The 57,671-nt window shown below is 59.6% G+C and carries 45 protein-coding genes and 1 pseudogene (2 of these 46 running past the window's edge); 27 read left to right on the forward strand and 19 right to left on the reverse strand.

Translation table 11 applies throughout. From position 1 onward, the window contains the following. From dusB to hflX, 7 genes are all read left to right on the forward strand, one after another. A protein-coding gene (gene dusB, locus AB4072_RS05545; protein ID WP_441966087.1) for a tRNA dihydrouridine synthase DusB crosses the window boundary here: on the forward strand, positions 1-959 show its 3' portion. It extends 58 nt beyond the left edge of the window; only the last 959 of its 1,017 coding nucleotides appear in the window; the start codon falls outside the window, past its left edge; the stop codon is at positions 957-959. Further along, the gene (locus tag AB4072_RS05550) at positions 959-2,056 is read left to right on the forward strand and encodes a two-component system sensor histidine kinase NtrB (protein ID WP_441966548.1); all 1,098 of its coding nucleotides are present in this window, start codon (positions 959-961) and stop codon (positions 2,054-2,056) included. Before dusB ends, AB4072_RS05550 begins: the two co-directional genes overlap by 1 nt. A gap of 9 nt (positions 2,057-2,065) precedes the next feature. After that, positions 2,066-3,523 carry a nitrogen regulation protein NR(I) gene (gene ntrC, locus AB4072_RS05555; RefSeq protein WP_441966088.1) on the forward strand — a complete coding sequence of 486 codons (1,458 nt, stop codon included), beginning with the start codon at positions 2,066-2,068 and terminating at the stop codon, positions 3,521-3,523. 93 nt (positions 3,524-3,616) lie between these two features. Next, positions 3,617-5,866 carry an ATP-binding protein gene (locus AB4072_RS05560; RefSeq protein WP_441966090.1) on the forward strand — a complete coding sequence of 750 codons (2,250 nt, stop codon included), beginning with the start codon at positions 3,617-3,619 and terminating at the stop codon, positions 5,864-5,866. Continuing rightward, positions 5,863-7,233, forward strand: coding sequence for a nitrogen assimilation response regulator NtrX (gene ntrX, locus AB4072_RS05565; RefSeq protein WP_441966092.1), 1,371 nt, complete (start codon positions 5,863-5,865; stop codon positions 7,231-7,233). The genes AB4072_RS05560 and ntrX overlap by 4 nt, the downstream gene beginning before the upstream one ends. A 172-nt stretch (positions 7,234-7,405) precedes the next feature. Beyond that, on the forward strand, positions 7,406-7,663 hold the full coding sequence (gene hfq, locus AB4072_RS05570) for an RNA chaperone Hfq (RefSeq protein WP_441966094.1): 258 nt from the start codon (positions 7,406-7,408) through the stop codon (positions 7,661-7,663). Between the two features lies 1 nt (position 7,664). Beyond that, positions 7,665-9,065, forward strand: a complete 1,401-nt coding sequence (gene hflX / locus AB4072_RS05575) for a GTPase HflX (RefSeq protein WP_441966096.1) — start codon at positions 7,665-7,667, stop codon at positions 9,063-9,065. Here hflX and mazG read toward each other — a convergent pair. The 6 genes and pseudogenes from mazG to AB4072_RS05605 form a co-directional block, all read right to left on the reverse strand. Beyond that, the gene (mazG, locus tag AB4072_RS05580) at positions 9,062-9,892 is read right to left on the reverse strand and encodes a nucleoside triphosphate pyrophosphohydrolase (protein WP_441966550.1); all 831 of its coding nucleotides are present in this window, start codon (positions 9,890-9,892) and stop codon (positions 9,062-9,064) included. The genes hflX and mazG overlap by 4 nt on opposite strands. Positions 9,893-10,056: 164 nt before the next feature. Next, the gene (locus AB4072_RS05585) at positions 10,057-11,907 is read right to left on the reverse strand and encodes a mechanosensitive ion channel family protein (protein WP_441966097.1); all 1,851 of its coding nucleotides are present in this window, start codon (positions 11,905-11,907) and stop codon (positions 10,057-10,059) included. A 140-nt stretch (positions 11,908-12,047) separates the two neighbouring features. After that, positions 12,048-12,980: a pseudouridine-5'-phosphate glycosidase gene (locus tag AB4072_RS05590; protein ID WP_441966098.1), complete on the reverse strand. Its 933-nt coding sequence runs from the start codon at positions 12,978-12,980 to the stop codon at positions 12,048-12,050. A gap of 8 nt (positions 12,981-12,988) precedes the next feature. Continuing rightward, a pseudogene (locus tag AB4072_RS05595) lies at positions 12,989-13,923 on the reverse strand (carbohydrate kinase family protein). 150 nt (positions 13,924-14,073) lie between these two features. Then, on the reverse strand, positions 14,074-16,488 hold the full coding sequence (locus AB4072_RS05600) for a putative bifunctional diguanylate cyclase/phosphodiesterase (protein ID WP_441966099.1): 2,415 nt from the start codon (positions 16,486-16,488) through the stop codon (positions 14,074-14,076). Between the two features lie 31 nt (positions 16,489-16,519). Then, positions 16,520-17,026, reverse strand: a complete 507-nt coding sequence (locus AB4072_RS05605; protein ID WP_441966552.1) for a molybdopterin-dependent oxidoreductase — start codon at positions 17,024-17,026, stop codon at positions 16,520-16,522. A 209-nt stretch (positions 17,027-17,235) separates the two neighbouring features. Here AB4072_RS05605 and folE point away from each other — a divergent pair, with 209 nt between their 5' ends. The 6 genes from folE (at position 17,236) to AB4072_RS05635 (ending at position 25,579) form a co-directional block, all read left to right on the forward strand. Further along, entirely contained in the window at positions 17,236-17,910 is a 675-nt protein-coding gene (gene folE / locus AB4072_RS05610) for a GTP cyclohydrolase I (RefSeq protein WP_441966101.1), read from the forward strand. A 46-nt stretch (positions 17,911-17,956) separates the two neighbouring features. Beyond that, positions 17,957-18,460 (forward strand): 6-pyruvoyl trahydropterin synthase family protein, encoded by a 504-nt coding sequence (locus AB4072_RS05615; protein ID WP_441966103.1) that lies wholly within the window; start codon positions 17,957-17,959, stop codon positions 18,458-18,460. A 124-nt stretch (positions 18,461-18,584) separates the two neighbouring features. Further along, the gene (locus tag AB4072_RS05620; protein WP_441966105.1) at positions 18,585-19,370 is read left to right on the forward strand and encodes a 4'-phosphopantetheinyl transferase family protein; all 786 of its coding nucleotides are present in this window, start codon (positions 18,585-18,587) and stop codon (positions 19,368-19,370) included. Then, positions 19,367-23,368, forward strand: a complete 4,002-nt coding sequence (locus AB4072_RS05625) for a Pls/PosA family non-ribosomal peptide synthetase (protein ID WP_441966106.1) — start codon at positions 19,367-19,369, stop codon at positions 23,366-23,368. The genes AB4072_RS05620 and AB4072_RS05625 overlap by 4 nt, the downstream gene beginning before the upstream one ends. Positions 23,369-23,681: 313 nt before the next feature. Then, positions 23,682-24,563 (forward strand): hopanoid biosynthesis-associated protein HpnK, encoded by an 882-nt coding sequence (gene hpnK, locus AB4072_RS05630; RefSeq protein WP_441966108.1) that lies wholly within the window; start codon positions 23,682-23,684, stop codon positions 24,561-24,563. An 11-nt stretch (positions 24,564-24,574) separates the two neighbouring features. Continuing rightward, a complete protein-coding gene (locus tag AB4072_RS05635; RefSeq protein ID WP_441966110.1) occupies positions 24,575-25,579 on the forward strand; it encodes a lysylphosphatidylglycerol synthase domain-containing protein in 1,005 nt (334 codons plus the stop codon). 18 nt (positions 25,580-25,597) lie between these two features. On the opposite strand, the gene AB4072_RS05640 is transcribed toward AB4072_RS05635, so the two are convergent. Further along, the gene (locus AB4072_RS05640; protein ID WP_441966112.1) at positions 25,598-26,413 is read right to left on the reverse strand and encodes a MipA/OmpV family protein; all 816 of its coding nucleotides are present in this window, start codon (positions 26,411-26,413) and stop codon (positions 25,598-25,600) included. Positions 26,414-26,891: 478 nt separating this feature from the next. Here AB4072_RS05640 and hpnA point away from each other — a divergent pair, with 478 nt between their 5' ends. From hpnA to AB4072_RS05675, 7 genes are read left to right on the forward strand one after another with little or no spacing between them, the layout of a single operon-like run. Further along, positions 26,892-27,890, forward strand: a complete 999-nt coding sequence (hpnA, locus tag AB4072_RS05645; RefSeq protein ID WP_441966113.1) for a hopanoid-associated sugar epimerase — start codon at positions 26,892-26,894, stop codon at positions 27,888-27,890. Then, positions 27,887-29,080 carry a glycosyltransferase gene (locus tag AB4072_RS05650; protein WP_441966115.1) on the forward strand — a complete coding sequence of 398 codons (1,194 nt, stop codon included), beginning with the start codon at positions 27,887-27,889 and terminating at the stop codon, positions 29,078-29,080. The genes hpnA and AB4072_RS05650 overlap by 4 nt, the downstream gene beginning before the upstream one ends. Then, positions 29,077-29,955, forward strand: a complete 879-nt coding sequence (hpnC, locus tag AB4072_RS05655; protein WP_441966117.1) for a squalene synthase HpnC — start codon at positions 29,077-29,079, stop codon at positions 29,953-29,955. The genes AB4072_RS05650 and hpnC overlap by 4 nt, the downstream gene beginning before the upstream one ends. Further along, entirely contained in the window at positions 29,952-30,785 is an 834-nt protein-coding gene (gene hpnD, locus AB4072_RS05660; RefSeq protein WP_441966119.1) for a presqualene diphosphate synthase HpnD, read from the forward strand. Before hpnC ends, hpnD begins: the two co-directional genes overlap by 4 nt. Beyond that, the gene (gene hpnE / locus AB4072_RS05665; protein ID WP_441966121.1) at positions 30,785-32,080 is read left to right on the forward strand and encodes a hydroxysqualene dehydroxylase HpnE; all 1,296 of its coding nucleotides are present in this window, start codon (positions 30,785-30,787) and stop codon (positions 32,078-32,080) included. Before hpnD ends, hpnE begins: the two co-directional genes overlap by 1 nt. Then, positions 32,077-34,029 (forward strand): squalene--hopene cyclase, encoded by a 1,953-nt coding sequence (gene shc, locus AB4072_RS05670; protein ID WP_441966123.1) that lies wholly within the window; start codon positions 32,077-32,079, stop codon positions 34,027-34,029. The genes hpnE and shc overlap by 4 nt, the downstream gene beginning before the upstream one ends. Beyond that, the gene (locus AB4072_RS05675; protein WP_441966124.1) at positions 34,026-34,742 is read left to right on the forward strand and encodes a phosphorylase; all 717 of its coding nucleotides are present in this window, start codon (positions 34,026-34,028) and stop codon (positions 34,740-34,742) included. The genes shc and AB4072_RS05675 overlap by 4 nt, the downstream gene beginning before the upstream one ends. On the opposite strand, the gene hpnH is transcribed toward AB4072_RS05675, so the two are convergent. Further along, positions 34,677-35,813 (reverse strand): adenosyl-hopene transferase HpnH, encoded by a 1,137-nt coding sequence (hpnH, locus tag AB4072_RS05680; RefSeq protein ID WP_441966125.1) that lies wholly within the window; start codon positions 35,811-35,813, stop codon positions 34,677-34,679. The genes AB4072_RS05675 and hpnH overlap by 66 nt on opposite strands. A gap of 42 nt (positions 35,814-35,855) precedes the next feature. Continuing rightward, entirely contained in the window at positions 35,856-36,785 is a 930-nt protein-coding gene (gene ispH / locus AB4072_RS05685) for a 4-hydroxy-3-methylbut-2-enyl diphosphate reductase (protein ID WP_441966127.1), read from the reverse strand. A 275-nt stretch (positions 36,786-37,060) separates the two neighbouring features. On the opposite strand from ispH, the gene AB4072_RS05690 reads away from it, so the two are divergent. Beyond that, entirely contained in the window at positions 37,061-39,661 is a 2,601-nt protein-coding gene (locus AB4072_RS05690) for an MMPL family transporter (protein WP_441966129.1), read from the forward strand. A 1-nt stretch (position 39,662) separates the two neighbouring features. Here the strand turns inward: AB4072_RS05690 and hpnJ are convergent, their stop codons facing one another. The 3 genes from hpnJ to AB4072_RS05705 all read right to left on the reverse strand — a co-directional run bounded on the left by hpnJ (position 39,663) and on the right by AB4072_RS05705 (position 44,581). Next, positions 39,663-41,090 (reverse strand): hopanoid biosynthesis associated radical SAM protein HpnJ, encoded by a 1,428-nt coding sequence (gene hpnJ / locus AB4072_RS05695; RefSeq protein WP_441966553.1) that lies wholly within the window; start codon positions 41,088-41,090, stop codon positions 39,663-39,665. Then, entirely contained in the window at positions 41,090-42,232 is a 1,143-nt protein-coding gene (gene hpnI / locus AB4072_RS05700) for a bacteriohopanetetrol glucosamine biosynthesis glycosyltransferase HpnI (RefSeq protein WP_441966131.1), read from the reverse strand. The genes hpnJ and hpnI overlap by 1 nt, the downstream gene beginning before the upstream one ends. A 195-nt stretch (positions 42,233-42,427) precedes the next feature. Continuing rightward, complete coding sequence (locus AB4072_RS05705; RefSeq protein WP_441966133.1) at positions 42,428-44,581, reverse strand: heavy metal translocating P-type ATPase; 2,154 nt, start codon at positions 44,579-44,581, stop codon at positions 42,428-42,430. A 45-nt stretch (positions 44,582-44,626) separates the two neighbouring features. Between AB4072_RS05705 and AB4072_RS05710 the strand changes: the two genes are divergently transcribed. Together AB4072_RS05710 and AB4072_RS05715 are read left to right on the forward strand one after the other, a co-directional pair. Continuing rightward, the gene (locus AB4072_RS05710) at positions 44,627-44,803 is read left to right on the forward strand and encodes a hypothetical protein (protein WP_441966135.1); all 177 of its coding nucleotides are present in this window, start codon (positions 44,627-44,629) and stop codon (positions 44,801-44,803) included. Positions 44,804-44,862: 59 nt separating this feature from the next. Beyond that, positions 44,863-45,309 (forward strand): MerR family transcriptional regulator, encoded by a 447-nt coding sequence (locus AB4072_RS05715; RefSeq protein ID WP_441966136.1) that lies wholly within the window; start codon positions 44,863-44,865, stop codon positions 45,307-45,309. A gap of 104 nt (positions 45,310-45,413) precedes the next feature. Here AB4072_RS05715 and AB4072_RS05720 read toward each other — a convergent pair whose 3' ends face one another. The 3 genes from AB4072_RS05720 to AB4072_RS05730 form a co-directional block, all read right to left on the reverse strand. Further along, a complete protein-coding gene (locus tag AB4072_RS05720; RefSeq protein ID WP_441966137.1) occupies positions 45,414-45,674 on the reverse strand; it encodes a heavy-metal-associated domain-containing protein in 261 nt (86 codons plus the stop codon). 138 nt (positions 45,675-45,812) lie between these two features. Further along, on the reverse strand, positions 45,813-46,112 hold the full coding sequence (locus AB4072_RS05725) for a copper-binding protein (RefSeq protein WP_441966138.1): 300 nt from the start codon (positions 46,110-46,112) through the stop codon (positions 45,813-45,815). 37 nt (positions 46,113-46,149) lie between these two features. Next, positions 46,150-46,638: a cupredoxin domain-containing protein gene (locus tag AB4072_RS05730; RefSeq protein WP_441966139.1), complete on the reverse strand. Its 489-nt coding sequence runs from the start codon at positions 46,636-46,638 to the stop codon at positions 46,150-46,152. A gap of 1,211 nt (positions 46,639-47,849) precedes the next feature. On the opposite strand from AB4072_RS05730, the gene AB4072_RS05735 reads away from it, so the two are divergent. The 4 genes from AB4072_RS05735 to AB4072_RS05750 all read left to right on the forward strand — a co-directional run bounded on the left by AB4072_RS05735 (position 47,850) and on the right by AB4072_RS05750 (position 53,241). After that, a complete protein-coding gene (locus AB4072_RS05735; protein ID WP_441966141.1) occupies positions 47,850-49,511 on the forward strand; it encodes a calcium-binding protein in 1,662 nt (553 codons plus the stop codon). A 608-nt stretch (positions 49,512-50,119) separates the two neighbouring features. Beyond that, positions 50,120-52,249, forward strand: a complete 2,130-nt coding sequence (locus AB4072_RS05740) for a M10 family metallopeptidase (RefSeq protein ID WP_441966143.1) — start codon at positions 50,120-50,122, stop codon at positions 52,247-52,249. 102 nt (positions 52,250-52,351) lie between these two features. Further along, on the forward strand, positions 52,352-52,747 hold the full coding sequence (locus tag AB4072_RS05745; RefSeq protein WP_441966145.1) for a hypothetical protein: 396 nt from the start codon (positions 52,352-52,354) through the stop codon (positions 52,745-52,747). 56 nt (positions 52,748-52,803) lie between these two features. Beyond that, positions 52,804-53,241: an NADH-ubiquinone oxidoreductase subunit NDUFA12 family protein gene (locus tag AB4072_RS05750; protein ID WP_441966147.1), complete on the forward strand. Its 438-nt coding sequence runs from the start codon at positions 52,804-52,806 to the stop codon at positions 53,239-53,241. A gap of 81 nt (positions 53,242-53,322) precedes the next feature. On the opposite strand, the gene AB4072_RS05755 is transcribed toward AB4072_RS05750, so the two are convergent. The 4 genes from AB4072_RS05755 to metG form a co-directional block, all read right to left on the reverse strand. Continuing rightward, positions 53,323-54,120 carry an MBL fold metallo-hydrolase gene (locus AB4072_RS05755; RefSeq protein WP_441966149.1) on the reverse strand — a complete coding sequence of 266 codons (798 nt, stop codon included), beginning with the start codon at positions 54,118-54,120 and terminating at the stop codon, positions 53,323-53,325. Next, on the reverse strand, positions 54,117-54,926 hold the full coding sequence (locus AB4072_RS05760) for a TatD family hydrolase (RefSeq protein ID WP_441966150.1): 810 nt from the start codon (positions 54,924-54,926) through the stop codon (positions 54,117-54,119). Before AB4072_RS05760 ends, AB4072_RS05755 begins: the two co-directional genes overlap by 4 nt. A 65-nt stretch (positions 54,927-54,991) precedes the next feature. After that, positions 54,992-56,311 (reverse strand): family 1 glycosylhydrolase, encoded by a 1,320-nt coding sequence (locus AB4072_RS05765; protein ID WP_441966152.1) that lies wholly within the window; start codon positions 56,309-56,311, stop codon positions 54,992-54,994. Positions 56,312-56,361: 50 nt separating this feature from the next. Then, positions 56,362-57,671 carry the 3' portion of a methionine--tRNA ligase gene (gene metG, locus AB4072_RS05770; protein ID WP_441966154.1) on the reverse strand. It continues 241 nt past the right edge of the window, so the window shows 1,310 of its 1,551 coding nt (coding positions 242-1,551); its start codon lies off the right edge, out of view; it ends in the stop codon at positions 56,362-56,364.

Raw genomic sequence — 57,671 nt, forward strand, 5'->3', positions numbered from 1 at the left:
TGAGCGCTGTTCTCGCACCGCTTTCCGGCGTGACAGATGTCGCGTTCAGACGGATTGCCAAGCGCCTTGGTGCCGGCCTGGTGATTTCCGAGATGGTCGCCTCAGACGAGTTGGTTCAGGGCTCCTCGGAGGCCGTTTTGCGCGCCGAGGGATCCGATATCGATCCTCATGTCGTCCAGCTTGCCGGATGCGACCCTCGCTGGATGGCGGAGGCCGTGCGCGTCGCCGAAGGGGCGGGAGCCCGTATCATCGACATCAACATGGGCTGCCCAGCCAAGCGCGTGATCGGCGGCTATGCCGGTTCGGCGCTCATGCGCGATCTCGATCACGCCTGCCGATTGATCGAGGCGAGCGTTCTTGCCGCGAATGTCCCGGTGACCGTCAAGATGCGCCTCGGATGGGATCATCAGACCCTAAACGCGCCTGAACTTGCGAAGCGCGCCGAAACTCTCGGCGTCAGCGCGGTGACAGTCCACGGGCGGACGCGGCAGCAATTCTACAAGGGTCAGGCGGATTGGCAGGCCATCGCTCGTGTGGTCGAGGCCGTCCGCATCCCGGTCATTGCCAATGGGGATATCGGGTCTCTCGACGATGCGCGCCACTGTCTTTCTGCCTCGCATGCGTCCGCGGTGATGATAGGGCGCTCGGCTGTCGGCCGCCCCTGGCTGGTCGGTCAAATCGGTGCCGCGCTGCAGGGGCGCTTTATTCCTGACCCTGAGCCCGAAATCATGGCCGATATCGCAATCGAGCATTACGAGGGCTTGCTGACGCTTTATGGACGCGATGTCGGCATCCGCCATGCGCGCAAGCATCTGGCCGGTTATGCGGAGGTCGCAGCCGATTCAGGATTCGATGTCGATCCGGCCTTGCGTCTTTCCCTCGTGACAAGTGAAACGCCTGAGACGGTCACGTCACTGTTGCGTCAGGTTTACGCTCGCCCGAACCGGAAGGCGGCGTGATGGGAAACGCCAACGACCTCATCATGAACGCGCTTCCGCTCCCGGTGTTGACCATCGGCAACGAGGGCACGGTTCTTCACGCCAATTCGGCGGCGGAGGTCTTCTTCGAGATGAGCCTGCGCGTGATGCAGCGACAACGGCTCAATGATTTCGTCCCTTACGGCTCGCCCATTCTCGCCTTGATAGAGGATGTGCGGAAGCGTGGGGCCGGCGTCAACGAACATCGGATCGACATAGGCTCTCCCCGTATCGGCACCGAGCGGATTGTCGATGTTTTCGCAACGCCGCTTGGCGATCAGAGCGATAGCGTCGTGATCATGCTGCAGGAGCGCACCATTGCCGAAAAAATGGACCGGCAATTGACCCATCGCGGAGCGGCCCGGTCGATCACGGCTCTCGGAGCCATGCTCGCTCACGAGATCAAAAATCCGCTCTCGGGCATTCGCGGCGCGGCGCAGTTGCTGGAACAATCGGCGGACGAGGATGACCGCCTCCTGACACGCCTGATCTGCGACGAAACCGATCGGATCGTAAAACTCGTGGAGCGCATGGAGCTTTTCGGGGAGGAGCGGCCTATCGAGCGCGGCCCCGTCAACGTTCACGGAGTACTCGACCATGTGAAGCGGCTCGCGCAGACGGGCTTTGCGCGCCACATCCGCTTCGCCGAGAGTTACGATCCGTCGTTACCGCCGGTGTTGGGTAATCGCGATCAGCTCGTTCAGGTGATTCTGAATCTCATCAAGAACGCGGCTGAAGCCATCGGCGTCGACAGCCCGGATGGTGAGATCATACTCGGCACCGCCTTTCGCACCGGCGTCCGGCTGCAAGTGCCCGGGTCGCGTGAACGCGTCAGCCTGCCCATCGAGGTGAGCATCCGTGACAATGGGCCGGGCATCCCATCGGATCTGGTGGCCGACCTCTTCGATCCGTTTGTGACCACGAAGGCGCAGGGGAGCGGACTTGGGCTTGCCCTTGCCGCCAAAATCGTCGGCGATCATGGCGGGATCATCGAGTGCGATCCTGCGCCCCGCCGCACTACTTTTCGAATTCTACTGCCGATGCACCGCGCCGACGATGGCCGTGGATCGGATCATTGAGGACCGAACATGCCAAGCGGACACATTCTTCTCGCTGACGACGACGCCGCCATCCGGACGGTCTTGAATCAAGCATTGTCGCGGGCCGGCTACGAGGTTCGCTCGACCAGCAACGCGGCAACGCTCTGGAGGTGGGTCACGCAAGGCGAGGGCGATCTCGTCATCACCGATGTGGTGATGCCCGACGAGAATGCTTTCGATCTGCTGCCTCGCATCAAGAAGTTGCGCCCGGACCTGCCGATCATCGTCATGAGCGCGCAGAATACCTTCATGACGGCGATCAAGGCTTCGGAGCGAGGCGCTTACGAGTATCTGCCGAAGCCCTTCGATCTGAAGGAGCTTGTCGCTGTCGTCGGGCGCGCGCTTTCGCGCCCGCGCGCGCTCTCCAGCGCAAAGCCAGCTGCCGACAACGAGGATATCCCGCTTGTCGGCCGCTCAGCCGCCATGCAGGAGATCTATCGCGCGCTCGCGCGCCTCATGCCGACGGATCTGACCGTGATGATCACGGGCGAATCCGGAACCGGCAAGGAACTTGTCGCTCGCGCCCTGCACGATTACGGCAAGCGTCGACAAGGCCCCTTCGTGGCCGTCAACATGGCCGCGATCCCGCGGGAACTGATCGAATCCGAACTCTTTGGGCATGAGAAGGGTGCATTCACTGGCGCGACCTCCCGCAATACGGGCCGCTTCGAACAGGCCGAGGGCGGGACGCTCTTTCTCGATGAGATCGGCGACATGCCGATGGAGGCGCAGACCCGGCTTTTGCGTGTCCTCCAACAGGGCGAGTACACGACAGTCGGTGGCCGCGTGCCGATCAAGACCAATGTCCGGATCGTCGCCGCGACCAACAAGGACCTGCGCGTTCTGATCCAGCAGGGGCTTTTCCGCGAAGATCTTTTCTTCCGCCTCAACGTCGTGCCGCTGCGGCTTCCGCCGTTACGGGAGCGCGTCGAGGATTTGCCGGACCTAGCCCGGCACTTTTTCGGTCTTGTTGAAAAGGAGGGCTTGTCTCGCAAGCAACTCGATGTCGAGGCCATGGATCGCCTGAAGCGATATCGTTGGCCCGGCAACGTGCGTGAACTTGAAAACCTGGTCCGTCGGTTGGCTGCGCTCTATCCGCAGGACACGATTACCGGGGCGATCATCGATGCCGAGCTTGATTCCAGGACACCTCTCCCGTCACAACCCAGTTCCGGCAAGGTAGCATCCAAAACCGACGCCGAGCCGCTTGCCGACGCCGTGGAGCGGCATCTCTCCGAGTATTTTTCCAACTTCAAGGATACACTTCCACCTCCCGGACTATACCACCGAATCTTGCGGGAGATCGAAGGTCCTTTGATCGGCGCGGCCCTGGCCGCGACCCGTGGAAACCAGATCCGGGCAGCCGAATTGTTGGGGGTCAACCGCAACACTTTGCGCAAAAAAGTCCGCGATCTTGAATTGCAGGTCATCAAGAGTGGTCGATAACGAGCTGTAATAATTTGACCACAGTGTTGTGTTGGTGCATCACCGCAGCAGTTGGGGGCGAGGATTGCACCTGACAACGTGGGATCGCCCGTTTTGACCAGCCTTGACACACAAGCGCAACGCCATATCGCCGAGATCGGCCATCAGGGACCCGGTTGGCTTGGACCGATTGCGGTTCTGGCGGCTCTGACCTCCGCACTGACGACATTTCTCGTTTTGGCAGGCCTTACGCCCATTCTTCCGACTCATGACGTCGTCATCTGGGTGTTCATCCTCAACGGCGCGCTGATTCTGGTCCTGCTCGGGGTCGTCGCATGGCAAGCCAAGAAGTTGATGCGGGAGCGCAGGGCGGGAACTGCTGCTGCCGGCCTTCACGTGCGCATCGTCGGCCTGTTCAGCCTTGTGGCGGTTCTCCCGGCGATCTTGGTTGCCGTGGTGGCGACGGTGACCCTGGAACGGGGCCTCGACCCTTGGTTCACAGGTTCGATCAAGGACTTGATGACCAACACAGTTGAAATTGCCCGGGCCTACCGGGAAAACCAGTGCCGATCCCTCGCGCGTGAGACGCAGTTGATGGCGGCGGATCTCAATCGTGCAAAGGTACTCTACGATGCCGACCGCAAGGTCTTTCACGACTTCTTGAATTCGCGCGCGCTCTTTCTCGGCTTCCCGCTAACGATGATTTTGGAGCCGGACGGGAAGGTCGTCGAGAAGATCGAACCGCGTCCCATTGAGGGCGGCGTGCCGCAGCCTGCTCCTGCCGATCTCGAAGATGCCAACGAGAACGAGGCGCTGTGCCTGTTCCCCAGAACAGGGAACGTGTTTCGCGCGCTGCTGAAGCTGCAGGCTCACGACGGCAAAATTCTCTATGTTGCCCGTGAGGTCGATCCCCGTGCGGTCGAGTTCCCTCAGGTCGCGGAGGCGGGTGTCGCGATTTATGAAGCGCTGGAACAGAAGAAGGTCGGCATTCAGGTTGCCTTCGCGTCGATGTTTACGCTCATTGCGCTGATCGTTCTCTTGTCGGCGATCTGGTTCGGCCTCAATTTCGCAAACAAGCTCGTGGCTCCGATCCGGCGCCTGATCTATGCGACCGATCAAGTTGCGACCGGCAATTTTTACGTTCAGGTTCCGGTCAGGAGCGGCGAGGGCGATCTCGCCCATCTCGGTGAAACCTTCAACAAGATGACATCGGAGCTTCGTCATCAGCATGACGGTCTTACCGCCGCCAGCGAGTTGATAGACCGCCGCCGCCTCTTCACAGAGGCCGTGCTGGCCGGGGTCTCCGCAGGCGTGATCGGCATCGATGCTCAGAACAATATCACCATTGTTAATCCATCGACCGAAGCGCTGCTTGCGACGACTAGCGACGACCTGCTGGGGCGTTCGATCGGTGCGGTTCTCCCGGAGGTCCTCAACCTCGTCGAGGAGATGAGAAGTTCTCGACAACGTATTCTGCAAAAACAGATTTTGATTTCGCGGAGAGGAAAAGAGCGGACTTTGAACGTTCGCATGGCAAGCGAGCAAGCACGCAGTGAGGCGCGGGATCTGGTCATTACCCTTGACGACATCACCGATCTCGTGACCGCGCAGCGAACCTCCGCATGGGCGGATGTCGCCCGCCGCATTGCTCACGAAATCAAGAATCCGCTGACCCCGATCCAACTATCGGCAGAGCGCATCCGCCGGAAATACGGAAAGGTCATAACGACCGATCGGGAGGTTTTCGACCAATGCACGGATACCATTGTCAGGCAGGTCGACGACATCAAGCGCATGGTCGATGAGTTCTCATCCTTCGCGCGGATGCCGAAGCCCAAGATCGGCGACGAGGATCTCAACGAGACGATCCGTCAGGTCGTCTTCATGATGCGTATCGCGCATACCGATATCCAGTTCGCCGATCAACTGCCCCATCACCCGGTGGTGGTTCCCATCGACCGCAGGCTTCTGTCCCAGGCGATAACGAATATCGTGAAAAACGCCACGGAAGCCATTGCCGCCGTGCCGGAGGAAGAGCGCGGGCAGGGCCAGATCGCCGTGTCGCTCGACGACCGGAACCCCGAATTTCTGATCATCGAAATTACCGACAACGGCAAGGGCTTCCCCGTCGAGGGACGGCAGCGGTTGTTGGAGCCTTACATGACGACGCGCGAAGGCGGGACGGGCCTTGGGCTGCCGATCGTCAGCAAGATTTTGGAAGACCACGGCGGTGGTATGGAACTCGTCGACAACCCTGCGGGACGTGGGGGACGTGTTCGGATGTGGATTCCGAAGGCGGGATTGGCCGCCCCGGCCAAATCCGACATCGCTGCAGACCGTGAAACGAATAGAGCGAGCTCATGAGCGCCGATATCCTTATTGTTGACGATGAAACCGATATTCGCGAACTGGTCGCAGGCATCCTGGAGGATGAGGGACATCGGACGCGCACGGCCGGCTCGTCCGACGATGCACTTACCGCGATTGAAGCCCGGCGGCCGCATCTGGTCTTTCTCGATATCTGGCTTCAAGGAAGCCGGCTCGATGGATTGCAAGTGCTCGATCTGATCAAGGCGCAGCATCCCGATTTGCCGGTGGTCATGATCTCGGGGCACGGCAACATCGAAACTGCCGTTTCGGCGATCAAGGCCGGTGCTTATGATTTCATCGAGAAGCCGTTCAAGGCCGATCGTCTCGTGCTCGTGGCTGAGAGAGCGCTCGAAGCGTCCCGTCTCAAGCGCGAGGTGCGCGATCTTCGAGCCCGGTCCATTCAGGCGGACCGCATGGCGGGCAAGTCGATTGCGATCAATCAGCTCCGACAGGCCATCGAGCGCGCCGCGCCGACGAATGCCCGCATTATGGTCACCGGGGCGCCCGGTTCGGGCAAGGAACTTGCGGCGAGGACGGTGCACTCATTGTCGACCCGCGCGAATGGTGCCTTCGTGATTCTGCCGGCTGCAACCATTACGCCCGAGAACATGGAGGCCGAGCTTTTCGGCGTCGAAACCGGCGATGGGCGCGCGCGTCGCGTGGGAGCTTTGGAAGAGGCTCATGGCGGGACGCTTTATATCGACGAGATCGCCGATATGCCGCGTGAAACCCAGAGTCGGATCCTCCGCGTTCTCGTGGACCAGAATTTCCAGAGAGTCGGCGGCACGACACGGGTTCATGTGGACGTTCGCATCATCTCCTCGTCGAGCCGTGATCTTGGCGCAGAGATCGCAGCCGGACGGTTCCGCGAAGACCTCTTCCACCGCCTCGGCGTAATCCCGATCCGGGTTCCCTCCCTGGCTGAGCACAGGGAGGATGTGCCAGAACTGATCGAATTCTTCATGGACCAGATCTCTGCCGCGACCGGCTTGCCGAAGCGCGATATCGCCGAGGACGCCATGGCCGTTCTGCAGTCTCATGACTGGCCGGGGAATGTTCGGCAACTCCGCAACAATGTCGAACGCCTGATGATCCTGACGACGGGAGAACCAGACGCGGCCGTCACTGCCGATATGCTCCCCTCCGAGCTCGGAGCGCTCGTTCCCACAACCCCAGCGGGATCGGGAGGCGAGAAGCTGATGAGCCTGCCCTTGCGGGATGCGCGCGAAATCTTCGAGCGAGAGTACCTCCTGGCCCAGATTGCTCGGTTCAGTGGTAATATTTCGCGAACGGCCGAATTTATCGGCATGGAAAGGTCCGCCCTGCACCGCAAGCTCAAATCCTTGGGTATCGGTGGTTGATGCGAGGACCGGTGATCCACGGAAAAAAGGCTTAATATCCAGGATGCCTCTTGCGTAACGATAAGGTTCGCCCTGTAATAAGGACGCCGGTCAGCGACCGCTTGTAGCGGATAAGCAATATGGACAGCCCTATAGCCAAGATCGGCGGCGACGGGCTGGCGAGGCAACTTCAATGGCGGGCGAACGCGCTCAAAACCTTCAAGACACGTTTCTCAACTACGTGCGGAAGAACAAGATCCCCCTAACGATCTTTCTCGTGAACGGGGTAAAACTTCAGGGCGTTGTCACTTGGTTCGATAATTTCTGCGTCCTGCTCCGTCGCGACGGGCATTCGCAGCTTGTCTACAAGCACGCCATCTCAACGATCATGCCCGGTCAACCCGTCCAACTCTTCGATCAGGACGATCCGAGCGCCGGCGAGAAGGCCTGATTTGACCGAACCCCGGTCTCCCGGAGAACAGCGACTCGCTCAGCTGGCTGAGCCCGAGAAGGATGTGGCCGCCGGCACGCGTACGCTTGTCGTAGGTCCCTATCTGACAAAGCGCCCGCGTAGCGCTGCGGCTTTCGAGGGGCAATCGGCAAATCCGCGCCCCGTTGAAGCCCGTCTCGAAGAAGCAGTCGGCCTGGCGGGCGCCATCGATCTCCACATCGTCGACGCGTTGATCGCGCAGCTCTCGTCGCCAAGACCCGCGACCTTCATCGGAAGCGGCAAGGTCGAGGAGTTGGCAGGTCTCGTGCGCGCGGAGGAGATCGGCCTCGTCGTCATGGATTGTGCACTGAGCCCGATCCAGCAACGCAATCTGGAAAAGGCCTGGGGCGCGAAAGTCATCGACCGGACCGGACTGATCCTCGAGATCTTTGGTCGACGTGCACGGACCAAGGAAGGGACGCTCCAGGTTGAGTTGGCTCATCTGGCCTATCAGAAGGGCCGCCTTGTCCGGTCGTGGACCCACCTTGAGCGTCAACGCGGCGGCTTCGGCTTTCTCGGCGGCCCCGGCGAGACGCAGATCGAGGCCGACAGGCGTATGATTCAGGAGCGGATGAAGCGGATCGAGCGCGAGCTTGAAACGGTCGTTCAAACCCGCACGCTGCACCGCGCCAGCCGCCGCCGCGTACCTTATCCGATCGTGGCGCTGGTCGGATACACAAACGCCGGGAAATCGACGCTCTTCAATCGCATGACCCAGGCCGAAGTTCTGGCCGAGAACATGCTTTTCGCAACACTCGATCCGACCTCGCGCGCCATCGAGCTACCGTCCGGCGACAAGGCCATCCTCTCCGATACGGTCGGGTTCATTTCGGATCTACCGACCATGCTCGTCGCGGCCTTCCGCGCGACCCTGGAGGATGTGGTCGAGGCGGATATTCTGCTCCACGTTCGCGATGTTTCCCACGGCGAAACGGAGGCTCAGGCGGGAGACGTCGAGACCGTCCTGCGGGAGCTCGGCATTGACCCTGAGGACACCAAACGCGTCATCGAAGTCTGGAACAAGGCTGATTTACTATCAGACGACGAGCGCGAGCGCCTTGCCACGACTTCCGAACGTACGGAATCCGGGAGACGGCCTGTTCTGATCTCGGCACTGACGGGAGAAGGCATCGCGGATCTGTCGGCCGCGATCAGCAGTCACCTTGCCGCTGAGCGCGTACGATACGAGGTGGATGTCGCTCCAGAAGACGGACAGGGCTTTGCCTGGCTGCATGAGAATACGGAAATCGTCGGCCGTGAGGTGACGGAGGAGGGGCATTCGATCCTTCAGGTCCGCGTCACGCAGGGCAAGGAGCCGCGCTTCCTGGCGAGGTTCCCGAATGCGAAGGCGTTGGCAACCTAACTCTGCTTTCGATCCTGCAATTTCGCCTCGACCCACAGGCGCTCCATCTCCTCGAGGCTCGCCTCGTCGAGCGTGCGATTGGCCTTGGCAAGTGCCGCTTCGATGGCTGAGAACCGGCGCTCGAATTTGGCATTCGTCCGGCGCAATGCGGCCTCCGGATCGATGTCATGATGGCGCGCCAGATTGGTGACCGCGAACAGAAGGTCGCCGATCTCGTCCTCGATGCGATCACGAATGCCGGATTCCGCAGCCTCCCTGACCTCTTCGAGTTCCTCGTGAATTTTATCGACTACCTGTTTGGTCTCAGGCCAATCGAATCCCACCTTCGCGGCCTTAGTGGTCAGTTTCTGGGCACGGGTGAGAGCAGGGAGCGGGGTCGGGATTCCGCCGAGAAAGCCGTTGATGTCCCGTGACAGGCCGGCCTTTTCCCGAGCGGCGAGACGCTCAGCCTTTTCCTGCTGCTTGATCCGATCCCAGACAGCCTTGACCTCAGCCGGGGACATGTCGCGCGCGTCGCCGAACACATGCGGGTGTCGGCGGAGAAGCTTGTTGGTGATTGCTTCCACGACGTCCGGGAACGCAAAGAGACCCTTTTCCTCCGCCAACTGGGAATGGAAAACGACTTGCAGCAAAAGATCGCCAAGCTCTTCCTTCAAGTCGACGAAATCGCCACGCTCGATGGCGTCCACGACCTCGTAGGCTTCTTCGAGCGTATAGGGGGCGATGGACGCGAAGTCCTGTTCGAGATCCCAGGGACAACCCGTCTTGGGATCGCGGAGAGCCGCCATGATTTCGAGAAGGCGTTCGAGGTCGGAAGAGGGCGACATCGGTGACAGCTCCATGCCTGATCTCACCTCGAATAGCGCGGGTCGGGGCGGCATGCCAGTGTCTAGCGCGTGATCATGTCTGCTTGAAACACGATCAAGTTCTAGATTCTTTAGTGTCGCATGATCCGGGCGAACAACCGGTTTCCACCTGTTCTGATCATGCTTTAGGACGAAGCCCCGTTGGACATGCTGAGAGGCTTCGGCACCACAAGGATGCCGTTTTCGCGGAAGACTTTCTGCACGGATAGGAGGACGGCCTTGCGGACGGCGAATTGTTTGCCGGCGCGGGCTTTGAATTTGCCGCGAATGACGAGCGTTCCATCCTCTACCGCAGCAATGCCCTGGCTCTTGAAGGGCTCCAGGAGATCCTGGTTCAGTTCCGGGTTGTCGGCGATGTCCTGGCCGACCTTTTTGAAGAGTTTGCGCACAAGATCGATGTCGGTGTCGAACGCGACCCGGAACGCCATCTTCTCGATGACCCAGTCGCGGCTGAAGTTCACGACCTTGCCGATCTGGCCATAGGGTACGGTGGCGAGCGCCCCCCTCGGATGCCGCAGGCTGACCGAGCGGACCGATATCTTCTCGACAGCACCCTTCGCACCAGAGGTTTCGATGTATTCGCCGAGGCGGAAGGCATCGTCGATCAGGAAGAACAGGCCGGACACGATGTCCTTGACGAGGGTCTGCGAGCCGAAACCGATGGCGAGTCCGAAAACGCTCAATCCCGTGATGATGGGCCAGACATTGATACCGAGCACGATCAACATCGTCAAAAAGCTGAAGGCGAAAATGGAGACCTTTGCGGTCGCCGAGATCAGGGGCAGGAGAGTCCCGAGACGAGTCCGGGGGCCGCCATCCTCATGTGCCGTTCCATTGTGCCCTTCGGATTGCGCGAGCCGGCTCGTCAGGGACCCGACCGCGTTCCACAGAAACGCCGATGCCAGTGCGACCAGGGCGACTTCCAACGCACCGGCCGTGACGGTCGAATAGTCGAGCCCCATGGCGACAAGGATCGGACCGATCCACATATAGGCGAGCAATGTCGCGATCGCGATCATGATCACGAAGCGTAGCGTGCGCCTCATTGCGGCGGACAGAATCGAGACGGATGCATTCTCGACGCCGCGCTCAGCCCATCGGGAAACGACCGTATCCAGGTGGGGTGCGATCAGAACCAATAGAAGGCTCATGAAGGTGGGGAAGGGCGGCAGAGGACGTCCCAGCATTCCGCTGACCTGCGAGGCCAAAACCGTAATCAGCACAATCGAGATGGCGAGCGATGGCCAAGCGAGCGCGAAGCGTCTCCTCCATACACTGCGAGGACGTGGGCCCGCGACGATCGCCGCAATGGTGAGATGATAGCGCCAATAGGCGTAGCAAAGGAGGAGAGTGACCGGCACAAGGATAAAACCGGTACCGATCAAGTCTCGCAGGCCCGGCCCGGCGTTCCAGGTTCGCAGGGTGGTGACCAGCGCGATGCCGAAGAGCGCCCATGTCACGGCAAGACTCACGACGCGGCAAAAGCGCTGTGAACGGGCGCTCGTATGGCGATGGCGCCCGGTTGTATCCACCACCAGCAAGGCGCCTAATACCATGTGCGACAGGCTCGAAAGAATGCTGGCGGCAACCCAGATTCTGATGAGACTTCTCAGCGTCTCGCTGGTCACCAACAGACGCATGGCGCCAAACATGACGATCAGTGTGAATATCGCGCTTGCAATCGTCTTGAGGCTACGCCTCAGGGGCTGTGTCTCGTCGGTCTGGCGCCGTGATAGGTGCAGGCAGATCCTGAAGACGAGATAAGCGATGAGCGCCATTCCGGCGAGTAGTAGAAATGCACTCGGTAGGGATAGGCCTTGGGCTTCGATCGCGCTCTTTAGAGCGACATAATCCGGGTGTAGCTGTTCCAGGTGAGAAATGCGGGAGAGGAAGCTCTGCTCGAGAGTCGTGCCCAATGATTCCAGGTGGCTGATGGCCGCTGCGGTGTCCTCTGCAAGCTCCGCTGCTTCCGCCATGACGCCCCCCAAAGAGCTAGGATATCATTCCATCCCCGTCAGAAGAGCATACACCAAGGCCGGTTGAACTCAATTATTGCCACGTTGAGGGTTGCGCACCAGATAGGTCGCTTCGAAAACTCCAAGCTTTGGTGCACAGGTCACCGCGACGACACCGAAAGCGCGACCGCGAGGCGTCCCGCAAGTGCTGCGTTATTCTTCACCAGGGCAATATTGGTTGTAAGGCTGCGGCCGCTCGTTCGCTCGAAGAGACGAGACAAGAGGAATGGGGTTACGGCCTTGGCAACGACGCCGCGCTGCATAGCCTCACCGATAGCCTCATCGATGAAGTTATTCATTTCCTCCGCAGGAATCTCATCTGCTTCGGGGACGGGGTTCGCGATGAGAGTTCCACCTTCAAGTCCCAACGCTTTCTTCGTTTCAATGAGATCAGCTATGGCCGAAGGGCTATCGAGCCGAATAGGAGCCGGTATCCCGCTGGCCCGGCTCCAGAACGCCGGGAAGCTGTCTGTCTGATATCCGACGACTGGGACTCCTCGGGTTTCGAGATACTCTAGCGTCTTGGGCAGATCGAGGATGGCTTTCGCGCCGGCGCAAACCACCGCGACAGGCGTGCGCGCCAGTTCGTCGAGATCCGCCGAGATATCCAAAGTGGTTTCAGCCCCACGATGAACGCCGCCAATGCCTCCGGTCGCGAAAACGCGAATGCCGGCGAGGTCGGCGCAAATCATCGTAGCGGCGACCGTGGTCGCACCTGGGCGTCCTACCGAGACGGCATAGGGGAGGTCTGCCCGGCTGAGCTTCAACACGTCCTTCGCAGTGCCGAGCCAGGTCAATTCCTCGTCCGACAAGCCGATCTTGATGCGACCGCCGATAATCGCAATGGTTGCTGGTACGGCACCATTGTCCCGCACGATCTGTTCCACTTCGCGCGCGGTCTGCACGTTTTGCGGATATGGCATGCCGTGGGTGATGATCGTGGATTCAAGCGCAACGACCGCTGCTCCCTGCCGCAAGGCGGTTTGAACTTCGGGAGCTATATCGAGAAAACGTGCTGACAAATCGCGGGTCATAAATGGTCTCATAGGGATGTCGAAGGCGCGAGGCGGGGTATCGCAGATTTCAGGAGTGCAGGCGAGAGATCCGGACGGACGCTGGCGGAGACCTCTATCGTCAACGCAGCTGCCAGGGTGCCGAGTTTCACGGCCTCGACGAGAGAGTTTCCACTCATCATTCCAAAAACAGTCGCCGAAATTAGGGCATCGCCCGCTCCGGTGGCATCGACCGTTCGCGCCGGGACGGAGGCTATCGTCGTAAGCCCGACCGATCTGCTGCGATCAGGCCGGCTGCACCAAGCGTCAGGATTACCCGTCCAGTGCCACGATTGAGCAGAATAGCGGCAATGTCCGCCGGTGAGGCATCATTCTTCCCGGCAAGAGCTCGAGCCTCGTCGATATTGAGAAAAAGCAGGTCGACGCCCTCGAGATTCTGCGGCAACCGCATCACTTTCGAGGTCGAAACCGCGTCGATTGCGAGGGAAAAGGACCCGCGGTTTTTCTCGTCGATGAGAGTGTGCAACGTCGCCGACGGGAGATTGCAATCCGCGATAACCCAGTCGGCGGAAGCCAGAACAGGGGCCGCTTCTCGCAGAAAATCGGGCGTGAGGGCTTCGAAGATCGCCATATCGGCAAGGCCGATTGCCAGATCTCCGCCCGGTTGAAGAACCGCGACGTATTCCGCGGTGGCGTGCCCTGGCGATACCTTGATGCTCTGCGTATCGATGCCGAGGTCCTGCAGATTGCGCAGGAGGGCACGTCCATTGTCGTCGTCCCCGACGATAGAGACGACGGAACAATCCACTCTGAGACGTGCGAGGTTTTCCGCAACGTTCCGTGCGACACCACCGAAGGAACGTTCGGATGTGACCGGGTTGGAGGTGCCCAGTTCAACAGGCGCGCTGGCATGAAACTTTCGATCGACAGCAGCCCCGCCGACGCAAACGACTTTCTTTGTCATGAGACTTCACTACAACCGCCGCTCGCCGAGCACTAGAGTTTGATCGTCTCAGATTGAAACATGATCGAACTCTAGATTTTGTTGATGCCGCATGATCCGGGCGAACAACCGGTTCCTACTTGTCCTGGGAGGCGGATGGCCGTCGTCTATCTACGCGACCCTCAAATCGGCGAGGGAGTGAACGATGTTTCGCGCGGGGCCCGGTCGACCGAAGTAATACCCCTGAACCTCGGTGCATCCGGTCGCCTTGAGCTGCCTGAATTGCTCTTCGGTTTCGACGCCCTCGGCGCTCACCGCCATGCCGAGGCTCGCTCCAAGGCTGGCGATCGACTGCACGATAGCGAGACAATCCGCGCGCGAAGACAATTCTCTGACGAAGGATTGGTCGATCTTGATCTTGTCGAATGGGAAGCTGCGGAGATAGCTCAGAGACGAGTATCCCGTTCCGAAATCGTCCATCGCAATACGCACCCCGAATTCGCGCAACTGGTACAATGTCGCGAGGGTGGCCTCGCTGTCCTGAAGCAGGACCGACTCCGTGATTTCGAGTTCAAGGCGATCCGGAGTAACGCCCGAGCTCGTCAACGCGCTTACAACACTTTGCACGAGAGTCCGGTTTCTGAATTGGACGGGCGAAAGATTGACGGCGACCTTGACCCGCTCCGGCCAGGTGGCGGCTTCCGCACAGGCTTGCTGGATGACCCATTCTCCCAGGGCCGAAATGAGACCGATATCTTCCGCGACCGGTATGAACTCACCTGGCGGGACCATGCCGCGATCAGGATGATGCCAACGGAGCAAGGCTTCGAAACCGCAAATCTCATCGGCCCGGATATCGATCTGCGGTTGATAGTACAGTTCGAATTCGCCGTTCGGGAGCGCCTTTCGCAGGTCGATCTCCAACTGGCGGCGGGCTTGCAATTGTTCATCCATTTCCGGTTCAAAGAACCGGAATGTTCCTCGGCCGTTCGACTTGGCGCGATAGAGCGCAAGGTCCGCGTGCTTCAAGAGTTCATCGGGAGTGACGCTTCCGTGGCTGGTGAGCGCTATGCCGACGCTCGCGCCAATGACGATTTCCTGCCCGTCGATGTCATATGGCGCTCCCAAGGTATCGATCAGCCTTGTCGCGAGGACCGCACAATCGTGCGGCTCTCTCGGCGAGATCTGGAGCACGACAAATTCGTCGCCGCCGAGGCGAGCTGCGACGTCGCTGCCGCCAATGCAGTTCCGGATTCGCGAGGCGACGGCTTTGAGCAGGGCGTCTCCGGTTTCATGACCAAGGGAGTCGTTCACGTCCTTGAAACGATCCAGGTCGAGGCAAAGGACGGCGAGAGGGTCTTCCTGACGATGCGCGATTGCAATCGCCTGCTCGAGTTGATCGCGAAACAGCACACGATTTGCCAAGTCTGTCAGAGCATCGTGGTGGGCCATGTATGCGATCTGCGTTTCCGCTTGCCGACGCTCCGTGATGTCCTCGTAAGTCGCGAGCCAGCCTCCACCGGCCATCGGCTGATGGGAGACCGCAAATGTCCGCCCATCCGGTTGGCCTTGGATGAAGGAACCGGCCCGCCGGAAGCGCATCAGTTCCTGCTGCTCTATGGAAATCTGCCGAAGAGCAAGGGCGCTGACCTCGTCGCCCATCCGGTCGGCCTGTTCGATCAGGTCGTTGAGCGTGTCTCCGGGGCGTGCGGTGTTGCCGAGCCCAAAAAGCTCGGCGAACCGGGCATTGAATACGATAATGCGCCCATCCGTATTCACCATGCACAGGCCGTGCAGCATGTTGTTGAGGGCGGCATCGAACCGTTCATTCTGTGTTCGCAGTTCGACTTCCTGCATTAGAAGAGCTTCGTTGCGAAGCTGGAGTTCGGCATAGGCGCTTCCCACAGCCTTGTTGGCTTCCGCCAATTCCGCCGAGGTGAGTTGGAGATTTTCAGCCAGCGAACGCAGGTCGCGATGCGCTCTTTCGAGAAGGCTGTTGTGCCGTCCGATCAGGCCGATGAGAACCAGGCCGCAGAGAATCAAGCCGACCGCGAGGCTCGAGAAAAGCCAGTGCAGCCGGACGAGCTCATGCTGGTCTTCCGCGACCCGCGCAGCGCCATAGTGGTTGGCCGCCGATGCAAGCCCGGTGATTTTTGTCTCAAGAGGCGTGAGAACGACCAAGGCCCTCTGCGGGGCGCCTGGAGTCTCGATTTCGTCGATTATCGCTTGGAGGGTGACTATCGCTTCGCCGAGGGATTTGATCGTCGCCACCCGCTCCGGATCCCGTTGGAGAAAGTCCTGAAATTCACCGTCGTTCAGGAGTTTCACACGGCTTGCCAGGACGTCAAAACGAAGAATGACTTCATCTTTGTCGACAGTGCTGCCGGGTAGACCGATGGCGCTGATGCGCTGCTCAAGTCGCGTAAATTCGGATACGGCCTGGCTCGCGAGCCAGGATGTGTTGTATCGAGAGACCTGCCGGAGTGCGCCTTGACGTTCCACGATCAGTATCGTGATATACGATGCCGACAAGATGAAGCATCCGATGACCACGGCCAGCACTATTTTCAGTGTGCGCAGCGACAACGGCTTGCCCCCTTTGTTCAAACGATGACGGTTACTTTACGATCAGCTTTGCGACCTGCCATACGGAGCGCCCGTAATAGGTCTGACTCTTTAGTTCAGGGATGCTGTCGAAAGGATAAATGATAAAGAGGGGGCCTTTATCTCGGATAGGCATGTATTCGCCGTTCCTCTTCAGCGCCAAAATGACGTTATATTTCGCGAAATCCTCGATTGGGATCTCGCTGCTGTAGTCATTCAACGCAACAGCGACGACGCGCTCGCCCTTGGCCCCGACTCGTTTCATCAGTTTGTCGAGTGAAATACCTTCGAATTTGACCGGGCCATTATACCAGGGAGTGGTCGTTTCAACCGTCACCAATCCAAGCCCCAAAAGCATGGATAGATCGAACTGGGCGCTATCGTCCTTGTTCGTCGTGTCAATCTTGCCTGAAACAGTCAGGATCGGCTTCTCCGTAGGGGCGGGAAGAGGCTCCGCATGCGAGAAACTTGCGCAGACCAGACCGATGAAACCAACAAGCGTGGTAACTGCGGTTCTCATAGTTTTAGTTGTGGGCATGGTACGACGTTCCACTTTCGATGGCGGCGACAAGGGCTTGATACCCTAAGTTTAGGTAAGACTCAGGATCATGGTCGTTGGCAACTAAACAATCATAATTATCTTATTTCTTGCCGCAAGGTCGTCTCATCTATATTGATATGACCCTAGGGAATAATTTGCATTTTAGTAGAACAACCTGCAGGTCTAATATGAATTTCCATGCCCGCGAGGCAATGGGCGCACGTCTCTGCAACGAAGCGCTTGATGAACCGATAGATGAGATCGAGCGCGCCTCGATGATGGACGCGGCTGCGCAAAAACTCACCGAGTTGTTTGACGTGCTCCGGATTGATCACGCCAATGATCATAATACTCGCGACACGCCCAAGCGTGTTGCCAAGATGTTCGTCGAGGAAATTCTGGCAGGCCGGTACACAGCGCCGCCTCGAATTACAGAATTCGAGAACGCTTTGGCTTATGATCAGCTTATCGTGACCGGTCCCATCGAGCTTCGGTCGATGTGCGCGCATCACCTTATGCCGATCTACGGTAGCGCCTACGTCGGTATTCTTCCGTCCGCGGAAGGCAAGATAATCGGACTGTCCAAGTATGACCGGATTGTCGACTATTTTGCTTCCCGGCTTCAGATCCAGGAAGAGCTCGTCAAGCAGATTGGCCAATATATTGAGGATATGACCAAGCCGCGCGGGGTCGCGGTGCGGATCAGTGCCGTCCACATGTGCAAGACGCAACGTGGGGTCCGCGCCAGCCGCCGATCGCGAATGGTCAACACCTATTATTGGGGCGAGCTCGCGAAGAATGCGGAACTCAAGCGGGAGTTCCTGGATGAATGCATCTCACTGGACCGAGCCGGACAGGAGTAGGCGGCGCGATGCGTCAATGGCGCGACGGAACTGAAAGAAAAGTCTCATGAATTTGCCGGTTTCAATTCCAGCACTCGATCCCATGGAAGTCCCGCGCGCGCGGGAGATCTATCGGTCGACGAAAACCTACGATCATGTCGAAGGGCTTTCATGCTGTTTCCGGCAATGGCGGGCGACTCACTCTCATTGCCGCCTCGTCCATGGATACGCGCTCGCCTTTCGCTTTGTTTTCGCGACCTATGAGCTCGATGAGCGCAATTGGTGCTTTGATTTTGGCGGATTGAAGCCTGTGAAGGCATGGCTCAAGTCCATGTTCGATCACACGATGCTCGTTGCTGAAGACGATCCCGAGAGAGAGCGATTCGAGCAGCTTAATCGGGACGGTCTGATCGACCTCCGCGTCCTTCCCGCGGTCGGGTGCGAGGCAACAGCCAAATACGTTTTCGATTTCGTCGCGACCTATGTCCATGAGCAGACGGGCGGCAGGGTTTGGCTGGAAAGCGCCGAAGTCAGCGAACATGGCGGGAATTCGGCAATTTACGCCCGCTGAAAGAGGGATTTTTCGCCTGCGGCAGTTAGCCTTAGCCGCTTGACACAGCCGTTATCTCAGAACATCTCCTAGGGGCTGGAAGATCGCCGAAACCGCGACCTTCGCCGGAGCGCCGTTTCCGATCATGATCTCATTTCGCCAGATCGATCACAGTCGAACCTCTTTGGTATCGACTTGCCTGGGCGTGTTTTTGGAAGCCGCGAGTTCTGATGAGCGGCAGCATATCGCACGGCTTCGTCGCGAGCGGGATCGACTATCATACCGTGTGAGCCATGGCGGTCTGCGGTTGGCAATAGCGCAGGATACAGGCCTAGCGCCGAGCGACGTCAAATTCACAAGAACGTCATCTGGCAAACCGATTTGCCTCGACGGCCCTTATTTCAGCATGAGTTACTCTGCTGGTGTGACTGCCATCGCCGTATCGGCATCCGTTGAGCTTGGCCTGGATATCGAGGCCTTGCCGTCGGAGGAGTTACCGGCTGGTTCTCTTTCAAGTGCCGTCGCCCATGAGGAAAAGGGCCTTCTGGCCCGCTTGTCCGAGTCACAAGGCCGTGCCGAGACGATGTTGTGGTCGATCAAAGAAGCCGCTCTGAAATTGACCGGGGATGTCATGATCGACCCCCGACATCTTGCAGTCCGACAGCTCCGCGGTGGCGGGTTCAAAGTCGAACCGTCGCGCGCGGCCAGCGCTCCTTTCCCGCCGATTTTCGTCCGACGTGTCGAGACTGGCCTGGATCGTGTGGCGTTTCTGGCGACGTACAAAATCCTATCCGCTTCCGACGTTGTGGCTCGGAGCGCCAACCCGCCCGAGATGCCTCGTAGAGCTTTTTCTGCGGATCCAACCACATCCTCACATTCGCTTGTGGGCTTGAAAACATTTCAGCCCGAGCTTCGAGATTTGTTGCCATGACCAATCCGCTCCGTGGTTCTTTTCATCCTGAGTTTCTTCAGGATGAAGTCCTGTCGGAAATCTTTGAAGCGACCGCCCGGCGAAGCCCGCTCAGGACTGCTATCGCGGACGGCGATCTGAGGTTGACTTATGACGGGCTTGACCGGGCTGCGACTGCGATTGCCCAGGGGCTCGTCGCCGCCGGCGTAAAACCCGGCCATGTCATCGGCCTCTGGATGCCGCGTGGATCAGACCTGCTGATTGCGCAGATCGCCGTGACCAAAACCGGCGCTGCTTGGCTCCCCTTCGACGCGGATGCACCGCTCGACCGGATTGCGGTGTGTCTAGCTGACGCCGACGCGAAGGGCATCCTTGTCGCGGATGGTTGGGAAGAGCGCGCCGGCATCGTCGGCGTCGAAGTGTTTACACCTGCTTCTGCCACCGCAGCCGGGCAGGGCACTGTTCTTGCAGCGCGTGACCTAGGACTTACACCCGATCACCCGGCGTATATGATCTATACGTCCGGTTCCACGGGGAAGCCCAAGGGCATCGTCGTCACTCATCGCAACATCTGCCATTATCTTCGCGCTTCGAACGCGCTCTATGGCATCCACGCCGAAGATGTGGTGCTTCAGGCTTGCTCCGCTGCCTTCGATCTGTCGATGGAGGAAATCTGGGTTCCGTATCTCGTCGGCGCGACCCTTTGGGTGGCCCGGCAGGAACAACTGGCCGACACTGAAGCTCTCGCACATGGGATGCGAGAGGCCGGCGTCACGGTTATCGATACGGTTCCGACGCTGCTCTCGATGATCGGTGGCAATGTGCCGAGTCTGCGGGTCATCATTCTTGGTGGCGAAGCATGTCCTCCCGCTCTGGCGGCGCGCTTTACCGGCAATGGATGCCGCGTGTTCAACAGCTACGGGCCGACCGAGGCGACGGTCGTGGCCAGCGCCGCCGAATTGAAAACAGGCGACCCGATTACCATCGGCACGCCGATCCCCAACTACTCGTGTTACGTCGTCGACGAGGCGCTGACGCTCGTCCCTCCGGGAGTTCAGGGTGAACTGCTGATCGGAGGCCCGGGCATTGCCTTAGGCTATCTCGGACAGCCCGACCTCACGTCTGAAAAATTCATCGCCAATCCGTTTGAAACGGACGGCCTGGATCCGATCCTCTATCGTTCTGGCGATGCTGTCGAGATCGATGTTGCAGGTCGGATTGTCTTTCAAGGGCGCATTGACGATCAGGTCAAGATACGCGGCTTTCGCGTCGAGCCCGGCGAAATCGAAAGCGTGCTGGCGAGCTTGCCGGGGATTGCGCAGGCGGCCGTGGTTCTCCGCAATGACGACGGACTGGACCGGCTGGTCGCGTTCCTGACGGCGGAATCGGGCTCGGTGGCGGACGCGGCGCAACTGCGGCTCGCTTTGCGCGAACGCTTGCCGCCCTACATGGTCCCGGCGCATTTCGAGGTTGTGACGACGTTCCCGCGATTGTCCGCATCGGGGAAGGTTGATCGCAAGGCGCTAAAGGCCCTCCCGTTGACGCTGGCTGATGCCGCTCTTGAACAGGACGAGCCGGAGACAGCGACCGAGGCGGCGTTACTGGCGGCGGCCAAACGGGTATTTCCCGATCAGGTCGTGCCGTTGACTGCCGACTTCTTTCTCGAACTCGGCGGCCACTCGCTGCTGGCGGCGCGTTTCGTCTCCTATGTTCGAGAGACCCGGAACCTTTCCGGCATCACTTTGCAGGACGTCTATGCCGGCCGTACGTTGCGGGACATCGCTGTCAGACTGGACGCGCGCAAATCGCAGAATGACGATTCATCCGAAAACCTGGGTTTTGCGCCACCGCCCTTGATGCGGCGCGTGCTGTGCGGTCTCGCCCAGGCGGCTGCGCTGCCGATCATTCTGACGCTCATGTCGGCACCATGGCTCAGCATCTTCATCAGCTACACGTTGCTGACCGGTGAAGATGCCTCCGTTTTCCGGGATACGAGTTGGATCTTCCTCGCCTATATGGTCGTCACTGTCGCGACGACATTCATCGCCATTGCAGCGAAGTGGCTGATCATCGGGCGCATCAAACCGGGACGCTATCCTCTCTGGGGTTTCTATTATTATCGGCTCTGGCTGGTTCAGCGGCTCTTGAGCCTCGTGCACATGAAGTGGTTCCAGGGATCGCCCGCCATCCGCATCTATCTGCGTCTCCTGGGCGCAAAGGTCGGCAAGGAAGCGTTGATCTCAGAGATCGATGCCAATGCCATCGATCTGGTCGAAATCGGAGATCACGCCAGCATCGGCGGCAAAGTGACGATCTCCAACGCGCGCGTGGTCGGTAACGAGCTGATCATTGGGTCTGTGAAGATCGCGCGTGACGTCTCCATCGGCTCGTCGTGCGTGATCGAGAACGATGTGGTCATCGGTGAGGGGGCGGAGCTCGCCGACCTGACCGCCATCAGGGCAGGGACTACCCTCGGGGCCTGGGAACAGTGGCGCGGGTCTCCTGCGACCAAGATCGGTATGGCCGATCCGACACATCTCCCGCCGCCCGCCGAGGCAAGCCGGTTACGACGAAACCTGTTGGCCGTTTTCTATATCGTGATGCTGATTATCGCGCCGCCGATCGCGCTTATCCCCATCGTGCCGGCGTTCCATGTGATGGAGGTCGTCGACAGCTGGATTCACCCCTTAATCCACATCCACTATCTCTATTACATGCCGCTGCTGGCGCTGCCTGCTGCGGCGCTGATGATCTTCGCGACGGTTCTTCTCATCGCGGCGATCCGCTGGATCATGCTGCCGCGCCTGCGGCCGGGCGTGTATTCCGTCTATAGCGGTCTCTACGCCCGAAAATGGATCGTCGGCCTCGCCACGGAAGTCATGCTCGAGGTGCTATCGTCGCTTTTTGCCACCGTCTACATGCGAGCCTGGTATCGGTTGATGGGGGCCAAGATCGGCAAGGGGTCCGAGATTTCGACGAACCTATCCGGTCGTTTCGATCTCATCGACCTCGGTGATCAGAACTTCATCGCCGATGATGTGGTTCTCGGCGACGAGGAAATGCGTCGGGGCTGGATGACGCTCGGCACAGTGACGACGGGTTCGCGCGTCTTCATCGGCAACGATGCTGTCGTGCCTCCGGGCTATGCCATTGCGACAGGTGCGCTAATCGGCGTGAAGTCGAAGCCGCCGGAAGGAGGGCAGGTGGGGATAGACGAGACATGGTTCGGCTCGCCGCCGATTCAGCTCCCCGTGCGCCAACGTTTCAACGCCAATGCCGCCGATACGTACGAGCCCCTCAAACGGCTCAAGCTGACGCGCGCCCTTTTCGAAGCCTTCAACATCACCCTGCCGACCGCGCTCTTCATCACCTTCGCCACGATGGCGATGGAGGTGTTGACTTCGTCTGTCCTTGAAGGACGGTGGGGGACGGCTCTCGGGCTCTGTGTGATCGCCAGCGTGGTCATTGCCGTCGTGCAATTGCTTGTCACCGCCGTCTACAAATGGCTGTTGATGGGCGTCTATAAACCCACCATGAGGCCGATGTGGTCGTGGTGGGCCCTGCGCACGGAGGCGGTCGCCGTCATGTATTGGGGCATGGCCGGCAAGGCGATCCTGGACCATTTCCGTGGAACGCCATTCCTGCCCTGGGCCTTGCGACTGTTCGGCACCAGGACCGGGCAGGGGATCTACATGGATACGACCGACATCACGGAATTCGATTGCGTCGACATCGGCGATTTTGCAGTTATCAATTCCAACGCCATTTTGCAGACGCACCTCTACGAGGATCGGCTCATGAAGGTCGGGAGGATCAAGGTCGGGACCGGAGTCACCGTCGCATCGGGTTCGACAGTGCTGTACGACACCCATCTCGGCAATTTCTCCACGCTCGGCCCGTTGACGCTCGTCATGAAGGGCGAATCCATTCCGGCGGGCAGCGAGTGGTGGGGCTCTCCGGCACAGGGCTTCGTGTCTGAAAAGCTGGCGACTGCTCCGGTCCCCCAACTTGTCGGGTAGTTCGGGAGGTGGAAACTTCGCCTCGTTCCTGAGGGGCGGCAGCGGCCGCTATCTCATGATACAGACTGGCTTCTGGCGATCGAGAAATGTTGATTGAGCACCCAGAGACCGCGTCACTCCTTGGTCAATTGAGCGTGCAGCCAGTCTGTATATTCGACCAGTTTGCAATGCCTTCCCTCTGCAACGGCACGTTTCGTATGGACGGCCAGTCGTGCCGACCTAGAGTCAATGATGAGCGGAAGGATAGATCCACCTGCTGGGGAGATGAGGCACAAATGCTAGCCGAGATCGGCCTTAGCTTTGGTGCGCTTTGATGTCGGGCGCGCGACAAGTCATCGTCACCGCGGATGATTTCGGGATGTCGTTGGCTGTCAACGAGGCCGTCGAGTTGGCGCATCGGGAAGGCATTCTCACATGCGCAAGCCTTATGGTGACGGGGGAGGCCGCCGATGATGCTATCAAACGGGCTCGACGGATGCCGCGCCTCGGGGTCGGATTGCATCTGACATTGATCAGCGGGCCGGCCGCGCTTGATCGCTCCGTTATCCCCGATCTCCTTGCCCCACGCACGCGGCAGGTCCTACATAGTGCTCCCTGGCGGGTCGGGACCCGGATCGCTGTCTCACGGCGTGTACAGGGGCAAGTGCGCGCCGAGATTGGCGCGCAATTTGAACTGTTCCGCAAGTCTGGGCTCGTTCTCGATCATGTCGATGGGCACAGGCACTTCCATCAACACCCGTCGGTTCTCGACATCCTCACCCAAGAAATGGCGGTGGCGTCGGCGCGGGCTCCCGTCCGGGTTCCCCAAGAGCCTGCCTTACCATCCTGGCGCGCGGCCGGGCGGCGCGGCCTCGGCAAGAGATTTATGCATGCTACCGCTCACCGCGCGCTCACAGGGCACATGAAGCGGCACCTGCGAAAATCCAACCTCGCATTCAACGATTGGTTCTTTGGCCTCAACGATGCAGGCGCGATGGACCGATCATGCCTCTTGGGCATCGCCGCAAATCTGCCTCCTGGAGTCACCGAGATTGGAACCCATCCGGCGGTGGGTGGATTGCCAGTATCTCCGTTCGGCCCGCCTGCATTTTGGCGTCCGTGCGATGAGCTTGCAGCTCTGATCGATTCCGAAGTGGTCGCGGCTTTCAAGGACAGGATCGACACGCGCCTCATTCGCTTTCAGGATTTGGACTGAGGAGACGATCCATGCGCAAGCCTCGCCTCTCGATCTTATATCCTCTTCTGGGCATGCTTGCCTTTTTTGGGCTGATCGCTTGGGCGGGGCTTGGTCAGGTCTGGGGAGCGCTCGAGCAAATCGGTTGGCCCGGCTTTGTCTTGATATGCTTGTTGCAGATTTTTGCGATGGGTCTTTGCGCCACTGCATGGTGGTTGTTGACCGTCCGAGTGAGCTATGGCGCGTGCTTCGCCGCCCGGATCGCGCGGGACGGCACTACGAGCCTTGCCAGCGTCGTGCCGGGCCTGGGAGAGACTGTCGGCGTGCGCATTCTCACGTTGTTTGGCATGAGTGGCTTTGCAGCGGGCGCCAGTATCCTTCTCGATATCGTGGCGGAAATGCTGGCGCTGGCGCTGTATATCACTATCGGCTTGATTCTGCTGGCATACTATGTCGGGTGGGGTGAAGCGGTGCGTTGGGCTGGCGTGGCGACCGTCGGCATCATTCCAATTCTGATCGTCTATTTTGCTGCCCGCCACCGTAATACGCGCCGACTTGTAAATTGGATCGGAGCTCGTCTCGCAGGCTTATTTGGTCGTGTCGGCGCGGCCGTGCCGGCGGGCCTCACGGCGGCGTTTCGGGAGCTCCATGGTCGGCGCTGGTCAATGGGTGCCTCCGTTGCCACCCATCTTATGGCCTGGGTTGGAAGCGCTCTTCAGATCTGGGTCATCGCGCACGAACTCGACCGGCCGCTCGGCCTTGGGGCTGCGCTGCTTGTCGACAGCCTCGTTCATGCGGCGCGAGGAGCATTTTACCTTGTCCCATGGGGCACAGGCGTCCAGGAGGGAGCATTCATTCTCGCTGGCGCGGTCGTGGGCATCGATGCGCCAAGCGCACTTGCCATGTCGTTGATTTTCAGGGTCCGTGACTTGGCTCTCGGAGGACCGGCGGCCCTTTTATGGGGAGCTTTGGAGTGGCGGCATGCACGTGCGCCTGCCACCGAGACCGGCGAACCTGGCCTGCCACCTGGGGAATAGAACGACCGCCAGGACTTCCTACGGATCGAACACGAATGAGTAGGACAGACTTGCACCGACGAGGAATTGATCGGGAGAACCGATGCGCCGGGTGATTGGGCTATCGGCAGAATCCCCGACGAGACGTCGGTAGCCTGCATAGACTGTGGTCGTCCATTGCTCCGACCACTTGTAAGATGCCGAAGCAAGAACCCCGGCGGACGTGACGCCGCCGTTTGCCTTAAACGGGGTGACCAGACCGTTCAGCGACGCTTCAAAAGGAGTCACGGAGAAGTAAGCTTCAGTGAAGTTGGAATCACCGAAAGACATACGCGGTCCGACCGAGAACGTATAAGGGCCTTCCCGCCCTATGAGATCGAGCGCGAGATCTCCGACGAATCCGTCGAATCCGTTGACACCGTAGCGAACCTCGGCACGCGCCCGCAGCCAGTTTGCGGGCCAATATTCGACGAACAGGCCCGGCTCAATAGACCAGTTGACCTTTCGCAAGCCGAATAGCCGTCGATCCGAACTAAGGTAACGACCGCTCTCGAACCTCACCACTGGGCCGGCCCGAAAACCCGACACGTTCAGAATCGTGAAATCGATGCCATCGTCAGGGGCGATCCATCTGGGGGGCTCACCAACACGGCGGTAATCAATCGACGGATATCCGAACCCGGAGAATTTATTCGAACCCGGGTAGCTGGGCCCCACTTCGCCTTGGCCGGTGAGCGTGACGATCCAACCGGAAGGGCTGGGGGCCGCCGTGGGAGCCTTAATGTCGGCAGCTAAAACCGGCGATACTACGCACGCCGCAAGCGAGAAAGCGATGAGGTACCCCTTAGAGTGCATAGTCGACTCCCACGGCAGCCCAAGAATTGGTCATGAATTATCACAGACCATCATTGAATTATATCTGCATAAAAGGAATTATATCAAATCGTACGCATTTCGAGATCTGTCCCGAATTTTTCTCTTCGAAGGCAGGGGCGACTGGGATGCACTGTCGAAGGCGGCGCTATTTTCTCCAAATTTTTGAATTGCCACCCTAAGAACCATATCTGAGTGAACCGGTCCGTGTCGCTCTAGGACGATCAGGTGTAGTGTTCTTCGTCTTGACGGTTGTGAGTAGAAGCCGAATGCGTGGCGAACTCCATCATTGACATGCTGTGCACCCAGCGGATTTGCGGCGGCTTTCTGAGAATGGCAAGCGCGGAGCGCGCTGTACGCCCGGGCTAGACTGGATAGTGCCGGCATCGTCGCCAAGGTGCTCGGTCGGAAAGGCAGATTGTACAAGAGGCTGAGGGCGTGAGCTGAAACGGAGGTCCACATGCCTGTCGGGCCGGTCCTGATCACGGGGGCGAGCGGTTTTCTCGGCTCGGCGCTGGTCGCCGCCTTCCATGGGGCGGGCTTCCCGGTTCGTGCGCTCGTACGCGCATCGAGCCCGCGCACAAACCTGCAGCAAGATGAAATAGCCATCATTCAAGGTGATATCTGTGACCGCGCTGCCATGGCGGCGGCGCTGCGCGGCGTGAGTTACGTCATTCATGCTGCTGCGGACTATCGGCTCTGGGTCCGCCGCCCGGAAGACATGATCCGCACCAACGTGGAGGGGACGAGGATCGTCATGGAGGAAGCGATGCGCGCCGGAGTGGAGCGTGTCGTGTACACCAGTAGTGTCGCCACCCTCTCGCTCAACAGCGACGGCACCCCCGCTGACGAAAGCCGGTCTTTGTCAGAATCCGCCGCCGTGGGCACCTATAAGCGCAGCAAGGTGATGGCCGAACGCCTCGTTCAGGACATGATCGATCGAGGCGGATTGCCTGCTGTCATCGTCAATCCATCGACTCCCATTGGGCCGCGCGACGTGAAGCCCACTCCGACCGGTCGTATCATTGTCGAAGCAGCCTCGGGGCGAATGCCGGGGTTCATTGAGACGGGCCTCAACCTCGCTCACGTGGACGATGTCGCGGCAGGGCACCTCGCCGCCATGCGCAAAGGGCGGATCGGCCAGCGCTATATACTCGGCGGCGAAAATGTTCATCTGTCCACGATGTTGGCGGACATCGCGGCCTTGGTCGACCGCTCCCCACCCGTCCTCAAACTGCCTCGCAGCTTGATCTATCCTTTGGCCCTCGGTGCGGAAGCGATGGCGCTCCTCACAGGCCGCACACCCTTCGTCACCCTCGACGGCCTCCGCATGGCGCGTCATCACATGTTCTTCACGGATGCCAAAGCGCGAAACGAACTCGGATATGCGTCGAGGCCTTATCGAGAAGGGCTCGCCGACGCCATCGCGTGGTTCCGCAGAGCCGGTTATTTGCGATGAACAATGTCGCAATCGTTGTGAGTGCCACGTCGGTTGCCGCGTGGTTCTACCTTCTGCTTGGGCGAGGACATTTCTGGCGTTTTATCGAGGAAGATGATGCTCTGATCCCATCTCAGAGCGATCCGCAGATGGATGATTGGCCAAGCGTGGTTGCCGTGGTCCCGGCTCGCGACGAGGTGGGATTGATCGCCGCCAATGTTGGCTCGCTGTTGCAGCAGGATTACCCGGCGCGTCGCTTCGTCGTCGTCCTTGTTGATGACAGAAGTACAGACGGCACGGCCGCTGTCGCCCGAGAGGCGGCGATGCAGGTGGGTTCCACAGAGCGTTTGACCATCATTCGGGGAATCGACCCTCCGTCTTCCTGGACGGGTAAACTCTGGGCGATGGCGCAAGGTTTCGCTTATGTTGAAGGGCAATCCAAGTCGCCCGACTTCGTGCTCTTCAGCGATGCTGACATCGCCTATGATGTGAATGTCGTGAGGCAATTGGTGCAGGCGGCCTGCGCCCGGAAAACCGTTCTGACCTCGCTGATGGTGAAGCTGCGCTGCGAGAGCCTTGCCGAGCGCATGCTCATTCCGGCCTTCGTCTTCTTCTTTCGCAAACTCTACCCCTTCGCGTGGGTTAATAGTCCGGCTTGTCGAACAGCCGCAGCCGCCGGAGGCTGCATGCTCGTGCGCCCGGATGCGCTTCGCCGTGCCGGAGGATTCCGGGCGATCCGAAGCGCGTTGATCGACGATTGCGCGCTCGGGAGCTTGCTGAAAGGGCAGGGGGCCATCTGGCTTGGTTTGACCGAGAACGCCCGTAGCCTTCGTGCATCTCCAACGGTTGAAGACATACGGCTCACGGTGGCTCGCTCAGCCTATGCCCAGCTTCGCTATTCACCGTTGGCTCTCTTTGGCACAGTGCTCGCCATGGGCGTGGTCTACATCGCTCCGCCATTGACTGCGGTCCTCGCGAGCGGAGTGGCATGCGGCTTAGGCCTCGTCGCCTGGGGCATGATGGCTTTCGCGTTTGCGCCTGCGCTCCGGTTTTACAAGGTAAAAGCGATCTGGGCTCTGGCCCTCCCGGCGATCGCCTCCATGTATCTTCTCTTCACCTTGGACTCGGCGCTCCAGCACTGGCGGGGCCGGGGTGGCGCGTGGAAGGGGCGCTTTCAGGCCCCAGCGTCGAGAGGCATGACCGAACGATGAACAGGGTATCGGAACTTCGTCCGGGCAAGTCACGCCTCGAAGATAACTTTCCTGTCGCGTCTTTTCTCGTTCATCCGAGAAATCGCGGTCCGATCCTCGCCTTCTATCGCTTCGTTCGTGCGGCAGACGACATCGCGGACGATCCGAACCTCTCGAACGACAAGAAGCTTGTCCTTTTGGACACGCTGGAGCGAGAGCTGACTGGCTCCGCGCCTGCCGGTCCTGAGGCGGAGCCGTTGCGGATCTCGCTCGCGGAGCGCGGGCTTCAGCCTCGGCACGCGCTCGACTTGCTCGAAGCCTTTCGCATTGACGTTCGCAAGACCCGTTACAGGGACTGGTCAGAGCTGATGGGCTATTGCACGCTGTCTGCAATGCCGGTCGGCCGTTTCGTGCTCGACGTGCATGGCGAAGCGAAGGATACGTGGCCGGCATCCGACACGCTCTGTGCCGCGTTGCAGATCATCGACCACCTTCAGGATTGTGCAAAGGACTACCAAACTCTCGATCGCGTCTACTTGCCGATCGACGCGCTTAGCGCCCATGGAGTCGGCGTAGAGGCACTCGGCGCCCCATCCGCGAGCCCGGAACTGCGCGCTTGCTTGATCGATCTCGGGGATCGTACCGCACAGCTTGTAAAGGATAGCGCAAATCTGCCCGCACTCATCGCGGATGAGCGCCTCAGCCTCGAAGTCGCCGCAATACGGAGGCTCGCCCTTACCCTTCTGGATCGGTTGAAGCGACGCGACCCATTGAGCGAGCCTGTGCATCTCGGCAAGGCCGGTTTCGTTCTTGCAGCCGCAGTCGGGGCGGCGCAGGGTCTCTTCACCCGCGCGGTCCGTGGAAATCCGGCTCGGCTCTTGAGGGACGGACGATGACCCCCGTGATGGAAAGCGGCCATGGGGCCGGTCCGGCCGCAGGCAGCTCGTTCTGTACAGCCATGAGAATCCTGCCGCGGATCCGTCGTGAAGCCATGTATGCGGTGTACGCATTCTGTCGCGCCGTAGACGACGTCGCGGACAGTGACGAGCCTTTTGTCGATCGCGTTCGTGAACTCAAGAGCTGGCGAGCGGGGGTGGATGCTCTGTTCAACGGCAACGCGCCGGAGCGCCTCTCGGCTCTTGTCGTACCGGTTCGCACCTTCGAGCTTCAGCGCCGCGATTTCGATGCCATTCTCGACGGAATGATGATGGATGCGAGCGGCAATCTGCGAGCGCCCGATTGGGCACTTCTCGATCTCTATTGTGATCGTGTGGCGAGTGCCGTCGGGCGGCTTTCGGTGAGGATATTCGGGCTCGACACCGCCCATGGGGATGCTCTCGCCCACCATCTTGGACGAGCCCTGCAACTGACCAACATTTTGCGGGACCTTGACGAAGATGCAGCCCTCGGCCGCCTTTACGTGCCACGAGAAGCGCTTGTCGATGCGGACATTGAGCAGTTCGAACCAAAATTCGTTTTGAGCAACCCACGGCTCGGTGAGGCCTGCGCCTGCGTAGCCGCGCGCGCGACCATCCATTTTTCCGAAGCGGACCGGATCATGGCCGATTGCCCCCGGGCCTTCGTACGCGCGCCCCGCCTGATGGCCACAGCGTATTCGTCCATTCTCGACAAGCTCCTGGCGCGCGGATGGAGTCTGCCGCGGGAGCCCGTTCACGCGGATCGTGTGCGCCTGGTTGGGGCGCTCCTGCGCTACGGCCTCATATGATGGATGGGGTCGTCCACATTGTCGGAGCCGGTCTTGCGGGCCTGAGCGCTGCAATACGCTTGGTCGAGGCTGGATACTCTGTCGAAGTTTACGAGGCGGCAAAGATCGCAGGTGGACGGTGTCGTTCCTATTTCGATCCGGCTCTCGGGTGCACGATCGACAACGGAAACCACCTTGTCCTATCCGGCAACGGGGCGACACTTGATTTCCTTTCCCGGATCGAGGCGAAGCATGAACTGAGTGGTCCACCCGAAGCGGCTTTCGCGTTCGCCGATCTTGCGAGTCATGAACGTTGGACTCTGCGGCCGAACAGGGGCCGGTTGCCCTGGTGGATTTTCGACGCGAAGCGCCGCGTGCCTGCCAGCCGCGCCAGAGATTATCTGGCCGCCGCGAAGATCCTGCATGCGCCAGCTTTGGCATCTGTCAGCGATGTCATGGTGTGCTCGGGACCGTTGTACGAGCGTCTGTGGCGACCGGTGCTTTTGGCTGCTCTCAACACCGGGCCGAGAGAAGCCGACGCAGGGCTGGCAGCGCAGATCCTGCGCGAAACGCTGGCTGCTGGCGGACAAGCCTGCCGGCCGCTGATCGCAAGGGCTGGCCTTTCCGCGACCTTCATCGAACCCGCGCTTCGACGTTTGGCAAAAAACCAAGTATCCGTCCATTTCGGGCGCCGCCTGCGCGAAATCGGCCTGACTGGAGGACGTCCCGGGGGGCTTGATTTCGGAGAGGTGCAAATCGAGCTTGGATCTCGCGAAACCGTTATTCTCGCAGTCCCATCGTGGACGGCAGCAGGGCTCGTTCCCGGACTGCAAGTGCCCAACGACTCTCGCGCAATCATCAATGCTCATTTCCGGATAGAACCACCTACGACCCTTCCGCCGATCCTCGGCATCATCAATGGGTTGGCCGAATGGCTCTTTGCCTATCCTGGGCGCCTCTCTGTCACCATCAGCAGCGCGGATCGCCTGTTGGATCTTCCGCGCGAGGCTCTCGCGGAAGCGATCTGGAACGATGTCTCGACCCTGACCGGGCTTCCTCGCGATCTTCCGCCCTGGCAAATCGTGAAAGAGCGCCGCGCGACATTCGCGGCAACTCCAGACGAGGTCGCTCGCCGTCCACCCGCGCGAACGCACATTCCGGGCCTGATCCTTGCCGGAGATTGGACCGCGACGGAGCTGCCGGCGACAATCGAAGGTGCGATCAGATCGGGCTATAAGGCGGCCTCGGTCGTCGCGAGTGCATCCGCTGCCAGAAGTCCTCTTGCAACCATACCAGCGCAGCAGCATGCCGCATGACCGAAGCCATCTTTTACCCCCTCGAATGGCCGGCAGATAAAATCGAACCGCAGATTGCCGCGGCGACCCAAGCCCTCATCGATTGTGCGCGAGCGGACGGCCATTGGTGTTTCGAGCTCGAGGCGGATGCGACCATCCCGGCGGAGTACATTCTTCTGAAGCATTACCTTGGCGAAGCGGTGGATTCCGCGCTCGAAGCCAAGATGGGTTCCTACCTTCGGCGCATTCAGAAGCGGGAAGGGGGCTGGCCTCTCTTCCACGATGGTGCATTCGACATGAGTGCCAGCGTGAAAGCGTATTTCGCGCTCAAGATGATCGGCGATGCGCCGAATAGTGCGCATATGCTTCGGGCCCGCGAGGCGATTCTCGCTCTTGGCGGAGCTGCGAAGAGCAATGTCTTTACGCGGGCCTTTCTGGCGCTCTATGGCGAGATCCCCTGGCGGGCCGTTCCGGCCATGCCTGTCGAAATCATGCTTCTCCCGTGCTGGTTTCCCTTCCATCTCTCAAAAATCTCATACTGGGCTCGCACCGTTCTCGTTCCGCTTATGGTCTTGCAGGCGCTGAAGCCGAAAGCGCGAAATCCGCGCGGTATCGGAATCGGTGAACTTTTCATCGTTCCGCCAGGCGAGGTGCGTGACTGGCCGAGGGGTGCGCATCAGACATCGCCCTGGACTCCGTTCTTCCAAGGGATCGATACCATTCTTCGTCCCGCAGAGCGGTTCTTTCCGAAAGGCCTTCGCCAGAGAGCCGTTAAAGCAGCCGTCGCCTTTGTCGAGCAGCGGCTCAATGGCCGCGACGGGCTCGGGGCCATTTTCCCGGCCATGGCCAATGCCGTGATGATGTTCGATGCCCTCAGCTATCCGGCGGACCATCCGCATGTCGTGACAGCGCGCGAAGCGCTCGAAGGTTTGGTCGTCGTGAGGGAACAGGAAGCCTTTTGCCAGCCTTGCCTGTCACCGGTCTGGGATACGGCACTCGCATGCCAGGCTCTGCTCGAGGTCGGTGGCAATGAAGCGAAGGCGGCAGCGCTTCAAGGTCTTGGCTGGTTGAGCGAGCGACAAATTCTCGACGTGGCGGGAGATTGGGCGGCGGAACATCCGGGATTGCGGCCGGGTGGTTGGGCCTTTCAATACGCCAATCCGCACTATCCCGATGTCGATGACACGGCGGTTGTTGTTATGACCATGCACCGGGGAGATCCAACGACATTCGATGAGGCGATCGCCCGCGGTCGCGAGTGGGTCTCGGGCCTGCAGAGCCGCAACGGCGGTTGGGGTGCCTTCGATGTCGACAACACCTACGAGTATCTCAACTATATCCCCTTCGCCGATCATGGAGCGCTTCTCGATCCGCCGACCGCCGACGTGACGGCGCGTTGCGTATCGATGCTCGCTCAACTCGGCGAGACACCGGAAGCCAGTCCGACGCTCGCACGCGGCATCGCCTACCTCCTCGCGGCGCAGGAAAAAGATGGGAGTTGGTTCGGTCGCTGGGGCGTGAATTACATCTATGGGACCTGGTCGGCTCTCTGCGCCCTTCGCGCGGCAAAGATCGACACGCAGTCAGTGGCGATGCGTCGCGCGGTGAAATGGCTTGTCGCGATCCAGCATTCCGATGGAGGGTGGGGCGAGGGCGGTGAGAGTTATCGTCTCGATTACCGTGGGTATGAACCCGCACCGAGTACGGCCTCGCAGAGCGCGTGGGCACTCTTGGCTCTCATGGCTGCAGGCGAAGTCGAGCATCCAGCCGTCGCGCGGGGCATCGCGTATCTGAGACGCACGCAAGGCTCCGATGGGTTTTGGCGCGAGGAGCGTTTCACGGCGACGGGATTCCCGCGCGTCTTCTACCTGCGTTACCACGGATACCCGAAGTTCTTTCCGCTTTGGGCTCTCGCGCGCTACCGCAATTTGAGGCGGGGGATCGACCACAATGCGAGGTTTGGAATGTGACCTCCGAACTCTCGCTGCCCATTCTCGTCGTGACCGGATTTCGCCAAGAAGCACGGCTCGTCGCCGGATCTGACATCGCTATCATTTGCTCAGGGGGCTCTCCGGCGCGACTGAAGACGGCGCTCGGCGAGCTTAAGCCCGCCTATCGCGCGATCATCAGTTTTGGGATTGCTGGCGGCCTTGATCCGGCTCTCGGTCCGGGCGATGCGATCATCGCCAGCGGCATTGTCGCTGCGAACGCACGGTGGGGTACGCATTCCGGAATAGTTCGCGACTGGGCGCGGCTTTTGTCGACGGGTCGCCGACGCGTGATCCTTGCTGAAATCGCCGGCGCCGATGCCCCGGTGCTGACACCCCCAGACAAGGCTGTCTTGCGTTCCGCAACCGGAGCCGCTGCGGTCGATATGGAATCCCACATTGCGGCCGCTTTTGCGGCGGAGCACGGAATTCCATTTGCCGCCATTCGGGTGATCTGCGACCCGGCCGAGTGCGGACTTCCATCTCTCGTGGGAAAGGCACTGCACCCGAGTGGGAGCATCAATCTAAAGGGCGCGCTGCACGAGATCGCCAGAAGTCCGATGCAGCTTACCGCGCTGCCGCGTTTGGCATGGCATGCCTCTGCCGCCTTCTCGAGTTTAAGACACTGCCTAATGCTTCTGGGTCCGGGTCTTGGCGTTGCCGGCCTCGATGAGTCTTTCCGCGACATTGCGTGAAAAGACGAATTGTGCCGGACGCTGCCCATCGAGCGGAATCTCGGGTGCCATCGGTCCTTCGGTGCCAACCCCCCGCAAAGCCGTCCAAGCCGCTTTCCAGGGCCGTTGGACTGTGTCCAGCACGGCGGATGCCTCATAACCCGAATGGACCATGCAATCGGCACACTTTTCGTAGTGGCCGGTACCGTAGGCGTCCCAATCGGTTTCTTCCATCAGTTCGCGGAAGGTCGCGGCGTAGCCTTCACCCAGGAGGTAGCAGGGGCGTTGCCATCCGAAGACAGTCCGGGTGGGGTTGCCCCATGGCGTGCAGTGATAGGTCTGGTTGCCGGCCAGAAAGTCGAGGAAGAGCGCGGACTGGTTGAAAGCCCATTTTTTGCCACCCCGTCCGAGGCGGAAGATATCGCGGAATAGCTCCTTGGTGACCCGTCGATTGAGGAAATGCTGTTGGTCGGGTGCCCGCTCGTAGGCATATCCCGGTGAGACGGTAATTCCATCAACTCCGAGTGCCGTGACACTATCGAAGAAGGCTGCAACCCGCTCCGGGTCGGCCCCTGTGAAAAAGGTGCTGTTGACGGTGACACGAAAGCCTTTGGCCTGCGCCAACCGGAGGGCCGCGACAGCGCGATTATAGACACCTTCCTGGCACACCGAGCGATCATGCATCTCTTCATCGCCATCGAGGTGAATGGACCAGGTGAAATATGGGCTCGGCCGATACTGGTCGATCTTTTTCTCGAGCAGTAACGCATTCGTGCAGACGACGACGAATTTCCGGCGATCGATGGCGCCTGCCACGATCTGAGGCAGATCTTTGTGTAAGAGTGGCTCACCGCCCGCAAGCACCACGACCGGGGCGCCGCACTCGTCCATCGCCGCAAGACAATCCTCAACGGACAGCCGCTTGTTGAGGATTGCATCGGGATAGTCGATTTTGCCGCATCCGGCGCAGGCAAGATTGCATCGGAAAAGCGGCTCCAGCATGAGCACGAGAGGGTAACGTTTTCGGCCTGCGAGGTGCTGGCGAAGGATATAGCTTCCGATCGAGACAACTTGTCGGATGGGGATCCCCACGGGCGACTCCTTGTTGAGCGGTCCTGATGCCGCAAGCGTGGCTCAAACAGCTAGGAGTTCGGCCGGCAGACGGAAATTGATGGTCTCCTGGACCCCCGGGAGGATAGAAACGTCCACAGGTCCAGCAGCGCAGCGGAGTGCTTCGATGACATTCTCCACGAGCACTTCGGGTGCCGAAGCTCCAGCAGTTACTCCGACTACCTCAACGCGATGAAGCCAGTTTGGATCGACATCCGCACCATCGGCCACAAGGTAACTCGGGATTCCGGCTTCAATGCCAATCTCGAGCAAACGGTTGGAATTCGAGCTATTACGTGCACCGACAACAAGAACGAGATCGGCGATACGGCAGAGCTGCCGGAGAGCAACTTGGCGGTTTTGCGTAGCGTAGCAGATGTCCTTTGTTTCGGGGCCGACCACATCGGCGAACCGATCTCTGAGCGCCGTGATGATCGAGCGAGTGTCGTCGACGCTGAGTGTCGTCTGGGTCACGTACGCGATGGGCGTGTCAAATGGGAGACCCAACGCCTCTACATCGGCCAGATTTTGCACAAGATGAACGATGCCTTCCACCTGCCCGAGTGTTCCTTCCACTTCGGGGTGCCCCGCATGGCCGATAAGCACCAGCGTCCGCCCTTGCTCGACATAGCGCCGGCCTTGATTGTGGACCTTGGTCACGAGTGGGCATGTCGCATCCAGAGCCGGCAATTGCCTGGCTTGCGCCGCCGCCACGACGGCGCGGGGCACGCCATGGGCACTGAAAATCACGACAGYGCCATCCGGAACTTCGCTGAGGTCCTCGACGAAACGGGCACCCTTTCGCTCCAAGCTTTCGACAACGTAGCGATTATGAACGATCTCGTGACGAACATAGACCGGAGCGCCATATTTAATGAGTGCGCGTTCCACGATCTCGATCGCGCGAACGACGCCGGCACAAAAGCCACGGGGTTGAGCGAGGATGATTTTCATATCCTATACTCTTTATGCTCAAGTTTGAGCTGTGATCGCCGCCAAGATATCCAAAGGTATCTACGTTCGGCCCCCGACCTTTCAATCCTTTTACTTTAATCTATTTTAATTTGTAGGCAGGCTATCAGTCGTCACGCAACATATCGTAGGGATTATTGCGGAGGCGATAGCGAGTGTTATCTCAGCGTTCGCGTTACTACTCTAGCCACTATAGGGCGCTATAGTACTGAGGGAAGGCGCTTCACATCTCATCGGGAGGGCATATCCAGATCCTGATGCCAAAATCCTTGATCGAGCGCGTCGTAACACTGTGCATCCGTGGCCCATGGCTGGTCATCGCTGTCGCCAGCGTGCTCGCCTTGCTCAGCCTTTTCGTTGCGCTCAAGCGCTTCACAATCAACACCGACACGGCACGATTGATTTCCCCGAACGTGACCTGGCGCCAGGACGAGATTGCGATCGACACGGCATTCCCGCATCGCACAGCTTCCATTGTCGCCGTCGTCGACGGGGAAACGCCTGAACTTGCCGATGAGGCGGCCGAAAAGCTCACAGACGCGCTCATGCGGCATAGCGAAATTTTCCGAAGGGTTCGGCAGCCGGATAGCGCTTCTTTCTTTGCGAAGAACGGCCTCTTGTTCCTGTCAAAAGAGGAACTCGCTCGCACGACCGAGGAGCTGATTGCGCAACAGGGGCTTCTTGAGCACCTCGCCGCCGATCCGAGCTTGCGCGGCTTTTTGCAGACCCTCTCGTTCGGATTGCAGGGCGTTCGCGCAGGCCAGATGAAGCTGGACGAGCTCGCCGGGCCGATGACAGCGTTGTCGAACGTGCTTGAGCACGCTCTCGCAGGCGAGCCGGCCCGGCTCTCATGGCGGAATCTGGTGTCGGGCGGAAAGACCGGGGCCGGTGAGTTGAAGCGCTTTATCCTGATCGACCCCATTCTCAATCACAACACGCTGCAGCCCGGCGTAGAGGCAACCGAGCTCGTGCGACGAACGATCGGCGAGCTCAGGTTGACGCCTAATCGTGGCGTGCGCGTGCGCCTGACAGGCCCTGTTCCGATCTCGGACGACGAGTTCGGGACATTGGCGGAGAACGTCGTGCTCAACACGACGCTGACCCTCGCGGCCATCGGCCTCATCCTCTATTTCGCCCTCCGTTATGGACGGATCATCGCTCCCGTTCTGGTGACGCTTCTTGTGGGCATTGTCGTGACAACAGGTGTCGGCCTTCTGGTGGTCGGTGAATTCAACCTCATCTCAGTCGCCTTCGCGGCGCTGTTCGTGGGGCTCGGCATCGATTTCGGCATTCAGTTCGCCATGCGTTATCGCGCCGAACGCTATGCGCAGGATGATCTCCCAACCGCTCTTGTCACCGCAGCGCGAGGGGTAGGTAGGTCGCTCACCTTAGCGGCCATCTCGCTCCTTGCCGGCTTCTTTTCCTTCTTGCCGACGGAGTTCCGAGGGGTTTCCGAACTCGGGCTGATCGCCGGCCTCGGCATGGTGATAGCCTATGTGGCAAACTTGACGTTGCTCCCGGCGCTCATCACCGTCCTTCGACCGCTTGCCGAACAAAAGTCCATTGAGACGGCGTCTCTGGCCAGGCTCGACCACTGGATCCATGATCACCGCCGTCTCGTGATCATGACGACGTTGCTGGCAGTCACGGTCGGATTGCCGCTTCTCATCAGCGTTCCGTTCGACTCGAACCCCATGAACCTGCGCGACAAGCGTGTGGAATCGGTCGCGACATTCCTGGACTTGGCAAAGAACCCTGAGACCACACCGAATACGATCGATGTGTTGGCGCCATCGCTGGAGGAGGCTGAGACGCTTGCCGCCAAGCTTGGGGCTCTACCGGAGGTCTCGCGCACCATGACTTTAGCGAGCTTCATTCCGGATGATCAGGATGAGAAGCTCCGCTATGTCGGCGAGGCGGCTCTGACGCTCGCCCCGGCACTCCATCCAGCAAAGGTGATGCCGCCTCCGACGGATGCCCAAAATATCGCGGCCCTGAGCGAGACCGCGACGCTGTTGCGCGAAGCTGCAGGGACAAAGCCCGGTTCGGCAGAAGATCAAGCCCGACGGCTTGCCGCTGTTCTCAATCAGGTTGTCGAGACCTCGCCCTCAAAGCGAAAAGCCGCTGAGGCCGCCGTGATATTGGATTTGCCGCGCTTCTTGAATCGGCTTCGCTTGCTTTTGAGCACGGAACCGATCACGCGCGAAAATCTCCCGCGCGATCTTGTGGCGGACTGGATTGCGCCGGATGGGCGAGCGAGGGTTGAGGTCTTTCCCAGAGGAGGGGCCCACAACGATGAAGTCCTCGCAACATTTGCGAACGCAGTCCACGCGGTCGCGCCTCACGCCACGGGAACCCCGATCGTGATCGTGGAATCCGGACGCACGGTGGTCCGTGCATTTATCGAGGCGGCGCTGTTTTCCCTCGTCGCGATTTTCCTGATCCTATGGGTCACGCTTCGCAGCTTGCGCGATGTCTCCCATGCTCTTGGTCCACTCGTGCTGGCCACGATCCTGACGCTGGAGACGGCCTCTCTGCTAGGGCTTTCCCTTAATTTCGCGAACATCATCGCCTTGCCGCTCATGCTCGCCGTCGGTGTCGCCTTTCATATCTACTACATCATAGCCTGGCGGGCGGGCGTGTCCGACATGCTGGCCTCCAGTTTGACGCGGGCAATCTTCTTCAGTGCGCTCACCACCGGCATCGCCTTTGGCAGCCTCTGCTTCTCGAGCCACCCGGGAACGGCAAGCATGGGGCTGCTTTTGGCCCTGTCTCTGTTCTTCACGCTCCTTTCAGCCTTCATCGTGGTGCCGGCCTTCCTCGGCCCACCGCATAAATCCGATGAAGGAAAAGTGTAGGTCAGTGCGATACTTCGTTCCGATCCTTAAGAAACCGGAAGAACTCGACTCCTTCACGCAACCGGCGTTTCATCATCTCAGGGCTTCGGACCATTTCTCCGACGATCGAAGCAATCTTGGGTGCCCGGAAATAGAACCGTCTGTAGAATTGCTCCACCGACTCGAAAATCTCGGTGTGACTGAGATGCGGGTAATTCAAGACCGCAATCTGCGTTCCGTGATCGGTCAGAAGTTCGGCATCGGTATCGTGAAGCCAGTCGTTCTCCTGGGCCTGCCGATAAAGGAAGGTACCGGGGTAGGGCGCTGCCAATGAGACCTGTATCGTATGCGGGTTGATCTCATTGGCGAAGCGGATCGTCTCTTCGATTGTTTCCTTTGACTCGCCGGGTAAGCCGAGGATGAAGGTGCCGTGGATGACGATGCCGAGTTCATGACAGTCCTTGGTGAAACGACGGGCCACATCGACCCTCATTCCTTTCTTGATGTTGTGCAGGATCTGCTGGTTACCGGATTCATAGCCGACCAGCAGAAGGCGCAGGCCGTTGTCTTTCATGATCTTCAATGTACTACGCGGCACATTAGCCTTGGCGTTGCATGACCATGTGAGTCCAAGTTTACCGATCTCGCGGGCTAGCGCTTCGACGCGCGGAATGTTGTCGGTCAATGTGTCGTCGTCGAAGAAGAATTCTTTGACCTGGGGGAAGGCCGCCTTCGCCCAAGTGAGCTCCTCCATCACATGCCCGATGCTGCGTGTGCGGTAACGGTGCCCTCCGACGGTCTGGGGCCAGAGGCAGAAGGTGCAGCGGGATTTACAGCCGCGCCCCGTATAGAACGAAATGTAGGGGTGCTTGAGATATCCGCCGAAATAGTTCTCGATAATGAGATCGCGTTTGTAGACGGGCGTCACGAAGGGCAGGGCGTCCATGTTCTCGAGGATCGCGCGGTCGGAGTTGTGAACGATCACCCCTTCGTCATTGCGATAGGAGAGCCCATCGATGCGGCTCCAAGCGCGGCCCTCAGCCACTTCCTTGATCGTGAAGTCGAATTCGTTGCGCGCGACGAAGTCGATGGCCTGGCACGCCTTCAGGCTCTCCTCCGGTTCAACCGCTACCTTGGCACCGATCAGTCCGATTTTCAGGGCCGGATTGAGTTCCTTCATTGCCTGTGCGGTCCGCACATCGGAGTTGAAGGACGGTGTTGAGGTATGCAGGACAAGAAGCTCGTATGCGCGCGCATAAGGGGCGATGTCCGCGAATGTCAGGCGGTGCGGCGGCGCATCGATCAGCTTGCTCTCCTCGACCATCGCGGCCGGTTGGGCGAGCCATGTCGGATACCAAAACGAGCGGACCTCGCGCGTCATCTGGTAGCGCGCCCCGGCGCCGCCGTCGAAGCCGTCGAAGGATGGTGCTTGCAGAAAAAGCGTCCGCATCATGACGAGGCTGACCTCCGTTTAAGGGCGAGGGAGGCTTCCATGCGATAGCTGGACCCCTTCCAAGTCACGCTCCGCCCGATAAAGCTCGCGATAAACACTGTGAAGGAAAGTAGGTCGCGTATCGGCAGGAGCCAGTACGGGTGCGGCCGAAGGCCGAAAGCCCGCTCGATCCGCCTACAAAGCAAGATCCGGGAGACGACCACCAGAAGCATAGCCACCATGGCGACTGCGCCCCCGCCGAAGAGGGCTGCCAGCAGCGCCCACGGCAATCCGTGTGTGACGACTGAGGCAGCATATCCGGCGGGGTCGATGCTCCTGATGGTCCGCGCCCACCGCAGCTCATGCCGCCAAAGTTCGCTCCAGGAACGCTCGCCACACATGTGGCCTATTGTGAAGGAGGGTACTGCAACTTCGCCACCCTGTGAGCGAAGCGCTGCTCCCAGCGCATAATCGTCCGCCATGTCGTTGGCGAATGCTTCCATCCCTCCGATCCTGGCCAGCATCGTGCGCCTGAGTGCAATTGTTGAACCGAAACAGGGCTGTGCGAGGCCAAGAGAAAGGCCGACAACGACATTAGGGAGAAAATGCGTATCGATGCCAAGCGCCGAGAGACGGGACCAGAGGCTCCGCGAAGCGAGAGCGTGGTAAAGGCAAGTCACACCATTCACGCCGGGGCGTTCCAATTCCGCAATGATGTTCACGATGTAGTCAGGTCCGACCCGTATATCGCTGTCAGCCAGGATTACGACCTGATGCCGTATCCGAGCGGCCATGTTGACGAGGTTTGAGACTTTGCGGTTCAGCCCGTGCAGACGGGAGTCGACGACAAGATCGAGATTCTGGCCCGGAAATTTCTTCGAGAGCGCGTTCACGATGGCGATTGCTGGGTCGTCTGAGGCCTGAACGCCGAAGATGATTTGGACCGATCCCGAATAGTCCTGCGCGCAAAAGGAGGTCAGGTTCTTCTCAAGCTCAGACTCATCCCCACAGAGCGGCTTCAGGATTGTGACCGAAGGGCTTTCAATCCGCACCGGCGTCTTCCGCCGTGCAAAGCGCCCGACGAGGATCGCTGCCGCTCCTGTATGAAGAGAGCTAAGCCCCACCGCGATCAGGCAGATGATAGTCAGCCACGACCACATGCTACGACCACTGTTTATGTTCCACCGAGCATCGAAGCGTGCCTGGAACCCGACCGAAGTCGTTTGGTAGGGTTAATCGCGAACCGCGTCATGAGGTCCATGTCGAGCGGCCTAGCCGTCGCAGTTGCATAGGTGAGTGGCCACGTTCGAAAGTATTTTTCCCCCAGTGAGGCCTTGGTATCCTGGCCGCGTTGATCAAGCCGCCTTGACTGTCATGTCAACTTGCGAAGGTGTCGCCGAGATCTTTTGGCGCCACGTGCCGAAGAAGCCGAGAAGACGCAAAGCGTTCAACGTCACGAGAACCGTGCCCCCGGTATCCGCGATGATCGCCATCCAGAGTCCTGTAGCACCTGTGATGGTCGTCACGAGGAAGAGTGCCTTCAGGCCCAAGGCGATACCGATGTTCTGACGGATATTGCCCATGGTTGCTCGCGATAGGCGGATCAGTGAGGCAACATCGGCGACGCGATTGCCCAGCAATGCCGCATCTGCCGCCTCCAGCGCCACATCCGTGCCGGACCCCATCGCTACGCCCACATGCGCGGCGGCCAAAGCCGGAGCGTCGTTGATGCCGTCGCCGACCATCAAAGTGTGGCGGATTCCCGCCATCTGGCGGACGACATCCGATTTGTCGCTGGGCATCATCTCGGCGCGAACGTCGATGCCCAGCGCGCGGCCGATGGCCTGACCGGTGCGGGCATTGTCGCCTGTCAGCATGACGGTTTCGACGCCGAGGGCCTTAAGTTCGGCGAGGCCTTTCTGGGCATCGGCGCGAGGCTCGTCGCGGAAGGCTAGGATCCCGGCAACCGAGCTGCCGGCCACAACGAGTGCAACCGTTTTCCCGTCTCCTTCGAGTGCTTCGAACCGACGAATGAGGTCGGTATCGAGAGCGGTCTGTTCGGCGGCGAACCGCGGAGCGCCGATGAAGACGGTCTGCGATCCGATGGTGCCTTCCATGCCGCGACCGGGCAGGGCGCGGACATTGGTCGCGTTCGCGAGCGAAACCCCATCCTTTTCCACGCGTGCGGCCACCGCTTGGGCGAGTGGATGGCTGGATTCCCGTTCGATGGCTCCGGCGAGGGCGAGAACCTCCATCTCGGTCGCCGCGACCGGGATGACGTCCGTGACGAAAGGCCGTCCCACTGTCAGAGTGCCTGTCTTATCGAAGGCAACCACCTGGGTCTTGGCGAGATTTTCGACGACCGCTCCGCCCTTGACGAGCAGCCCGTGGCGGGCCGCTGTCGAAAGACTCGATGCGATGGCCGCCGGCACCGAGATGACAAGGGCGCAAGGGCAGCCGATCAGCAGCAAGGTCAATCCGCGATAGATCCAGGTCGACCAGTCTCCATCAAGCAGTAGAGGAGGAGCCGCAGCCACGAGAGCGGAGAGCCCGACGATGAAGGGCATGTAGATCCGCGAAAACTTGTCAATGAAGCGCTCGGTTGGCGCTTTCGCTTCCTGAGCTTCCTCGACCAGCGCGATGATGCGCGCGATCATATTGTTCTGCGCCGTGCGTTCGACCCGCACACGGATTGCGGCGTCATGATTGATCGAGCCGGAGAAGATTTCAGCGCCAGGCTCTTTCAGCTTGGGCACGGATTCGCCTGTGATGGGCGATTCATCCACGCTCGACATGCCGTCGATCACCTTGCCGTCGGCGGGCACGCGGTCTCCGGGGCGCACAAGGGCGATCTGGCCGATCCGCAGAGTCTCGGCCGAAACCTCGCGCAATTGGCCCGCGTCATCCACGATGGCCGTCTTGGGCACGAGGGCTCCCAGCGCCTTGATGCCAGCTCTCGCCTTGTTGGCGGCGACGCCTTCGAGCACTTCGCCGACAGAGAAGAGGAACACGACGATGGCGGCTTCCTCCGCCGCGCCAATGAACAGAGCGCCGACCGCCGCGATGGTGAGTAGCATCTGGATAGTGAAGGGCGCTCCCGCAAAGGCGGCCACAAAGGCGCGTCGTGCGACAGGAGCCGACGCGATAATTGTCGCCAGGATGAACACCCCGTAGGAGCCTTGTGGCACGACAATGCTCGCAGCATAAGCCGCGACGACGAGCAGGCCCGACGTCACGGCGATCTTGCCCTTATGGGTTGCCCACCAGCGGGGAGCCGGCTTTTCAATCGCCTTCACCGGAACGGCATTCGCAGTAGTCGACGCGCCGTGCATGAGGCTCGTCTGATAGCCGAGATTCTTCAGCTGGCTTTCTATCGTCGTGCTTGGCGTTTTGGCCTCATCGAGGACAAGCGACAGAGTCTCATTCGTGATAGACACCTTGAGCCCCGAAACGCCGGGCAAACGCTCGAGAGCGGTGAGGATCGTCGCCGCGCAACTGCCGCAATCCATTCCTTCGACTTTCCAAACCTGCGCATCCGCGGATGGAGTTTCATCTTGAACGTGTGCGTGGGAGTCGTGGTGATCGTGCCCCTTATGGTCATGCTTGTGACCGTGGTCATGATTGTGGTGATCATGGCCACAGCAAGCGCCGTGAGAATGGTCGTGCTTGTGCGCGGAGGCGTGGTCGTGAGGGGCGTTCATCCGATTTCTCAAGGGTTCGGCAGGTTGTAAGTTGACATCGGATGCTCAATCTAATTCCTCTAGGGACTCTAGGTTCAAGGGGAAATTTCATGCTGGAGCGAACTTTTTCGATCGGCCATGTCTCGGAGGAGACCGGATGCAAGGTCGAGACGATCCGCTTCTACGAGGGAATAGGCCTTCTGCCCGAACCTGAGCGCACGGAAGGTAATCAGCGCCGCTACCTCGCCCGGCATGTGGAACGGCTACGCTTCATCCTGCATGCGCGCGAGCTGGGCCTTGCCGTCGAGGCGATCCGTCAGCTCATTACCTTGAGCGAAAATCCTCAGGCCTCCTGCGAACAGGCGGATGAAATCGCCCGTCGGCAGCTTCAGTCTGTCCGAGAGAAGATCGCCCGCCTCACTGAACTCGCAGGCGAACTGGAGCGCATCGTAGCGAGCTGCAATGGAGAGAAAATTGCCGATTGCCGGGTCATCGAAATGCTGGCGGACCACAGCGCCTGCAGCCACGGAAGCGGGCGCGGCAAAGCCCGCTCCTGACGGTAGAAATAAAAAAGCTGCAGACGGGAGATCTGCAGCCGAGGCTCAAAGGCGATGCGTCGCTGCGGACTTCGAAAATTTCCGGAGCGAGGAGAAAGCCGCCATCAGGTGAGGGCAGGGGTCGGCGTATAGCCGGCGAGCGTGATGATGCGGCTGATCTGAGCGAGATCGGAAGCCCCCTCAACCGACACGAGTCTGGCTTCGGGATTTGCCGTCACTTTGGCGCCCGGGATCGTGCTTTCGATGGCGCTCCTGATCGTGCTGGCGCAATGACCGCAAGTCATGTCGTCGACGCGAACGGAAAGGCCCGCACCGCTGACGGTGGTTGATGCCTGATCGTGGGAATGCTGGTGAATGCCGCACATGGGATGCTCCTTTTCAAGGTCAGTGATGCGACCGTGCCGCGTTTCTACATGGCAAGGTCAAGCATCTTTTTTCGCTCCGCGGGTTGTCGCTGGGCAGATCTCGGTTGCTTGTCTCGCAGCAGCGGCTGAAGAGAAGATTTACTTCGATTCCATGATGGACGTGACGGTGAGCTGGCCGTTCACGCGATCAGCGGTGAACTGGACCTTATCGCCAACCTTCACCTCCTTGAGCATGGCGGGGTCTCGGGCGCGGAAGACCATCGTCATGCCAGCCATATCCAGGTTCTTGATCGGGCCGTGATTGAGGGTGATCTTGCCGGCGGATTCATCGATCTTGGTGACGGTCGCGGCGACCACCGGAAGAGCCTGGGCGAAGGCCTGACCGGATAGGACGAGGCCCGCGAAGAAACCGGCTGTGGCAAAGTTGATGCGCTTCATTGGATGTTCCTTTCAATAATGACCGATGCCCTTCGCGTCACTTGACGACGATGGTGCCCTTCATGCCTGACTCGTAGTGACCGGGGATGAGGCACGCGAATTCGAACTCGCCGGCCTTGGTGAATTGCCACAAAATCTCACCGCTCTGGCTGACAGCCAGACGCTTCGCATTCGGGTCGTCGTGCTCCATGTCAGGGTTCTTCTGCATGGCGATTTTGTGCTTGGCGTTGTTTTCGACCGTGTCGAGAACAAACTCGTGATCGACCTTGCCGCCGTTCTTCAGGACAAACTTCACCTGCTCGCCTTTGCGAACTTCCACCTTGTCGGGGAAGTAGGCCATTTTACCCTCATCGGTTTCCCGCATGCTGATCGGGACGATCCGCGCGGCTTTCTTCGGATCACCGGGTTTGCCGTAAGCGGCGTCCGCATCGTGAGCGTGACCTGCCGAACCCGGTCCGGCAACGGCGAGACCGGTGGTGAAAAGAAGAGCGGCCAGCCCTCCCAGGATGGAACGGTTGTGTTTCATGCGTTGGATGCTCCTTATGTTTGTGTGGTCAGTGATTGCCGTGGCCGCCGAGCTTCGTCACGCTCTGGATATGGAGAAGCGGTTGCCGTTTGAGTTTAGGACCGGGCGACGTCGTGAGGACGTGCCGGCTCGGTGATCCGCGTTTGGCTCAGACGATTTGGTGGGGACCGGCATATCCTTATCGCCAGACGTAACCGCAGTCATATCGGGTCACGGTTCGGCAAAATCGCATCCCGCCAAACCGCATCGTGACAAGAGGATGATCTTTCCAACGGTGACAAGGTCAAGGCCGTTATCCTGATTGCTTCAGTGATTGATAGGATATGGTGGTTCCCGAATAGCGGCGCGTCCAGGATCCGGCCATGGATGTTGTCGGCGTGGGGATCAACACCGTAAAGAGGCAAGGCGCAAATTTTTGCCGTGCTATTCGAGCTGCAGGGTATGACCTTTCGCTCTGCCATCTCACAAAATCCGAGTCCGATCTCACGAAATCCGAGTTTGCGAACGTGACCGACACTCGAATTTCGAGTCTCGAGTCGGAAGTGGGTCAGACCATTTCGACACCAAAAAGGAAGGGCCGGTCGAAAGGCTAGCCCTTCTCCGTTCGGATCAATGTGGGGCTGTTCAGACTATTCATTCGGTCATTCCCAGATACTCGAAGGAACGATCGTCTCGGCCTGCTGTAACCGGCTTACGTTGGGGCAGTCTATGCAATCGTAAGGCGCCCCGAATTCTTTGAATCGCAACTTCGATACCGTAGCGGGCAATTCATAATCTTATAACGTTTCATCGCGGCAAAGCTAGAAACGGCTGAAGCCATGATCTGGAAGTAGGAGAGTTCTATGGCTAATTTTACTTATAACCCTCTCCAATGGGCATTTGAGCTGTTTTGGAGCGGTAGCAGCATCGGATACGGTGGAACCGAGCTAACCAGTGGCCCGATCACGGGAAATGTCACCAGCGGCTCAACTGGCAGCCCAGCCGGCGGTTCGGGGACCGGCTCTGGGGCGTTTACAGGCGCATCGTCTAACAGCGACGTTAAGAAAACGTATCCCCCCCTGATTAGTTTTGATGACCTCAGTCCCATAAAGGCGGCCGAGATTTTCGCGAGAGACTTCTCCCGTTTCTATTGGGATGACATCACGAATGCTCCATCGGGAAGCTGGAGCAATATCCCCGCTGACGTCGGAGTGCGTCCAGGTCAGGTCCGCTTGGTTACTGGCGACCCTTTGTTCGAACAATACCTTATCCTGAAATGGTATTATGGCGAAGACCGTGAAAGCGGTAGGCCTGATTACAAATCGGGGGGCGGCTGGATTCTCCTCGGCGCCGGCGATGCTTCCGATACGGCGGGCAACCAAGTCGGCGGAAACTCCACGGCCCCGACAGGTGAAGTGTCGAGTTTCACGGTTCGTATGAGTCTCGGTTCATCGAGCGATGACACAATTTATGGTGGCTCCGGTACCGACTGGCTGTTCGGCGGCAACGGTAATGACGTCCTCTATGGCTACAACGGCAACGATCACGTCAATGGCGGTGCAGGCGCCGATACCATGGACGGCGGCGCTGGAATCGATACGCTCGACTACAGTGGCGATGCGGCCGGCGTCCTCGTCGACGTGCGCACCAACACCGCGCTTCATGGCCAAGCCGCAGGCGATGTCATCAGCAATTTCGAAAACGTGATCGGCGGATCGGGCCACGATACGATCTACGGCAGCCTCTACGCCAACGAACTGAGCGGGCAGGACGGCAACGACATCTTGGCCGGTGCCGGCGGGGATGACACGCTGTGGGGCGGCAACGGCCACGACACACTCTATGGCGGCACCGGTGACGATGTCATCTCCGGCGGCAGCGGTAACGACCTCATCCAGGGTGGCGTGGGCGCCGACACGATGAGCGGCGACGACGGCATCAATACGCTCGACTACGGCGACGGTACGGTCGGCGTCTATGTCGACGTACACACCAACACCGCCCGGTATGGCTTCGCCACTGGCGATGTGATCAGCGGCTTTGACAATGTGGTTGGCGGTTCGGGTAATGACACGCTCTACGGCAGCGCTGCTGCCAATGAGCTGAGCGGGCAGGGCGGCAACGACGTTCTGGCCGGTGCCGGCGGCAACGACACGCTGTGGGGCGGCAACGGCAACGACTGGCTCGAGGGCGGTACTGGTAACGATCTTGTTGTCGGCGGCGCTGGCGCCGACACGCTCAACGGTGGTGATGGCATCGACACGGTCGTTTATGATGGCTCGGAGGGTGCTCTCGTCGATCTGCGCACCGGCTTTGTCGCCGGCCAGGCCGCAGGGGATGTGATCAGCAACTTCGAAAACATGATCGGCGGCGCGGGCAACGACACCGTCTACGGCAGCGCCGATGCCAACGAGCTGAACGGTCAGGACGGCAACGACATCCTGGCTGGCGCGGACGGTAACGACACGCTCTGGGGCGGCACCGGCAACGACTGGCTCGAGGGCGGCAACGGCAACGATTTGATCGCGGGTGGCAGCGGCGACGACCGTCTGGTCGGCGGGTCCGGCAACGACGTGCTGCATGGCGAGGCTGGCCGGGACACATTCGTGTTCGACACGGCGCTGAATGCGGCGAGCAATGTGGATGAGATCGTGGGCTTCAACACCTCCGAGGATTGGATCGCCCTGAGCCGCAGCATTTTCTTCACGGGGAACACCCCGTTGTCGCTGGCCATAGGGCCGACTGCCACGGCCGCGACGGCACAGATCGTGTACGACGATGCGACGGGTGCGTTGTCGTACGATGCGGACGGGAAGGGGGCTGCGGCGCAGATCAAGTTCGCCCAGCTGGCGCCCCATCTCACCCTGACGGCGGCCAACTTCTTCCTGATTTGATCCTGAGCGATATCGCGACACGAAAAGCAAAGGGCCGGTCGAGAGACCGGCCCTTCTGCGTTCAGAAGAGTGCGAGGCTGCTCAGACTACTCCTGCGGCCGTGCCGAGACATTTGGCGGAGCGGCTGTATCCGCTCCTCGCATCGAGCGTCTGGTGAATGAAGTCTCGTTCGGTGAGGGCATTCAGAATTCGGAACGGGGCGCGCTCGTTGTCATCGTCTATCGAGAATCAAGACAATTCTTCTAGCAAAGGTTGTGAATACTATTCCACTCAATCACGGGCGCATACTGAGGGCCCTATTGTCAAGCTTTGGATTTGTATTAATATAACACTACACAACGTGTTAGGGAGCGATTTCTATGTGCTATGCTTGTGTTGCCGGTCGTAAGAGCGTTTCCTGGGCCTCGTTCTCACATGATTTGGAGAGGGGACTTTCCTTCGTTCCTTCTGATGAGCATGACACGTATCTTACAATAAGCGGAGGCGGTGCTTCCGTATTCGATGCAGGGACAGCCGCTTCCGAAGGGCCCGCAAAGTGGGCATCCTTGGCGGCGGGTGAACCATTTTTCGGCAGCGTGGGATCGTGGTTCTCTAATGCCTACGATTGGGTGAGCAGTAATATTTCAGGCCTGCCTCTAGGAGTCTTTTCTGCAGCGGCTGCCGGTCTTCCGAATGTTGCAATCGGAGATACCAAGTATTATGCGCCCACCAACATCGATTGGGATGTGCTCGCGCTCTTCTCCGGGTCTCAGTGGGCGAATAACACCATCACATACAGCTTCCCGGATTCCCGGTGGGATTACGAGTGGATCAATCCGAGCGCTTCCGGCTTCATGCCTGCCTCTCAAGCCACGCAAACAGCTTTTCACGGCATCTTCAAAGGCGCGGCCGGACTGATGTCTTTGACCTCGCTCGAATCGTTCACAAATGCGACATTCGTCTATGCGGGCAGGGACGATGCCAACATCAAGCTCAGTGGCTTCCAACCCGGTAGCATCATCAACCGCAGCCACGGATATTACCCTGGCGTTCCTATCTATGGTGGCGATACTTGGATCACCCATGCCAGCGAAACGCCAAATTTTAGTGTCCTCGGCACGTATCAATATTATTTATTCCTGCATGAACTCGGGCATACGCTTGGAATGAAGCATTCGCACGATAGCGGTGGAAACCTGCCGAAGATGAGTGCTCAGCACGATTCGACCGAGTACACGGTCATGTCGTATAACGTCACTGGAAACCCGCAGACGTTCATGATGTATGACATCGCTGCTCTGCAGGAGATGTATGGTGCCGACTTTGGGACCAACAGCGGCAACACGATCTATAAGTGGAGCCAGCAGACCGGCGAAACCTTTATAAACGGGGTTGGCCAGGGCAGTCCCGGCTATAACAACCACATCTTCCTGACCATCTGGGATGGTGGAGGCATCGATACTTATAGCTTCGAGAACTACAACACGAATCTCAACATCGATCTGTCACCGGGCGGCTTCTCTGTCCTATCCGTTGCCCAGCGATCAGGCAGTGCAAATGGCAATGTCTATAATGCCCTGCAATATCACGGAGATATACGCTCTCTGATTGAGAATGCTGTTGGCGGCTCAGGGAATGATACGATCACCGGCAACGTGGCCAACAATGTTCTTTCCGGTAATGCAGGTAACGACTCTCTCTCTGGCGGTGCGGGCGCCGACACCCTGTCTGGCGGTGCGGGTGCGGACGTGTTGGATGGCGGAACTGGTGTCGACACGGCCGACTACGCCAGCGACACGGAGGGTGTTCTCGTGGATGTCCGCGTCGGGATCGGCCAGCGTGGCCAGGCGGCAGGGGACGTCATCCGCAACATCGAGAACGTGATTGGCGGTTCAGGGAGCGACACGATCTACGGTAGCCATGAGGCGAATGTGCTCAAGGGTCAGGACGGCAACGACATCCTGGCTGGCGCCGGCGGCAATGACACCATCTGGGGCGGCGATGGCAGCGATGTCCTCTATGGCGACGATGGCAACGATTACGTAGCTGGCCAGGAGGGTAACGATGTCATCGCAGGCGGTGCGGGTGCCGACACCCTGAGCGGTGGCGATGGCACCGACACGCTCGTCTATGGCGGCGTGGAGGGGGCTTTGGTCGATCTGCGCACCGGTTATGTCGCCGGCCAGGCAGCGGGTGACGTGATCAGCGGCTTCGAAAACCTGATCGGCGGCGCGGGCAACGACACCGTCTACGGCAGCGCTGATGCCAACGAGCTCAACGGTCAGGACGGCAACGACATCCTGGCTGGCGCGGACGGCAACGACACGCTGTGGGGCGGCAACGGCAACGACTGGCTCGAAGGTGGCAACGGCAACGATTTGATCGCGGGTGGCAGCGGCGACGACCGTCTGGTCGGCGGGTCCGGCAACGATGTGCTGCATGGCGAGGCTGGCCGTGACACGTTCGTGTTCGACACGGCGCTGAATGCGGCGAGCAATGTCGATCAGATCGTGGGCTTCAACGCATCGGAGGATTGGATCGCGCTGAGCCGCAGCATTTTTGGCGGGTTTGGCTCCTCGGTGTCGCTGGTAGCGGGTCCGGGTGCCACGGCCAATGCCGCGACGGCACAGATCGTGTACGACAGCACGACGGGTGCGTTGTCGTACGATGCGGACGGGAAGGGGGCTGCGGCGCAGATCAAGTTCGCCCAGCTGGCGCCTCATCTCACCCTGACGGCGGCCAACTTCTTCCTGATCTGATCCTGGGCGACATCGCGACACGAAAAAGCAAAGGGCCGGTCGAAAGACCGGCCCTTTCCAGTTTGTGGCCTGGCCGATTATAGCGATGCGTCCTCTGGCGTCGTGGCGAGCCTGTCGGAGGCGTACCTCAACACGGGGGATGCGGCCGGCGACAGCTACAGCGCGATCGAGGGCCTGAGCGGATCGGCCTATGTGGACCGTCTGAGCGGCGACGAGAACGCCAACATCCTGATCGGCAACGCCGGCAACGACACGCTCAATGGCGGTGCGGGCAACGACGTGTTGAACGGGCGAGCTGTTCTACGATGCGGATGGGACGGGGCGTCAGGCGCAGGTCAAGTTCGCGGTTCTGAATGCGGGAGCGTACCTGACGGCGGCAACCATCACTGTGAAGGGCTATGTCCCGCCATCAGGCGACGACTGGTTCTGATCCCGCTTGCCGGGTTTTCAGTACTGATCCAAGGCAAGGGGCCCTCAATGCCCCTTGCTCACTTATGAAGTTCAACGACTGGAAGAGCCTCTTCCACGATGTAAATGAGCTTCGGTAGGCGCTTATGCAGCCACCTCTATGCACGACTTCTTCAGACGCCATATTCCGCGCGACTTCGGTACCTGGTGGAACGGACAGACCCTGGGCACCCGATTCTTCAGGTGGCGCAAGGCAGTTCGTGGGCCAGGACGAATCGGCAACCACTACTACCGCTCAGGCCAAGGCGATCGACTCGAATGTGGGCGTCGAGCGACGGTGGGTTATCGATAACGGCGACGCCGACGCCTCGCGCGTTCCCCCGGGCTGGCGCGCTTGGCTCTGCCACAACGGCGATGTGTCCCCGAGCGAGGAGAACTATCAGCCGGCTCCCGGGAGAGGTCTCATAGCGAGAACATTGTCAACCGAGGTCGACATCCTAAGACGCCGACGGAACGCGAAAAATCTCAGACTTGGAATAGGTGGGACCAGACTCCGAATAGGTGAGACAGCACAACACAGATAGGGACGCCCATTAGCATAATTCGCATAAGATATATTATGGAACTTAAATGCAGATCGCAAACATTCTCGAGCTAACCGAAACTCAGTTCGCCTCAATCACCATCCCGTCAAAAGCCGGCTGAACATGCGGTGGAAGCTCGCGGCCCAGAGTGTCGTAATCCAGATCGGAATGTAGGTTCGTCAGGATCGCGCGCTTTGGTTTGACACGCTCGATCAGCGCCATGGCATCGCTGACCGAGAAATGGGTTGGATGCGGCGTGTAGCGCAGAGCATCGATGATCAGGACGTCTAAGTTTTCGAGATACTGGATGCTCTCTTCGGGCATGAAGCTGACATCAGGCGCGTATGCGATGTCGTTGAAACGAAATCCAAGGGTATCGATATCCCCGTGGACCATGTGGAACGGTTGGGCCTCGATCGTCTCGCCGGCACCTTGGATGTGCACTGGCAGTCCGGGCTTCAGGAGATGAGCCTCCAGGATCGGCGGATAGGAACTGCCGGGCGGCGCATCGAAGCAATATCCGAAACGTGCGAGCAACAACTCGCTGGTCACGCGATCCGCGTAAACCGGAATGCGGGACCGCATGGCGATCACGAGCGGCCTGAGGTCGTCGATGCCGTGGGTGTGATCGGCGTGCTGATGCGTAAACAGGACGGCGTCCAAATGTTTGACGTTCGCATCGAGGAGCTGTTCCCGCAGGTCCGGCGAGGTGTCGACGAGAATGCGCGTCGTCCCGGTTCCATCGGCCTCTTCAACCAGAATCGAGCAGCGCCTCCGGCGATTGCGCGGATTTTCGGGATCACAAGCCCCCCAGCCGGAGCCGACGCGCGGCACGCCACCAGATGAGCCGCAGCCGAGGATCGTGATGCGCAAGTTCATTGTCCCAAAACCCGTCCTGCGATCGCATCCGCGGAGACTGCTTTCGAGAACAGGCGATAGAAGTTCTCGGTCGTCATTCGCGCGATCTCGGCCTCTGTTTTTTCAATGACTTGCGCCAAAGTCTTCGCAGTATGGAATACGTAGGCGGGTTCATTGGTCTTGCCGCGATAAGGCTCCGGCGCGAGGTACGGCGCATCTGTTTCGACCAGCAGCCGATCATGCGGAACGGAAGCAGCGATCTGGCGGATGTCCTCGGACTTCTTGAATGTCAGAATGCCAGAGAATGAAACGTAAAGGCCCAATTCAACACCGGCATCGGCAAGCTTCTGACCGGATGAAAAGCAGTGCAGAACGGCCTTGAAGGCCCCCTTCCCCATTTCATCCCGCAGAATGGCGATCATGTCGTCATCGGCATTTCTCGCGTGGATCACGAGCGGCAATCCCGCTACGCGCGCGGCTGCGATATGGGCGCGGAAGACGCGCTGCTGCACGTCGCGTGGGCTGGTATCGTAATGATAGTCGAGGCCCGCCTCACCGAGGCCGATACACCGGGGATGCTGCGCCAGTTCCACAAGGCGCTCAGCGGGGGTATCGGGTTCCGCTGCGGCGTTGTGAGGGTGCGTGCCGACGGTGAAATAGACCGTGTCATGATCCTCGGCGATTTGCCGATAGGTATAGAACCGCGAAACGAAGGTCGAAATCGTCACCATGCGGCCCACGCCTTGCCGGGCGGCGGCACTCAGAATTTCCGGCAGCCGGGCTTGAAAGTCCGGGAAATCGAGGTGGCAATGACTGTCGACGAGCATGGCTGAAGGCGCCCTCCTCCGGACGCCCGACAACGGAATCGGGTGCGTCCGAGCGGCTACGTATATCAGTGTGAGGATTGTTGACTATCGTCTCTTGGCCTCGCTTCATTCTCGATCAGCTGGCGAACCTGCTCCCGATGGCGCAGAACCGGGCGCTCGTAACAATCGCTCGGCAAGGCGACCGGAACGGTCAGGCAGACGCTTTGCGCAGGCAGAATATCCGCCCAGTCGCTGATCAACTGCTTATAGGAACGCCCGACGGGCCTGATGTTGCGATCGAGATCGTACAGCCCCACCGGGGTGACGTTGTTGTTTTCCTCACGCAACGCGACATCCCAATCCATCTGATCGGTCAAAGAATACCAGGTGAAGCCGACGACGGGGACGCCGTTATTGCGGACCCTCAGGACGTTCGCCCATTGCTTCCAGAGCCAGTTGACCGCCTCGTTGCCTTCCGGTCCCTCCATCAGGTTCGTTTCGGTGTGCATCACGGGTAGTCGATACCGGCCGTAATATTGCCGCGTGATCTCGTCGTAACCAAAGACATCTCCCGCCGACGTGGTCGAGCCGTCGTGGCGCACGCGATGCTCGTTCGTCATGTAGTAGTCGTTTCCCATGATGCAGTGATGGCGCAAAGACGAGCGCTCAAGGAAGAAATGGTACTGCTCCCGGGTCATCCCGTTATCCATCAGATATTCGTACATCTCTGAATCGACTCGTCGTCCATAATTGAGATCGAGGGAGAGAAAGCGACGCGAATTCATGATTTCCGCGGGCTTGATCGCGGACGGATTCTCGGCGTGGAAATACTCCGATGACTCGCTTTGAACGAAGATTGCGTCGGGGCGAACCTTAAGGATGCTTTCCATGGCGAGCACATTCGCTTTCGCGAGGTGCCTCAACGCAGTGACGAAGGCCTTGTCGGTCTTCATCTGCTCGTTCCACCAGCCGTAGTATGCCGAGAACAAGGCGCAGACGAAGATCTCGTTGATGGGCGTGTAGAGCTGAACCCACGGAAACCGCCGCGCAAAGGCCTCCGCATAGGAACCGAAGAGCTGGGGGAAGTCGGGGTTCTGAAAGTTGCCGATCCAATCGGGAACGCCGAAATGGCAGAGATCGACGATGGGCACGATGTCCCGCCGCTCCAGTTCGGAGAATGTCAGATCGGGGAACACCCAGTTGTAACGGCCCGGGCCGACAAAAGTGGTGTGAAGCGGCGGCCCATAGCGGAGAAAACGGATATTGAGATCTCTCAGAAGGTCGAAATCGGTCTTCCAGTATTTGTAATGGCCGCACTTCTCCATCTCATCGATGCGGGTGCGGCCATTATTGATGGTCGGATCGCTGTTCTCGATTCCAGTCGCGAACATGAAGGATGTGAACATATCGACTTCCGCTCGAGCCTGTGTGGCTCATGGAGCGGAAGTTGATCCATTTACGATGCTTCCGCTTCCAGATAACGCGGGAAGATCGGCTCCGGTTGCGGGAGCGTCGTTCCGGGTGCCAAGCGTGACTGCATTCCAACGGAAGAAAGAGCGCGCCCATCAGGGGCAATGGACAAGAGATCGAGAAGCTTGGCGGCGGCTGTCGGGACGAACGGTTGGGTCAGGATCCCGACCGCGCGCAAGACTTCCGCCGTCACGTAGAGCACCGTTGCCATCCGCGCCGGATCATTCTTCCGCAAGATCCAGGGTTCCTGCGAAGCGAAGTAGCGGTTCGCCTCGGCGACAACGGCCCAGATCTCGGCAAGCAGCGTATGCAGGGCGAAATCGTCCATAGCCGCCCTCGCCTTCCCGGGTAAAGCGTCGGCCAGCCAGAGAATGTCGTTGTCGGCTTGCGTGAACTCTCCCGGCTGAGGCATTGAGGAGTCACAATTTTTGGCGATCATCGACAATGATCGTTGAGCCAGATTGCCGAGATCGTTCGCGAGATCAGCGTTGATGCGATTGACGATAGCCTCATGCGAATAGTTGCCGTCCTGTCCGAAGGGCACTTCGCGCAGGAAGAAGTAGCGCAACTGATCGACGCCGTAAGTCTCGGCCAGATCGAACGGGTCGATGACGTTGCCGACCGATTTCGACATCTTCTCCCCCCGATTGAACAGGAAGCCGTGGCCGAAGACGCGCTTCGGCAAAGGCAACTCGGCCGACATGAGGAAGGCGGGCCAATAGACCGTGTGGAAGCGGACGATGTCCTTGCCGATGATGTGCACGTCCGCCGGCCAATAGTGCCAGCGTTTGTCGGTCTCGTTCGGAAAACCGCAGCCTGTCAGGTAATTGTTGAGGGCGTCGATCCAGACATACATGACATGCTTCGGATCGCCTGGAACGGGCAAGCCCCAGTTGAACGTCGTGCGGCTGATCGAAAGATCCTGCAGGCCGGATTTCACGAAGCTGACGATTTCGTTGCGGCGCGTCTCGGGGCTGATGAAGGTCGGATTATCCTCGTAGAACTTCAGCAACCGGTCCTGATAGGCCGATAGCTTGAAGAAATAACTCTCTTCCTCGATCCACTCGACAGGCGTGCCCGTCGGAGCGCGCCAGGAGCCGTCCGGCTGCTTCGTCAGCTCGCTCTCGTCGTAATAGGCCTCGTCACGCACGGAGTACCAGCCGGAATACTTGGAGAGATAGATATCTCCCCTCTCCTGCAATCGCCGCCAGAGTTCCTGCGTGGACGGGAGATGGTCCGCGTCGGTCGTGCGGATGAACCGGTCATACGAGCAGTTCAAGCGGTCCGCCATGGCGC

The organism is Microvirga sp. 2MCAF38, from assembly GCF_052115485.1.
GTDB lineage: Bacteria > Pseudomonadota > Alphaproteobacteria > Rhizobiales > Beijerinckiaceae > Microvirga.

Excerpts from the sequence above, each read along its gene's own strand:
- AB4072_RS05550 (WP_441966548.1), top strand. The coding sequence starts at position 959 with ATGGGAAACGCCAACGACCTCATCATGAACGCGCTTCCGCTCCCGGTG.
- ntrC (WP_441966088.1), top strand. The coding sequence starts at position 2,066 with ATGCCAAGCGGACACATTCTTCTCGCTGACGACGACGCCGCCATCCGG.
- ntrX (WP_441966092.1), top strand. The coding sequence starts at position 5,863 with ATGAGCGCCGATATCCTTATTGTTGACGATGAAACCGATATTCGCGAA.
- hfq (WP_441966094.1), top strand. The coding sequence starts at position 7,406 with ATGGCGGGCGAACGCGCTCAAAACCTTCAAGACACGTTTCTCAACTAC.
- mazG (WP_441966550.1), bottom strand. The coding sequence starts at position 9,892 with ATGTCGCCCTCTTCCGACCTCGAACGCCTTCTCGAAATCATGGCGGCT.
- AB4072_RS05585 (WP_441966097.1), bottom strand. The coding sequence starts at position 11,907 with ATGGCGGAAGCAGCGGAGCTTGCAGAGGACACCGCAGCGGCCATCAGC.
- AB4072_RS05590 (WP_441966098.1), bottom strand. The coding sequence starts at position 12,980 with ATGACCCGCGATTTGTCAGCACGTTTTCTCGATATAGCTCCCGAAGTT.
- AB4072_RS05605 (WP_441966552.1), bottom strand. The coding sequence starts at position 17,026 with ATGAGAACCGCAGTTACCACGCTTGTTGGTTTCATCGGTCTGGTCTGC.
- folE (WP_441966101.1), top strand. The coding sequence starts at position 17,236 with ATGAATTTCCATGCCCGCGAGGCAATGGGCGCACGTCTCTGCAACGAA.
- AB4072_RS05615 (WP_441966103.1), top strand. The coding sequence starts at position 17,957 with ATGAATTTGCCGGTTTCAATTCCAGCACTCGATCCCATGGAAGTCCCG.
- AB4072_RS05620 (WP_441966105.1), top strand. The coding sequence starts at position 18,585 with ATGATCTCATTTCGCCAGATCGATCACAGTCGAACCTCTTTGGTATCG.
- AB4072_RS05625 (WP_441966106.1), top strand. The coding sequence starts at position 19,367 with ATGACCAATCCGCTCCGTGGTTCTTTTCATCCTGAGTTTCTTCAGGAT.
- hpnK (WP_441966108.1), top strand. The coding sequence starts at position 23,682 with ATGTCGGGCGCGCGACAAGTCATCGTCACCGCGGATGATTTCGGGATG.
- AB4072_RS05635 (WP_441966110.1), top strand. The coding sequence starts at position 24,575 with ATGCGCAAGCCTCGCCTCTCGATCTTATATCCTCTTCTGGGCATGCTT.
- AB4072_RS05640 (WP_441966112.1), bottom strand. The coding sequence starts at position 26,413 with ATGCACTCTAAGGGGTACCTCATCGCTTTCTCGCTTGCGGCGTGCGTA.
- hpnA (WP_441966113.1), top strand. The coding sequence starts at position 26,892 with ATGCCTGTCGGGCCGGTCCTGATCACGGGGGCGAGCGGTTTTCTCGGC.
- AB4072_RS05650 (WP_441966115.1), top strand. The coding sequence starts at position 27,887 with ATGAACAATGTCGCAATCGTTGTGAGTGCCACGTCGGTTGCCGCGTGG.
- hpnC (WP_441966117.1), top strand. The coding sequence starts at position 29,077 with ATGAACAGGGTATCGGAACTTCGTCCGGGCAAGTCACGCCTCGAAGAT.
- hpnD (WP_441966119.1), top strand. The coding sequence starts at position 29,952 with ATGACCCCCGTGATGGAAAGCGGCCATGGGGCCGGTCCGGCCGCAGGC.
- hpnE (WP_441966121.1), top strand. The coding sequence starts at position 30,785 with ATGGATGGGGTCGTCCACATTGTCGGAGCCGGTCTTGCGGGCCTGAGC.
- shc (WP_441966123.1), top strand. The coding sequence starts at position 32,077 with ATGACCGAAGCCATCTTTTACCCCCTCGAATGGCCGGCAGATAAAATC.
- AB4072_RS05690 (WP_441966129.1), top strand. The coding sequence starts at position 37,061 with ATGCCAAAATCCTTGATCGAGCGCGTCGTAACACTGTGCATCCGTGGC.
- hpnJ (WP_441966553.1), bottom strand. The coding sequence starts at position 41,090 with ATGCGGACGCTTTTTCTGCAAGCACCATCCTTCGACGGCTTCGACGGC.
- hpnI (WP_441966131.1), bottom strand. The coding sequence starts at position 42,232 with ATGTGGTCGTGGCTGACTATCATCTGCCTGATCGCGGTGGGGCTTAGC.
- AB4072_RS05705 (WP_441966133.1), bottom strand. The coding sequence starts at position 44,581 with ATGGATTGCGGCAGTTGCGCGGCGACGATCCTCACCGCTCTCGAGCGT.
- AB4072_RS05715 (WP_441966136.1), top strand. The coding sequence starts at position 44,863 with ATGCTGGAGCGAACTTTTTCGATCGGCCATGTCTCGGAGGAGACCGGA.
- AB4072_RS05720 (WP_441966137.1), bottom strand. The coding sequence starts at position 45,674 with ATGTGCGGCATTCACCAGCATTCCCACGATCAGGCATCAACCACCGTC.
- AB4072_RS05725 (WP_441966138.1), bottom strand. The coding sequence starts at position 46,112 with ATGAAGCGCATCAACTTTGCCACAGCCGGTTTCTTCGCGGGCCTCGTC.
- AB4072_RS05730 (WP_441966139.1), bottom strand. The coding sequence starts at position 46,638 with ATGAAACACAACCGTTCCATCCTGGGAGGGCTGGCCGCTCTTCTTTTC.
- AB4072_RS05750 (WP_441966147.1), top strand. The coding sequence starts at position 52,804 with ATGCAGCCACCTCTATGCACGACTTCTTCAGACGCCATATTCCGCGCG.
- AB4072_RS05755 (WP_441966149.1), bottom strand. The coding sequence starts at position 54,120 with ATGAACTTGCGCATCACGATCCTCGGCTGCGGCTCATCTGGTGGCGTG.
- AB4072_RS05760 (WP_441966150.1), bottom strand. The coding sequence starts at position 54,926 with ATGCTCGTCGACAGTCATTGCCACCTCGATTTCCCGGACTTTCAAGCC.
- AB4072_RS05765 (WP_441966152.1), bottom strand. The coding sequence starts at position 56,311 with ATGTTCACATCCTTCATGTTCGCGACTGGAATCGAGAACAGCGATCCG.